Origin of the sequence: Kitasatospora sp. NPDC004669, assembly GCF_040609455.1 — a bacterium.
Classification (GTDB): Bacteria; Actinomycetota; Actinomycetes; order Streptomycetales; family Streptomycetaceae; genus Kitasatospora.
In genome coordinates this window covers 1-56,587 of record NZ_JBEXKB010000029.1, presented here as the reverse complement: position 1 = coordinate 56,587, position 56,587 = coordinate 1, and the positions used below count along the sequence as shown (strand labels likewise).

The 56,587-nt window shown below is 72.2% G+C and carries 53 protein-coding genes (1 of these 53 cut by a window edge); 26 read left to right on the top strand and 27 right to left on the bottom strand.

Going from position 1 to position 56,587, the window contains the following annotated elements:
* Together ABZW30_RS23725 and hisD are read right to left on the bottom strand one after the other, a co-directional pair.
* Positions 1-538: the 5' end (the start) of a histidinol-phosphate transaminase gene (locus ABZW30_RS23725; protein WP_355673170.1), read on the bottom strand. 566 nt of this gene lie to the left of the window's left edge; only the first 538 of its 1,104 coding nucleotides appear in the window; its start codon is at positions 536-538; the stop codon falls past the left edge of the window.
* Positions 535-1,842, bottom strand: a complete 1,308-nt coding sequence (gene hisD, locus ABZW30_RS23720; RefSeq protein WP_355673169.1) for a histidinol dehydrogenase — start codon at positions 1,840-1,842, stop codon at positions 535-537. The genes ABZW30_RS23725 and hisD overlap by 4 nt, the downstream gene beginning before the upstream one ends.
* Positions 1,843-1,932: 90 nt before the next feature.
* On the opposite strand from hisD, the gene ABZW30_RS23715 reads away from it, so the two are divergent.
* From ABZW30_RS23715 to ybaK, 4 genes are all read left to right on the top strand, one after another.
* The gene (locus ABZW30_RS23715; RefSeq protein WP_355673168.1) at positions 1,933-3,510 is read left to right on the top strand and encodes an oxidoreductase; all 1,578 of its coding nucleotides are present in this window, start codon (positions 1,933-1,935) and stop codon (positions 3,508-3,510) included.
* 163 nt (positions 3,511-3,673) lie between these two features.
* Complete coding sequence (gene tnpB, locus ABZW30_RS23710) at positions 3,674-5,017, top strand: IS607 family element RNA-guided endonuclease TnpB (protein ID WP_355673167.1); 1,344 nt, start codon at positions 3,674-3,676, stop codon at positions 5,015-5,017.
* 55 nt (positions 5,018-5,072) lie between these two features.
* Positions 5,073-5,801 (top strand): LON peptidase substrate-binding domain-containing protein, encoded by a 729-nt coding sequence (locus tag ABZW30_RS23705; RefSeq protein WP_355673166.1) that lies wholly within the window; start codon positions 5,073-5,075, stop codon positions 5,799-5,801.
* A 14-nt stretch (positions 5,802-5,815) separates the two neighbouring features.
* Positions 5,816-6,310, top strand: coding sequence for a Cys-tRNA(Pro) deacylase (gene ybaK / locus ABZW30_RS23700; RefSeq protein ID WP_355673165.1), 495 nt, complete (start codon positions 5,816-5,818; stop codon positions 6,308-6,310).
* Positions 6,311-6,403: 93 nt separating this feature from the next.
* Here the strand turns inward: ybaK and ABZW30_RS23695 are convergent, their stop codons facing one another.
* The 6 genes from ABZW30_RS23695 to ABZW30_RS23670 form a co-directional block, all read right to left on the bottom strand.
* Positions 6,404-7,165, bottom strand: a complete 762-nt coding sequence (locus ABZW30_RS23695; protein ID WP_355673164.1) for a hypothetical protein — start codon at positions 7,163-7,165, stop codon at positions 6,404-6,406.
* A 63-nt stretch (positions 7,166-7,228) separates the two neighbouring features.
* Entirely contained in the window at positions 7,229-8,032 is an 804-nt protein-coding gene (locus ABZW30_RS23690) for an ABC transporter permease (RefSeq protein ID WP_355673218.1), read from the bottom strand.
* A gap of 2 nt (positions 8,033-8,034) precedes the next feature.
* Entirely contained in the window at positions 8,035-9,033 is a 999-nt protein-coding gene (locus ABZW30_RS23685) for an ABC transporter ATP-binding protein (protein ID WP_355673163.1), read from the bottom strand.
* A gap of 73 nt (positions 9,034-9,106) precedes the next feature.
* Positions 9,107-10,357, bottom strand: coding sequence for an NYN domain-containing protein (locus ABZW30_RS23680; protein WP_355673162.1), 1,251 nt, complete (start codon positions 10,355-10,357; stop codon positions 9,107-9,109).
* Between the two features lie 276 nt (positions 10,358-10,633).
* Positions 10,634-11,662, bottom strand: a complete 1,029-nt coding sequence (locus tag ABZW30_RS23675; protein ID WP_355673161.1) for an aspartate-semialdehyde dehydrogenase — start codon at positions 11,660-11,662, stop codon at positions 10,634-10,636.
* 112 nt (positions 11,663-11,774) lie between these two features.
* On the bottom strand, positions 11,775-12,662 hold the full coding sequence (locus tag ABZW30_RS23670) for a dihydrodipicolinate synthase family protein (RefSeq protein WP_355673160.1): 888 nt from the start codon (positions 12,660-12,662) through the stop codon (positions 11,775-11,777).
* Between the two features lie 72 nt (positions 12,663-12,734).
* On the opposite strand from ABZW30_RS23670, the gene ABZW30_RS23665 reads away from it, so the two are divergent.
* Positions 12,735-13,622: a LysR family transcriptional regulator gene (locus tag ABZW30_RS23665; RefSeq protein WP_355673159.1), complete on the top strand. Its 888-nt coding sequence runs from the start codon at positions 12,735-12,737 to the stop codon at positions 13,620-13,622.
* Positions 13,623-13,683: 61 nt separating this feature from the next.
* Here ABZW30_RS23665 and dnaE read toward each other — a convergent pair whose 3' ends face one another.
* The 3 genes from dnaE to ABZW30_RS23650 all read right to left on the bottom strand — a co-directional run bounded on the left by dnaE (position 13,684) and on the right by ABZW30_RS23650 (position 19,712).
* Positions 13,684-17,217, bottom strand: a complete 3,534-nt coding sequence (gene dnaE, locus ABZW30_RS23660) for a DNA polymerase III subunit alpha (RefSeq protein WP_355673158.1) — start codon at positions 17,215-17,217, stop codon at positions 13,684-13,686.
* Between the two features lie 137 nt (positions 17,218-17,354).
* The gene (locus ABZW30_RS23655; protein WP_355673157.1) at positions 17,355-18,578 is read right to left on the bottom strand and encodes a hypothetical protein; all 1,224 of its coding nucleotides are present in this window, start codon (positions 18,576-18,578) and stop codon (positions 17,355-17,357) included.
* 66 nt (positions 18,579-18,644) lie between these two features.
* The gene (locus ABZW30_RS23650) at positions 18,645-19,712 is read right to left on the bottom strand and encodes a hypothetical protein (protein ID WP_355673156.1); all 1,068 of its coding nucleotides are present in this window, start codon (positions 19,710-19,712) and stop codon (positions 18,645-18,647) included.
* Positions 19,713-20,133: 421 nt separating this feature from the next.
* Between ABZW30_RS23650 and ABZW30_RS23645 the strand changes: the two genes are divergently transcribed.
* Positions 20,134-20,982: a helix-turn-helix transcriptional regulator gene (locus ABZW30_RS23645; protein WP_355673155.1), complete on the top strand. Its 849-nt coding sequence runs from the start codon at positions 20,134-20,136 to the stop codon at positions 20,980-20,982.
* Between the two features lie 10 nt (positions 20,983-20,992).
* A complete protein-coding gene (locus ABZW30_RS23640) occupies positions 20,993-21,184 on the top strand; it encodes a DUF397 domain-containing protein (RefSeq protein ID WP_355673154.1) in 192 nt (63 codons plus the stop codon).
* Positions 21,185-21,490: 306 nt separating this feature from the next.
* Here ABZW30_RS23640 and ABZW30_RS23635 read toward each other — a convergent pair whose 3' ends face one another.
* The 3 genes from ABZW30_RS23635 to ABZW30_RS23625 all read right to left on the bottom strand — a co-directional run bounded on the left by ABZW30_RS23635 (position 21,491) and on the right by ABZW30_RS23625 (position 22,928).
* Positions 21,491-21,928 (bottom strand): hypothetical protein, encoded by a 438-nt coding sequence (locus ABZW30_RS23635; RefSeq protein WP_355673153.1) that lies wholly within the window; start codon positions 21,926-21,928, stop codon positions 21,491-21,493.
* Between the two features lies 1 nt (position 21,929).
* Positions 21,930-22,229 carry a hypothetical protein gene (locus tag ABZW30_RS23630; protein WP_355673152.1) on the bottom strand — a complete coding sequence of 100 codons (300 nt, stop codon included), beginning with the start codon at positions 22,227-22,229 and terminating at the stop codon, positions 21,930-21,932.
* 87 nt (positions 22,230-22,316) lie between these two features.
* A complete protein-coding gene (locus ABZW30_RS23625; RefSeq protein WP_355673151.1) occupies positions 22,317-22,928 on the bottom strand; it encodes a lytic polysaccharide monooxygenase auxiliary activity family 9 protein in 612 nt (203 codons plus the stop codon).
* 308 nt (positions 22,929-23,236) lie between these two features.
* Between ABZW30_RS23625 and ABZW30_RS23620 the strand changes: the two genes are divergently transcribed.
* Positions 23,237-23,554: a DUF6191 domain-containing protein gene (locus ABZW30_RS23620; protein WP_355673150.1), complete on the top strand. Its 318-nt coding sequence runs from the start codon at positions 23,237-23,239 to the stop codon at positions 23,552-23,554.
* 8 nt (positions 23,555-23,562) lie between these two features.
* On the opposite strand, the gene ABZW30_RS23615 is transcribed toward ABZW30_RS23620, so the two are convergent.
* The 3 genes from ABZW30_RS23615 to ABZW30_RS23605 form a co-directional block, all read right to left on the bottom strand.
* Complete coding sequence (locus ABZW30_RS23615) at positions 23,563-24,105, bottom strand: SMI1/KNR4 family protein (protein ID WP_355673149.1); 543 nt, start codon at positions 24,103-24,105, stop codon at positions 23,563-23,565.
* Between the two features lie 115 nt (positions 24,106-24,220).
* Positions 24,221-24,700, bottom strand: a complete 480-nt coding sequence (locus ABZW30_RS23610) for a hypothetical protein (RefSeq protein WP_355673148.1) — start codon at positions 24,698-24,700, stop codon at positions 24,221-24,223.
* Complete coding sequence (locus tag ABZW30_RS23605; RefSeq protein ID WP_355673147.1) at positions 24,697-25,203, bottom strand: RNA polymerase sigma factor; 507 nt, start codon at positions 25,201-25,203, stop codon at positions 24,697-24,699. The genes ABZW30_RS23610 and ABZW30_RS23605 overlap by 4 nt, the downstream gene beginning before the upstream one ends.
* A gap of 181 nt (positions 25,204-25,384) precedes the next feature.
* On the opposite strand from ABZW30_RS23605, the gene ABZW30_RS23600 reads away from it, so the two are divergent.
* A complete protein-coding gene (locus tag ABZW30_RS23600) occupies positions 25,385-25,915 on the top strand; it encodes a DUF3995 domain-containing protein (RefSeq protein WP_355673146.1) in 531 nt (176 codons plus the stop codon).
* A gap of 29 nt (positions 25,916-25,944) precedes the next feature.
* Here the strand turns inward: ABZW30_RS23600 and ABZW30_RS23595 are convergent, their stop codons facing one another.
* Complete coding sequence (locus tag ABZW30_RS23595) at positions 25,945-26,382, bottom strand: nucleoside deaminase (RefSeq protein ID WP_355673145.1); 438 nt, start codon at positions 26,380-26,382, stop codon at positions 25,945-25,947.
* Entirely contained in the window at positions 26,379-27,200 is an 822-nt protein-coding gene (locus ABZW30_RS23590; RefSeq protein ID WP_355673144.1) for an LLM class flavin-dependent oxidoreductase, read from the bottom strand. The genes ABZW30_RS23595 and ABZW30_RS23590 overlap by 4 nt, the downstream gene beginning before the upstream one ends.
* A 93-nt stretch (positions 27,201-27,293) precedes the next feature.
* Between ABZW30_RS23590 and ABZW30_RS23585 the strand changes: the two genes are divergently transcribed.
* Positions 27,294-27,740, top strand: coding sequence for an Lrp/AsnC family transcriptional regulator (locus tag ABZW30_RS23585; protein ID WP_355673143.1), 447 nt, complete (start codon positions 27,294-27,296; stop codon positions 27,738-27,740).
* 87 nt (positions 27,741-27,827) lie between these two features.
* On the opposite strand, the gene ABZW30_RS23580 is transcribed toward ABZW30_RS23585, so the two are convergent.
* Both ABZW30_RS23580 and ABZW30_RS23575 read right to left on the bottom strand, forming a co-directional pair.
* Positions 27,828-28,406, bottom strand: a complete 579-nt coding sequence (locus ABZW30_RS23580; protein ID WP_355673142.1) for a dienelactone hydrolase family protein — start codon at positions 28,404-28,406, stop codon at positions 27,828-27,830.
* Positions 28,407-28,544: 138 nt separating this feature from the next.
* Positions 28,545-28,922, bottom strand: coding sequence for a helix-turn-helix domain-containing protein (locus ABZW30_RS23575; protein WP_355673141.1), 378 nt, complete (start codon positions 28,920-28,922; stop codon positions 28,545-28,547).
* Between the two features lie 122 nt (positions 28,923-29,044).
* On the opposite strand from ABZW30_RS23575, the gene ABZW30_RS23570 reads away from it, so the two are divergent.
* Positions 29,045-30,322: an MFS transporter gene (locus ABZW30_RS23570; RefSeq protein WP_355673140.1), complete on the top strand. Its 1,278-nt coding sequence runs from the start codon at positions 29,045-29,047 to the stop codon at positions 30,320-30,322.
* 176 nt (positions 30,323-30,498) lie between these two features.
* Here the strand turns inward: ABZW30_RS23570 and ABZW30_RS23565 are convergent, their stop codons facing one another.
* Positions 30,499-31,146, bottom strand: coding sequence for a ScbR family autoregulator-binding transcription factor (locus ABZW30_RS23565; RefSeq protein ID WP_355673139.1), 648 nt, complete (start codon positions 31,144-31,146; stop codon positions 30,499-30,501).
* 233 nt (positions 31,147-31,379) lie between these two features.
* Between ABZW30_RS23565 and ABZW30_RS23560 the strand changes: the two genes are divergently transcribed.
* From ABZW30_RS23560 to ABZW30_RS23495, 14 genes are all read left to right on the top strand, one after another.
* Complete coding sequence (locus tag ABZW30_RS23560) at positions 31,380-32,339, top strand: ScbA/BarX family gamma-butyrolactone biosynthesis protein (RefSeq protein ID WP_355673138.1); 960 nt, start codon at positions 31,380-31,382, stop codon at positions 32,337-32,339.
* On the top strand, positions 32,333-33,553 hold the full coding sequence (locus ABZW30_RS23555; RefSeq protein ID WP_355673137.1) for an acyl-CoA dehydrogenase family protein: 1,221 nt from the start codon (positions 32,333-32,335) through the stop codon (positions 33,551-33,553). Before ABZW30_RS23560 ends, ABZW30_RS23555 begins: the two co-directional genes overlap by 7 nt.
* On the top strand, positions 33,550-34,248 hold the full coding sequence (locus ABZW30_RS23550) for an HAD-IB family hydrolase (protein WP_355673136.1): 699 nt from the start codon (positions 33,550-33,552) through the stop codon (positions 34,246-34,248). The genes ABZW30_RS23555 and ABZW30_RS23550 overlap by 4 nt, the downstream gene beginning before the upstream one ends.
* Positions 34,249-34,331: 83 nt before the next feature.
* A complete protein-coding gene (locus ABZW30_RS23545; protein ID WP_355673135.1) occupies positions 34,332-34,985 on the top strand; it encodes a TetR/AcrR family transcriptional regulator in 654 nt (217 codons plus the stop codon).
* Between the two features lie 130 nt (positions 34,986-35,115).
* Positions 35,116-36,156 carry a LysR family transcriptional regulator gene (locus ABZW30_RS23540; protein ID WP_355673134.1) on the top strand — a complete coding sequence of 347 codons (1,041 nt, stop codon included), beginning with the start codon at positions 35,116-35,118 and terminating at the stop codon, positions 36,154-36,156.
* 421 nt (positions 36,157-36,577) lie between these two features.
* Positions 36,578-37,567 (top strand): nitronate monooxygenase, encoded by a 990-nt coding sequence (locus tag ABZW30_RS23535; protein ID WP_355673133.1) that lies wholly within the window; start codon positions 36,578-36,580, stop codon positions 37,565-37,567.
* A 93-nt stretch (positions 37,568-37,660) separates the two neighbouring features.
* The gene (locus ABZW30_RS23530) at positions 37,661-38,251 is read left to right on the top strand and encodes a YciI family protein (protein WP_355673132.1); all 591 of its coding nucleotides are present in this window, start codon (positions 37,661-37,663) and stop codon (positions 38,249-38,251) included.
* 80 nt (positions 38,252-38,331) lie between these two features.
* A complete protein-coding gene (locus ABZW30_RS23525) occupies positions 38,332-39,762 on the top strand; it encodes an FAD-binding protein (RefSeq protein ID WP_355673131.1) in 1,431 nt (476 codons plus the stop codon).
* Positions 39,763-39,795: 33 nt separating this feature from the next.
* Positions 39,796-40,731, top strand: coding sequence for a hypothetical protein (locus ABZW30_RS23520; protein WP_355673130.1), 936 nt, complete (start codon positions 39,796-39,798; stop codon positions 40,729-40,731).
* Positions 40,728-41,504 carry a hypothetical protein gene (locus ABZW30_RS23515; protein ID WP_355673129.1) on the top strand — a complete coding sequence of 259 codons (777 nt, stop codon included), beginning with the start codon at positions 40,728-40,730 and terminating at the stop codon, positions 41,502-41,504. Before ABZW30_RS23520 ends, ABZW30_RS23515 begins: the two co-directional genes overlap by 4 nt.
* Positions 41,501-43,273 carry an isocitrate/isopropylmalate family dehydrogenase gene (locus ABZW30_RS23510; protein WP_355673128.1) on the top strand — a complete coding sequence of 591 codons (1,773 nt, stop codon included), beginning with the start codon at positions 41,501-41,503 and terminating at the stop codon, positions 43,271-43,273. Before ABZW30_RS23515 ends, ABZW30_RS23510 begins: the two co-directional genes overlap by 4 nt.
* A gap of 19 nt (positions 43,274-43,292) precedes the next feature.
* Positions 43,293-44,126 (top strand): DUF6282 family protein, encoded by an 834-nt coding sequence (locus ABZW30_RS23505; RefSeq protein WP_355673127.1) that lies wholly within the window; start codon positions 43,293-43,295, stop codon positions 44,124-44,126.
* Between the two features lie 34 nt (positions 44,127-44,160).
* On the top strand, positions 44,161-46,872 hold the full coding sequence (gene ppc, locus ABZW30_RS23500; RefSeq protein WP_355673126.1) for a phosphoenolpyruvate carboxylase: 2,712 nt from the start codon (positions 44,161-44,163) through the stop codon (positions 46,870-46,872).
* Between the two features lie 57 nt (positions 46,873-46,929).
* Positions 46,930-47,985 (top strand): MBL fold metallo-hydrolase, encoded by a 1,056-nt coding sequence (locus ABZW30_RS23495; protein ID WP_355673125.1) that lies wholly within the window; start codon positions 46,930-46,932, stop codon positions 47,983-47,985.
* Between the two features lie 6 nt (positions 47,986-47,991).
* Here the strand turns inward: ABZW30_RS23495 and ABZW30_RS23490 are convergent, their stop codons facing one another.
* The 5 genes from ABZW30_RS23490 to ABZW30_RS23470 form a co-directional block, all read right to left on the bottom strand.
* Positions 47,992-48,846, bottom strand: coding sequence for an ABC transporter permease (locus tag ABZW30_RS23490; protein ID WP_355673124.1), 855 nt, complete (start codon positions 48,844-48,846; stop codon positions 47,992-47,994).
* Positions 48,843-51,635, bottom strand: coding sequence for an alpha/beta fold hydrolase (locus tag ABZW30_RS23485; RefSeq protein WP_355673123.1), 2,793 nt, complete (start codon positions 51,633-51,635; stop codon positions 48,843-48,845). Before ABZW30_RS23485 ends, ABZW30_RS23490 begins: the two co-directional genes overlap by 4 nt.
* A gap of 550 nt (positions 51,636-52,185) precedes the next feature.
* A complete protein-coding gene (locus ABZW30_RS23480; protein WP_355673122.1) occupies positions 52,186-53,124 on the bottom strand; it encodes an RluA family pseudouridine synthase in 939 nt (312 codons plus the stop codon).
* A 68-nt stretch (positions 53,125-53,192) separates the two neighbouring features.
* The gene (gene lspA, locus ABZW30_RS23475; RefSeq protein WP_355673121.1) at positions 53,193-53,786 is read right to left on the bottom strand and encodes a signal peptidase II; all 594 of its coding nucleotides are present in this window, start codon (positions 53,784-53,786) and stop codon (positions 53,193-53,195) included.
* A 238-nt stretch (positions 53,787-54,024) separates the two neighbouring features.
* Positions 54,025-54,570, bottom strand: coding sequence for a TraR/DksA family transcriptional regulator (locus ABZW30_RS23470; protein WP_355673120.1), 546 nt, complete (start codon positions 54,568-54,570; stop codon positions 54,025-54,027).
* A gap of 558 nt (positions 54,571-55,128) precedes the next feature.
* Between ABZW30_RS23470 and ABZW30_RS23465 the strand changes: the two genes are divergently transcribed.
* A partial coding sequence (locus ABZW30_RS23465) for a class I tRNA ligase family protein (protein WP_355673119.1) occupies positions 55,129-56,587 on the top strand: 1,459 nt, incomplete at its 3' end.

The following is a 56,587-nucleotide window of genomic DNA, read 5'->3' as shown; positions in this document are numbered from 1 at the left end:
CGGCCTCGACGGCGGTGCCGGTCGGGTTGTTCGGCGAACAGATGAACACCACGTTCGGCCGGTGCTCGGCGATCGCGGCGAGGGCGGCGTCCACGTCGATGGTGAAGTCGTCGCTGCGGGGGCCGGAGATCCAGGCGGTGCCGGTGCCCCGGGAGATCAGCGCGTGCATCGAGTACGAGGGCTCGAAGCCCAGCGCGCTGCGGCCGGGGCCGCCGAAGGTCTGCAGCAGCTGCTGGAGCACCTCGTTGGAGCCGTTGGCGGCCCAGACCTGCTCACGTACGACCGGGAAGCCGGTGGTGCGGGTCAGGTAGCCGGCCAGGCCCTCGCGCAGCTCGACCGCGTCCCGGTCGGGGTAGCGGTTGAGGTTGCGGGCGGCCTCGGCGACGCGCTCGGCGATCCGGGCCACCAGCTCCTCGGGGAGCGGGTAGGGGTTCTCGTTGGTGTTCAGCTGGACGGGTACGTCCAACTGCGGTGCGCCGTACGGGGACTGGCCGCGCAGCTCGTCCCGGATCGGGAGATCGTCGATACGAATGGTCACGCGCCCGGCACCGTCCAGTCGAAGCGAGCCTTGATCGCGTCCCCGTGCCCGGGGAGATCCTCGGCGTTGGCCAGGTTGACCACGTGCGCGGCGACGTCCGCCAGCGCGTCCCGGTCGTACTCGACGACCTGGACGCCGCGCAGGAACGTCTGCACCGACAGCCCGGAGGAGTGGCAGGCGCAGCCGCCGGTCGGCAGCACGTGGTTGGAGCCGGCCGCGTAGTCGCCCAGCGAGACCGGGGTCCAGCGGCCGATGAAGATCGCGCCGGCGTTGACCACCCGGGCGGCGACCGCGTGCGGGTCGCGGGTCTGGATCTCCAGGTGCTCGGCCGCGTACGCGTTGACCACGGCGAGGCCCTGGGTCAGGTCGTCGACCAGGATGATGCCGGACTGCCGGCCGCCGAGCGCCTCGGCGACCCGCTCGCTGTGCTTGGTCTTCGCGACCTGCACGGCGAGCTCGGCCTCGACCGCATCGGCCAGCGCCGGGGAGTCGGTGACCAGCACCGAGCCGGAGGTCGGGCCGTGCTCGGCCTGGCTGATCAGGTCGGCGGCCACGTCGCTCGGCAGCGCGCTGTCGTCGGCGAGGACGGCGATCTCGGTCGGGCCGGCCTCGGAGTCGATGCCGATCCGGCCGGCGAACAGCCGCTTGGCGGCGGCCACGTAGATGTTGCCGGGGCCGGTGACCATGGTGACCGGGGCGCACTCCTCGGTGCCCAGGGCGAACATCGCCACCGCCTGGGCGCCGCCGACCGAGTAGACCTCGTCGACGCCGAGCAGCGCGCAGGCCGCCAGGATGGTCGGGTGAACCCGGCCGTCGAACGCCTTCTGCGGCGGGGAGGTGACCGCGATGCCCTGGACGCCCGCCTCCTGGGCCGGCACCACGTTCATCACCACGGAGGACGGGTAGACCGCCAGCCCGCCCGGCACGTACAGGCCGACCCGCTCGACCGGCACCCAGCGCTGGGTGACCGTGCCGCCCGGCACCACCTGGGTGGTGTGCCCGGTGCGGCGCTGGTCCGCGTGCACGGCGCGGGCCCGGCGGATGGACTCCTCCAGCGCGGCCCGCACCTTCGGGTCCAGCGTCTCCAGGGCCTCGGTCAGCTGCTCGGCCGGGACACGGGTCGACTCCAGCCGGACGCCGTCGAAGCGCTCGGTGATCTCGATCAGCGCCGCGACCCCACGATGGCGTACGTCCTCGGCGATCGGCCGCACCTTCTCCAGCGCGGCCGCCACGTCGAACTCGGCACGGGGCAGCAGGTCACGCGGGTCGTCGAGCGAGCCGCGGAGGTCGATTCGAGAGATCACGCCACCCAGTGTAAGGAGTGGCCGGAATCGCTGGTCCCACATTTCAGTCCGTGATACGAAAGGCGAGACGACCGGGTGACGGGGGAAACCATGGCGGAATGCGCTCCGGAGAGCTGGACCGACACCGAGCGGGAGCTCTGGGAGGCCTTCCGCCAAGGGGATGTCTTCGACCGGCGGAGTGGCCAAACCGACATCGACGACCCCTACGGGGACGCCGCGTGGGGGCCCGGGCGGACGGTCAGCGCCGAGGCGCTCGCCCACCTGCTGCTGGCCGGCCCGGAGGCGGCGCCCGGGCGGGTCGCCTCGCTGCGGATGAGCGGGGTGACGGTCACCGGCGCGCTCAACCTGGCCGGCGGCCGGATCCAGCAGTACGTCGAGCTGCGCGGCTGCCGCTTCGAGCACAAGGTCCTGATCTCGGAGGCCGAGGCCAGCACCATCCGCATGGTCGACTGCCTGGTCCCCCGGCTGGAGGCGTCCCGGCTGTCCACCACCGGCGACCTCCACCTGGCCCGCTGCCGGGTCCCGGAGGGCATCCGGCTCACCGACGCCAAGATCGGCACCGACCTGCTGCTGAACCTGGCGGTGATCGGCTGCGACCGCTTCGGCCGGGCGCTGTCCGCCGACGGGATGACCGTCCACCAGGACTTCGAGGCCGAACGCATCGAGGTCCGGGGCGAGTTGAGCATCCGAACGGCCCGAATAGGCGGCCGGCTCTCGCTGCGCGGCGCCCAGCTGCACGCCGACCCGCAGAACCGCGTCTGCCTGAACGCCGTGCGGATCGTCGTCGGCCACACCCTCTACCTGACCAGCTCCGCCGACGGCGGCTGGTACGGCTCCCGCAGCTACTACGGCTCCGGCTACGGCCAGAGCCCCCCGCCCGGCGCCCCCAGCACCCCCTTCCGCGCCCACGGCCAGGTCCGGCTGTCCGACGCCCGCTTCGAGGCCGCCTGCCTGATCTCCGGCGAGTTCCACCTGGAAGGTGACGACGAGCTGTCGCTGCGCCGCATCCACACCCCCGAGCTGCGCTTCACCTGCCGGATCCGCCCCACCGGCACCGTCTCACTCTCCCGCGCCCGGGTCGGCAACCTGGTCGACGTCCCGGAGGCCTGGCCGCGCGGCAAGCACCTGGGACTGACCGGCTTCGTCTACGAGAACCTGCGCCCGGTCCGGCCCTTCACCGTGCAGCAGCGGATCGCCTGGCTGGAGGGCTCGTCGGTGGACTTCCAGCCGGAGTCCTACGAGCAGCTCGCCGCGGCCCTGCGCCGCGACGGCGCCGACGACGACGCCCGCGAGGTGCTGTACGCCAAGCAGCGCCGCCGCCGCCGGACCCTGCCGCTGCCCGCCCGGATCTGGGGCCGGGTCCAGGACGTCACCGTCGGTTACGGCTACCGCCCCGGCCGGGCGGGCCTGTGGCTGCTGCTCGCGTGGGCGCTCGGCAGCATATGGTTCGCCACCCACCAGCCGGATCCGCTCAAGGCCGACGAGCGCCCGCACTGGGACGCGGTGCTGTACACCCTCAACCAGCTGCTGCCGATCGTCGACCTCAACCAGGGCGCCTGGAACCCCGGCGGGATCTCCCAGTGGATCTCCGCCGGGCTGGTGGTGGTCGGCTGGCTGCTCGCCTCCACGGTGGTGGCGGGCGCCACCCGGCTGCTCCAGCGCGGCTGAGCCCCTCGCCCCCGACGCCGTCGACCCCATCGACGGCGCCTACGGCGTTAACCGGGCGACAAAGCCCGGGCCCGGGGCAGCCAACTGTTGTCAATTTCATCAGCATTCCTTACTGTTCCGGGCATTTCGCCCGAATGTCGGTGGCGGGCGGTACGGTCGCCTGGTGATCGTGACGCAGGCGTACCGCTTCGCGCTCGACCCGATGGAACGTCAGGTCGGTGCGTTGCTGCGGCATGCCGGGGCAGTTCGGGTGGCGTACAACTGGGCGCTCGCGCGGGTCAAGGCGAACCTGTCCCAGCGGGAGGCGGAGAAGTCCTACGGCATCGAGGACCTCACGCCCTCCTTCGGCTGGTCGATGTACTCCCTGCGCGAGGCGTGGAACCAGGCCAAGGGCGACGTCGCGCCGTGGTGGGCGCAGTGCTCCAAGGAGGCGTACGCCACCGGCTTGGACCAGCTCGCCACGGGGCTGAGGAATTGGTCCGACTCCAGGAACGGCGGGCGCAAGGGTCGCCCGATGGGTTTCCCGCGCTTCAAGTCGAAGCACAAGGCCGTCAAGTCGTGCCGGTTCACCACCGGCGTCATCCGCCTGGAGGGGCGCACGCACGTCGTGCTGCCCGTGCTCGGCCGGATCAGGACCCACGAGTCCACCCGCAAGCTGGCCCGCAGGATCGAGAACGGCACCGCGAGGATCAAGTCCGCGACCGTACGTCTGGACGCCGGACGCTGGTACGTCTCGTTCTCGGTCGAGGTCGAGCGGAGCGACCCCACGCCGAGGCGGCCGGACGCGGTGATCGGCGTCGATCTCGGCGTGAAGACCCTCGCGGTGTTCTCCGACGGCCGCCCCGCCGCTGGGAACCCGAAACACTACGACCACGCCCAGAAGAAACCGCGCCGCCTGTCCCGCACCGCCTCCCGACGCGCCGGGCCCGATCACCGCACGGGTCGGCAACCCTCGAAGCGATGGCTGCGCGCCAACGACCAGCGCAACAAGGTCCACCACCGCATCGCCAACCTGCGCCGCGACGGCCTCCACAAACTCACCACCGAACTCGCCAGCGAGTACGGCACGATCGTGGTCGAGGACCTCAACGTCGCCGGGATGGTGAAGAACCGCAGGCTCGCCCGGGCCGTGTCCGACGCCGGATTCGGCGAGATCCGCCGCCAACTCGCCTACAAGACCGCCTGGAACGGCGGCCGGCTCGAAGTCGCCGACCGCTGGTTCCCCAGCTCCAAGACGTGCTCCCACTGCCAGGCAGTGAAACCCAAACTGCCTCTACGGGTACGTACGTTCACCTGTGGACACTGCGGGCTCATCATCGACCGCGATGAGAACGCCGCGCTCAACCTCGCTTCCCTCGTGAAGCGCCACGTCGCCGGGAGTGGCCCGGAGACGCGAAACGGACGTGGAGCCGACCGTAAGACGGGACCTGGTCCCGCCGCCGGCTGCGAAGCGTCTACCTCGCACCGGCCCTCCAGACCGGATCAGACGAGGACCTTTGCCCCGTGATGGGCAAATCCCTGAGATTCACTGTCTCTCAAGGAACGGAACTACGCTGTCGGCCGTGACAGAACGGCTGCCGCTCTTCCCGCTGAACACCGTGCTCTACCCGGGCCTCGTGCTGCCCCTGAACGTCTTCGAGGAGCGCTACCGCCGTCTCGTCGCCGACCTGCTCGAACAGCCCGACGACGCGCCGCGCCGCTTCGGCGTGCTCGCCATCAAGGACGGCCGGGAGGTCGCCCCGGTCAGACCCGAGGAGGGCCCGGCCGGCCCGCTCGACGGCCTGGGCACCGCCACCGGCGACCCGCTGGAGGCGCTGTTCCACATCGGCTGCGTCGCCGACGTCTCCTCCGTCCAGGAGCAGCCCGACGGACGCTACGAGCTCCTGGTCACCGGCACCACCCGGTTCCGGCTGCGCTCGGTGGACGTCACCGGTCCGTACCTGACCGGCGAGATCGAGCCGATCGAGGAGCAGTCCGGCGAGGGCTCCGGCGCCCTCGCCTCCGAGGTCGAGCGGGCGTTCCGGGTCTACCAGAAGCGCCTGGCCGGAGCCAAGGAGGCCACCACCGTGGGCCGCCCGCAACTGCCCGACGACCCCCAGGTGCTCTCCTACCTGGTCGCCGCCGCCTCGGTGTTCGAGACCCCGGTCAAGCAGCAGCTGCTCGCCTGCCCCGACACCGCCCAGCGGCTGCGCACCGAACTCGACCTGCTGCGCCGGGAGAGCGCCGTCCTCAGCTGGCTGCCCTCGCTCCCCGCGGTCGACCTCACCCGCCAGTCCTTCAGCCCCAACTGACCCAGGACCCCCGTATGGCCAAGAAGCCCAGGAAGGGCGGCCAGGGCACCCCGGCCACCGTCGCCCTGGAGACCGCCGCCGTCGCCTTCACCGTCCACGCCTACGAGCACGACCCGGCCGCCGCCTCCTACGGCGGCGAGGCCGCCGAGGCCCTGGGCGTCGCCCCCGAGCGGGTCTACAAGACCCTGGTCGCCGACGTGGACGGCACCCTCACCGTCGGGGTGGTCCCGGTCGCCGGCCAGCTCGACCTCAAGGCCCTGGCCGCCGCCGTCGGCGGCAAGCGCGCCGCCATGGCCGACCCGGCCGCCGCCGAGCGCAGCAGCGGCTACGTCCTCGGCGGCATCTCCCCGCTCGGCCAGCGCCGCCCGCTGCGCACGGTGGTCGACGCCAGCGCCCTCGGCCACCTCACCGTCTACGTCTCGGCGGGCAGGCGGGGCCTGGAGGTCGAGCTGGCCCCCGCCGACCTGATCGCCCTCACCCGGGCCCACACGGCCGAGATCGCCCGCTGAGGGCCCGGGAAACGGCACGAGGCGGAAGGCCCGGCCCGTACCGGACCGCCGACCTTCCGCCTCGCCCTAGAACTCGGCCCTGCCGAGAGGACCTCAGCCCTTCCCGCGCTCCCGCGCTGCCGCGTCCGCCGGAGCCACCCCCGCCGAGGGAGCCGCGGGGGGAGCCTCAGGGGCCCCGTACGTCCCCGCCGGAGCCCCCCAGTACGGCGGCGGGTCCTCCTCCCGCTTGCCGAACGCCGCGGACAGCGCCAGCAGCACCACCATCGCCACCATCGGCCACACCAGCAGCGCCCCCAGCGCCCCCAGGTCGATGCTCGCGTCGAAGTGCCCGCCGTTGCCGACCCGCCGGGCCTCCGCGATCAGGTGGTCGCTGGGCCCGAGCCAGCGTCCGATCCGCCAGGCACCGATCGACCCGAGCAGTCCGCCGACGGCCAGCCCCAGTGCGACCGCGATGCCGCCGCCGCGCTTGCGGGTCACCAGGAAGGCCCCGAGCGCCGTCACGATCCCGGCGCCCAGCCCGATCAGCACGAACACCGCGTCGGCGCCCGCCCGCTGCTCGCCCTCGGGGTCCGCGTAGAGGATCCGGTCGCCGTCCACCAGCAGCGGCACCTTCGGCGCCAGCCAGGCCCACAGCCCGGCCATCGCCAGTCCGACCAGCAGGCAGACGACCACGACGCCCGCCCCGATCCGCAGTTCCGCCAGCAGCGGGTGCTCCACCACGGGCGGGGCCTCCGGCATACCCGGGGGCGGCTCCTCGTCCGAGACCGGCGGCGGCGCGAACGGGTCGGGCACGGCACCCGGCTCCGCCTCCACGTCGGCGTGGGCGGGATCCGGAGGTGTGTTCGGTACGGTCACAGGCCCCATCGTTTCACGACGGCCGCCCGAACGGCCCCACCGCCCGGGCATCGGCGACAGGCCCTACCGCGCGACCGCCCGCCGGTAGGCCCAGGTGGCCAGAGCCAGCGACACCACGCCGACCCCCGCGCAGACTCCCAGGTCCGCCGCGACCATCGCCCAGTCCGGGTCCGGCGCGAAGGTCCGGGCGAAGGCCTCCACCCCGTACGTCGAAGGCAGCAGGTCACGCAGCCACAGCACCGGCTGCGGCAGGTGGTCCACCGGCAGCACGCCCAGCAGCAGGGCCGCCGACATGCCGAGCTGCCCCAGCATCGTCGCGATCTCCTGCCGCGGCGCCAGCAGCCCGCAGGCCGCGCCCAGCCCGGACAACGCGGCCCCGGCCAGCGGCACGACCGCCAGCAGCACCCACAGCTGCCCCAGCGGCAGTCCGAACATCACCGCGCCGATGCCCGCCGTGACCAGCGTCCCCGGCAGGGTGAACGAGGCGTACGCGCCGGCCGCGCCGAGCACCACCGAGGCGGCCGGCACCGGCAGCGTCCCGTAGTGGTCCAGGCCCCCGGTGGCCCGCAGCTTCCCGAAGTACTGGGCGAGCAGGTTGAGCGCGACGAAGGCCACCACCAGCACGCTCGACCCGGCGACCACCGACCGCGCCGCCGAGGTCTGCCCGGCGTCCACGACGCCCCGCATCATCACCAGGATGCCGACGGACTGGAAGGTCGCCACGAACAGCAGCGGGATCCGCGCCACCTTGGCCCGGGCCAGCTGCGCCCGGTACACCGCGGCGAGCGAGGGCAGCAGCCGGGCGGCGGGGGCCAGCGGGGCGGGCCCGGCCGTCGACCGGTCGGTCCGCGGGGGCACCGAGAGCAACGTCACTTGGCCAGACCTCCGTGGCGGCCGCCCAGCTTGAGGTAGGCGTCCTCAAGGCTCGGGGTGGCGAGGGTGAAGTCGTCGAGGGCGGCGAAGGCCGGGCCGGTGGTGACGGCGGCGACCAGTTCGCGGGCCTGCTCGGGGGTGGTGCGGACGGTCCAGCGGCGCCCGGTGCGCTCGGCCCGTTCGGCCAGCGCGGCGACGGCGGGCACGCCGACCGGCGCCTCGTCCCGCCAGACCAGGTCCAGCCGGACGTCGCCGTCCACCAGCGCCTTGAGCCCGCCGGGCGTGTCGCAGGCGATCACCCGGCCCTCGTCCACCACGGCGACCCGGTCGAGCACGGTCTCCGCCTCGATCACGTTGTGGGTGACCAGCAGCACCGTCGTCCCGCGCTCGGCCCGCCGCCGGTCCACGGCCGACCAGACGGCCCGCCGGGCGACCGGGTCCATGCCCGTCGTCGGCTCGTCCAGGACGAGCAGCGGCCGCTCCCCCACCAGGGTGGCCGCGAAGCACGCGAGCCGCCGCTGCCCACCGGAGAGCTTGGCCAGCGGCCGTGCGGCGATCGGCTCCAGCCCGAGTTCGGTGAGCACCTCCGCCGCCTCGGCCCGGGCCTGCGCCCGGGTGAGGCCGCGCAGCCGCCCGGTGGTCTCGGCGGCCAGCACCACGGTCAGTTCGTCCAGCGCGGTGGACTCCTGCCCGAGGTAGCCGAGCAGCCGGGCGGCCCGCTCCGGGTGCCGCACGATGTCGTGCCCGAGCAGTTCGACCGAGCCGGAGTCCGGCCGCAGCAGCCCGGTGAGCTGGCGCACCAGCGTGGACTTCCCGGCCCCGTTGGGTCCGAGCAGCCCGAAGATCTCACCCTGCCGGACGGCCAGGCTGATCCCGTCGTTGGCCCGGACCTCGGTGGCGGCGGCGCCGCGACCGGTGCGGTAGGTGCGGACCAGGTCGCGCACGGCGACGCACGGCGGGGTGTCCTGGGGTGCTCGCCCGGCCGTCTCGTTCACGACCGGAGACTCTACGCGCTCACACGGGCGAACCGGACAAGGGGGCCTGATCGCCGGAAACCACCGGGACGCCCTAGTCGTCCACCACCATGGAGCCGCCCGGCACCCGGGCCGCCAACTCCTTCCAGAAGCCCGCCCGGATGGCGTAGCGGTCGTGTTCGTCGATCTGGTCGTCCTTGTGCGCGAGCAGCCCGAAGCGGGCCGCGTAGCGCAGCAGCTCGCCGTCGACCCGGTGCGGGATGCGCGGGTAGTCGGGCCAGAGCAGGGTGAGCCGTTCGAGGTCGCCGAGCCGGTCGCTCCAGCGCCGGGCGAAGACCTGCCCGACCTCGTGGGCGTCGCCGCCGATCGAGGTGATGTCCTCCTCGCGGTCGGCCCAGCGCTGCTCGGCGGTGGTCAGCTGGGCCAGGGTCGGCAGGCCGTCCCCGGCGGTGACGGACGGCTCCGGCGCGGGCCGGTCCACCCAGCCCCGGTCGGAGGACCACCGCAGTACCGGCCCGCCGGCGGCGGAGCCGTTGACGTGCCCGTTCGCCGCCGGGGTGACCGACGCGACGGAGGCGACCCGCCCGGCCAGGTCCTTCGGCGTGGGCACCACCCGCAGCGCCGCGGCCGGCTGCGGCCGCCCGTTCGCGGCGGGCGCCTCGGGCGCCGGGGCACCGGCGGCCGGGTGGACCACCGGCGGCACCACGGTCGGCAGCGAGGCGGGCGGGGCGGCGAGGATCTTGGCGATCTCCTGCCGGGCGCCGCCCGCCCCGGGCGCCGGGAACACGGTGGAGTTGTCCCGCAGCGAGAAGGACCCCTCGATCCACTCGCGGTCCAGCACCCGCCGTTCGTCGGCCTCGCCGACCAGGTCCTCGGACTGGTTGAAGTCCCCGTCGGCGGCCTGCAGCGCCCACAGGTGCACGGCCACCCCGTGCTCCTTGGCGGTCATCATCCCGGGCAGCAGGTCCCCGTCCCCGGTGATCAGTACGACGTCCGCGCAGGCCCGGTTGCGGGCCAGCTCGGAGAGTTCGGCGTGCATCGCGGCGTCCACACCCTTCTGCACCCAGCGCCCCTCGGCCCGGGTGAGGGCGCCCAGCCGAACGGTGACCCGGGGAAGGACGCGCAGCCGCCGGTGCTCGGGCATCGGGCGGCGGTCGGGGGCGGCGTCGAACCAGTAGATCCGCAGCAGCGGCAGCCCGGTCTCGGCCTCCGCGCGCTCCCGCAGGGCGCTGATCAGCGCGGTGTGGTTCACGGTGACCTTGGAGCGGGAGGGGTCACCGGCGAGCAGGCTGGCGGCGGCGCCCAGCAGGTATCCGGCGTCCACCAGGACGACACAGCGGTCCATCTGCGCACCTCTTTCCGCTCGCCCTCGAAGGTCGGTCAGGGTGGGCGGTCCGCCCGTCGTCCGGGCGTGGTGGGGTGAGGGGCCCCCGGTGGCCGCCCGATCGTTGGGTCACCTTTTCCCCCAGGTTCGCGCCCCGAACCTCGGCAGATGTCCCGGTCCCGCAACAGCCGCCCCAATGAGTCGCAAAGAAACACGAAGGCGGGCCCTGATCAACGACAGGGCCCGCCAAACGTCACGGCCGGTTGTTCCGGGTCAGCCCCCGGGCACGGCCGGGTGTCAGCCCTTGAGCTCGGCGGCGACCAGCTCGGCCAGCTGGACGGCGTTGAGCGCGGCGCCCTTGCGCAGGTTGTCGTTGGAGACGAACAGCGACAGGCCGTTCTCCACGGTCTCGTCCACCCGGATGCGGCCGACGTAGCTCGGGTCCCGGCCGGCCGCCTGCAGCGGGGTCGGGATCTCGGACAGCTCGACGCCGGGGGCGCCGGTGAGCAGCTCGACGGCGCGCTCGGGGCTGATCGGGCGCTCGAAGCGGGCGTTGATCTGGAGCGAGTGACCGGAGAAGACCGGCACGCGCACGCAGGTGCCGGAGACCTTCAGAGCAGGGATGTCGAGGATCTTGCGGCTCTCGTGGCGGAGCTTCTGCTCCTCGTCGGTCTCATTGGAGCCGTCCTCCACGACGGCGCCGGCCAGCGGCACCACGTTGAAGGCGATCGGCCGCTTGTAGACCTTGGGCTCGGGGAACTCGACGGCGCCGCCGTCGTGGGCCAGCGCGGCGGCGCCGTCCACGACCTTGGCGGCCTGGTCCTGCAGCTCGGCGACGCCGGCCACACCGCTGCCGGAGACGGCCTGGTAGGTGGAGACGACGAGCGCGGCCAGACCGGCCTCCTCGTGCAGCGGGCGCAGCACGGGCATGGCGGCCATGGTGGTGCAGTTCGGGTTGGCGATGATGCCCTTGGGGCGGTCGGCGATGGCCTCGGGGTTGACCTCGGAAACCACCAGCGGGACCTCGGGGTCACGGCGCCAGGCGGAGGAGTTGTCGATGACGACGGCACCGGCCGCGGCCACCTTGGGGGCCAGGGCCTTGGAGGTGGAGCCGCCGGCCGAGAAGATCACGATGTCCAGGCCGGTGTAGTCGGCCGTGGCCGCGTCCTCGACGGTGACCTCGGTGCCCTGCCAGGGCAGCGTGCGCCCGGCCGAGCGGGCCGAGGCGAACAGCCGCAGCTGCTCCACCGGAAAGTTGCGCTCCGCCAGGATCTCGCGGACCACGCCGCCGACCTGGCCGGTGGCCCCGACAATGCCGATCTTCATTCCGACTACTCCTCTGATGGTGCTGTCTACAGCCGCACTCTGCCCATCATGCCTTGTCACGCGGGTGGGGCGACCTGCTGTTCCACGGTGTGAGAGGCGCCCCGGACAGACCCTATTGGTCCAGACCATTCGCGAGCTCAAGCGCGGCCGCGACCTCCGCCTCCCCGGCCGGCAGCAGCGGCAGCCGCACGTCCGGGGTCGGGATCCGGCCCTGGGCGTGCAGTACGCCCTTGGTCACCGTCGGGTTCGGCGCGGCGAACGCGGACAGCGCCAGAGCGGTCAGCCGGTGCCCGAGCGCCCGCGCCCGCTCGACGTCCCCGGCCCGCCAGGCCTCGTACAGCTCGACGAAGCGGCCGGTCGCCAGGTGCGCGGAGGCGAGGATGCCGCCGGCCGCGCCGATCGCCAGCATCGGCGCCAGGAAGCCGTCCTCCCCGGTGAGGACCGCGAACCCCCCGGGGGTGTCGGCGAGCAGCTCGGCGGCCGCCTGGTCCAGCCCGCCGGTCGCGTACTTGACGCCCACCACGCCGTCGATCGCGGCCAGTTCGCGCAGCGCGGCGGTGGAGAGCTGCTGCCCGGTGCGGTACGGGATGTGGTAGACGACCAGCGGCAGCGGGCTGCTCGCGGCCAGCGCCCGGAAGTGCGCCACCGTGCCGGCCTCGCCCGCCCGGACGAAGGACGGCGTGGTGACCAGTGCCGCCGCCTGCGGCACCCGCTCACCGAGCGCGGCCAGCGCCTCGCCGACGGCCCGGGTGTCGCCGCCGGAGGCGCCGACGATCAGCTGCGCCCCGCGCGCGGCGCAGACGGCGGCCGTGACGTCCACCACCACGTCCCGCTCCTCGGCGGTCAGTGCGGCGGGCTCGCCGGTGGTGCCGAGCGCGACCAGCCCGGCCGCCCCGGCGTCCAGGACCTCGTACGCGAGCTTCTCCAGCGCGTCGAGGGCGACCGAGCCGTCGGCGGCGAAGGGGGTGATCAGGGGGACGTAGATGCCCTTGAGTTCCATGTCCACGATCCTGCGGCCGACGGATAGCGCAGGTCCAGTTCACATTTCCGACGCTTCTCGTAAGCTGAGCCGATGCTCGACGTCCGACGCCTGCGCCTGCTGCGCGAACTCGCCCACCTCGGCACCATCGCGGCCGTCGCCGAGGCGCTGTCCTTCAGCCCTTCGGCGGTGTCCCAGCAGTTGTCCGTCCTGGAGAAGGAGGCGGGCGTCCCGCTGCTGGAGCGCACCGGGCGGCGGGTCACCCTCACCCCGGCCGGGCTGGGCCTGGTCCGCCACGCCGAGTCCGTGCTCGCCCTGCTGGAGCAGGCGGGCGCCGAACTCGCCCACGCCAAGCGGGGGTTGGCCGGACCGCTGCGGATCGGAACCTACCCCTCGGCGGCCCGCGCGATCATCCCGGCGGTGCTCGCCGAGCTGGCCTCCTGGCACCCGGGGCTGGAGCCGATGGTCACCGAGGTCGACCCGGCCGCCGTCGGCGCGGCGCTGCGCGCGGGCGAGCTGGACGTCGCGCTGGTCCACGAGTACGACCTCGTCCCGGCCGACCCGGAACCCGGCCTCGCGGTCACCCGTCCGGTCTTCACCGAGCCGATGTACCTGGCGGCCCGTGCCCCGGCCACGGTCGCCGAGCAGCGCGGCGCGCCCTGGATCATGTCCTCGCCCGGCACCCTCTGCCACACCATGGTCGTCCGCGCCTGCGAGGCGGCGGGCTTCGCACCCCGGATCCGGCACCAGATCGACGACTTCACCACGGTGCTGGCGCTCGTGGGCGCCGGCCAGGGCGTCGCCCTGGTCCCCCACCTCGGCGCGGCCCAGCCGCCGCCGGGCGTCGTCCTCACCCGGCTGCCGATGTACCGGCGCACCCGGGCGGCGTTCCGGGCGGGCGCGGGCTCCCACCCGGCCATCTCGGCCTTCGTCTCGGCGCTGCACACGGCGGTGCCGCCGGGGCTGGGCAGCGGGTCCTGAGGATTCCCGAGGGACGCCGAAGGCCCGGGGCGCTGCGAGCACCCCGGGCCCGGTTCCCGCGCTAGACCGCCAGGCAGCTCGGCCCGAGCAGCTGCTTCAGGTCCCCGAACAGCGCCGGGTCCGACTTCACCCGGTGCCGGTCCAGCCGCAGCACCGTGGTCTTGTTCCGGCTCTCCAGCCGCACCCGCACCTCGGTGGTGCCCCGGTGGCTGCCCAGCACCTCACCGAGTCGGGCCACCAGCGGCGGGGTGACCTTCCCGCTCGGGATGTTGATGGTGATCGGCGCCTCGGCGTGGGCGTTCGACAGGTCCGGGACGGAGAGCTCCATGCCCATCAGTCGCGGCACGTCCTCCCGCTTGTCCAGCTTGCCGCGGACGAACACCACGGCGTCCTCGACCAGCTGGGAGGAGACCAGCTGGTAGCTCGCCGGGAAGAACATGCAGTCGATCGAGCCCGCCAGGTCCTCGACGGTGGCGATCGCCCAGGCGTTGCCCTGCTTGGTCATCTTCCGCTGGAGGCCCGAGATGATGCCGCCGATGGTGACGATCGTCCCGTCCGGCCGCTCCGCGAGGTCCGCCACCGCGCAGTCCGCCTTGTCGGCGAGCACGTGCTCGATGCCGTGCAGCGGGTGCGAGGACACGTACAGACCGAGCATCTCCCGCTCCTGGGTGAGCAGGAAGGACTTCTCCCACTCCTCCTCGGAGAACACGACGTCCAGCCCGAAACTCGGCTCGTCCGAGGCCGTGTCGCCGCCGAAGAGGTCGAACTGCCCCTCGGCCTCCTTGCGCTTCACGCCGACGACGTTGTCGATCATCGGCTCGAACTGCGCGCTCAGGCCCTTGCGGGTGTGCCCGAGCGAGTCGAAGGCACCCGCCTTGATCAGCGATTCGACGGTCCGCTTGTTGCAGACCACCGACTCCACCTTGTCCAGGAAGTCCGGGAAGGACGAGAACTTCCCCTTGGTCTTCCTCGTCCGGATCATCGACTCGACCACCGGCCCGCCGACGTTGCGGATGGCGGTGAGGCCGAAGCGGACGGTGTCGTCACCGTGCGGGGTGAAGTCCGAGTCCGACTCGTTGACGTCCGGCGGAAGGACGTTGATGCCCATCTTGCGGCACTCGTTGAGGTAGACCGCCGACTTGTCCTTGTCGTCCTTGACGGACGTCAGCAGACCGGACATGTACTCGGCCGGGTAGTTGGCCTTGAGGTAGGCCGTCCAGTACGAGACCAGCCCGTACCCGGCGGTGTGCGCCTTGTTGAACGCGTAGCCGGAGAAGGGGACCAGGACGTCCCACACCGCCTGGATGGCCGCGTCGGAGTAGCCGCGCTCACGGCAGCCCTTCTGGAAGGGGACGAACTCCGCCTCCAGGATCTCCTTCTTCTTCTTACCCATGGCCCGGCGCAGCAGGTCCGCCTGGCCGAGCGAGTAGCCGGCGAGGATCTGCGCGGCCTTCTGCACCTGCTCCTGGTAGACGATCAGGCCGTAGGTGGGCCGGAGCACCTCCTCCAGGGGCTTCTCCAGCTCCGGGTGGATCGGGGTGATGTCCTGCTGACCGTTCTTGCGCAGCGCGTAGTTGGTGTGGGAGTTGACGCCCATCGGGCCGGGGCGGTACAGCGCCAGAACGGCCGAGATGTCTTCGAAGTTGTCGGGCTTCATCAGGCGCAGCAGCGAGCGCATCGGCCCGCCGTCGAGCTGGAAGACGCCGAGCGTGTCACCGCGGGCGAGGAGTTCGTAGGTCGGCTTGTCGTCCAGGGGCAGATCAAGCAGGTTGATCTTGATGCCCTTGTTCTTCTCGATCGCCTTGACGGCGTCGTCCATGATCGTCAGGTTGCGCAGGCCGAGGAAGTCCATCTTGAGAAGGCCGAGGCCCTCACAAGTCGGGTAGTCGAACTGCGTGATGGTGACGCCGTCGGTGTGCCGGGTCCAGACCGGGATGTGGTCGGTCAGCGGCTCGGCGGACATGATGACGCCGGCCGCGTGCACGCCGGGCTGGCGGATCAGACCCTCGATACCGCGCGCGGTGTCGATGACCTTCTTCACGTCCGGGTCGGTCTCGTACAGCCCGCGGATCTCGCCCGCCTCGCCGTAGCGCGGGTGGCTGCTGTCCGTGATGCCGGAGAGCGGGATGCCCTTGCCCATGACGTCCGGCGGCATCGCCTTGGTGATGCGGTCGCCCATCGCGTACGGGTAGCCGAGGACTCGGGAGGAGTCCTTGATGGCGGCCTTCGCCTTGATGGTGCCGTACGTGACGATCATGGCGACCTTGTCGGACCCCCACTTCTCCGTCACGTAGCGGATCACGTCACCGCGCCGACGCTCGTCGAAGTCGATGTCGACATCGGGCATGGAGATGCGCTCGGGGTTGAGGAAGCGCTCGAAGATCAGGCCGTGCGGGATGGGGTCGAGGTCGGTGATGCCCATCGCGTACGCGACCAGCGAACCGGCCGCCGAACCACGACCCGGGCCCACCGCGATGCCCTGGCTCTTGGCCCACATGATGAAGTCCGCGACCACGAGGAAGTACGCCGGGAACCCCATCTGGATGATGGTGTCCATCTCGTACTCGGCGAGCTTCTTGTGCTCCTCGTCGTACCCGCCCGGGAAGCGCCAGTCCATGCCCTCCCAGACCTTGGACTTGAAGAAGTCCGCCTCGGACTCGAAGCCCTCCGGGATCGGGAAGCGGGGCATCAGGTTCTTGAACTTGAACATGCCCTCGGTGTCGACCCGGGAGGCGACGAGGATCTGGCTGTTGCGGCAGCCCTCCTGCCAGGCGTCCGAGGAGTCCAGCGCGTACATCTCGGCGGCGGACTTGATGTAGTAGCCGGTGCCGTCGAAGCGGAAGCGGTCCGGGTCGGAGAGGTTCTTGCCGGTCTGGACGCAGAGGAGGAGGTCGTGGGCGCCGGCGTCGGCCTCGGTGGTGTAGTGCGAGTCGTTGGTGACCACCGGGGGGATGTTCAGCTTCTTGCTGATCTCCAGCAGCCCGTCGCGGACCCGCTTCTCGATGTCGAGGCCGTGGTCCATCAGCTCCAGGAAGTAGTTCTCCTTGCCGAAGATGTCCTGGTAGTCGGCGGCGGACTTCACGGCCTCGTCGAACTGGCCGAGCCGCAGGCGCGTCTGCACCTCGCCGGAGGGGCAGCCGGTGGTGGCCATCAGGCCGCCGGACAGCTCGGAGATCAGCTCCTTGTCCATCCGGGGCCACTTCACCAGCCAGCCCTCGGCGTAGGAGCGCGAGGTCAGCTTGAAGAGGTTGTGCAGGCCCTCCTTGTTCCGGGCCCAGATGGTCTTGTGGGTGTACGCGCCGGACGCGGAGACGTCGTCCTTCTTCTGGTGCGGCTGACCCCACAGGATACGCTTGGTGTTCGAGCGGGACTCCGGGGCGACGTACGCCTCGATGCCGATGACGGGGGTGATCCCCGCGTCGGTGGCCTGCCGGTGGAACTCGGCGGCGCCGTACATGTTGCCGTGGTCGGTCATCGCGACATGGGTCTGGCCCAGCCGCTCGACCTCCTTGAACATCTGCTTCAGCCGGGCGGCACCGTCCAGCATCGAGTACTCGGTGTGGACGTGCAGATGCGCGAACGGCTGGTCGCTCAAGGCGGGGCCTCCGGAGGCTCTGGTGCTGATCTGGTGGGCCGGCGAACGTGCAGGTCACAGGGGATGCCCTGGAAATGGATGTGGCCCGGAACACCTCTCGGGGTCCGGACCATCACTCACACGTTCACGCGTCTACTCTAGCCCGCCTCGCCGCGAGCCAGTCGCACCGCGGCGGCCTCCCGGACGGCCGTTTCCTCCATCGGATCGTCGCGCAGGTAGGCCAGACGGGCGCTCACCTCGGGCCGTTCCGGAGCGTGCTCGATCCCCAACAGCCGGGCATCGGATTCGCAGTCCCAGAGCGACTCGGTGTAGGCCTCGGCCGTCCCGGCCGCCCCGATCGCCGCCAGGGCCTTCAGGTAGGCGGGGCGCTCGTGCGAGTGCGGGGTGTGGAGCCAGAAGCGGCGCAGCAGGGAGGTCGCGTCCGCCGCCTCCGGACCGAACCGCGCCAGCCCGCGGGCGGTGTACATCGGCCCGCACCAGGCCTGCTCCACCCAGTCCCGCTCCAGCTCGGCCAGCAGCCCGGGAAGGTCCCCCTTCCCGCCGTGCCTCTCCAGCACCTCGTGCCCGAGCTGCGCCAGCCAGCGCGTGTCGGAGGCGACCCACTCCCGCCCGGCCGGCATCGCCAGGACGCCGAGCTTCCAGACCGCCCGCCCCAGCGTCGAAAGGGCGTACCGGCCGTCCGCCGTCCCGAGCGAGGGCACCAGCGGAACCAGGCCGGGCTCCGGCTCACGGCGTGCCAGCCAGATCAGCGCGCTCACCTTCCGCCAGTCCGACTCTCCCGGGTCAGCGAGCAGCTCCAACAGCTCCGCGCTGGTCAGCCCCTCCGTCGGCGCCGGCTTCTCGGCCGGACGCTCTGTCCGCTTGGCCTTCAGGCCCCAATGCATCCAAGGAAGCACCCACGACTGCGGATCCTCCGAGCCCTCCTCCAGGCGCGCCGCCGCAATGCCTTCGAGGTCGTCCCACCACTCAAGGGGCCAGCGGGCGGCCACCGAATCCAGCACGTTCACCCAGTGCTCGCCCTCCCGGACGTACGCCCGCAGCGCGTCGCGGGCCTCAGCCGAGCCGCCGAGTGCCAGCAGCTCCAGGACTCGGGTGGCCCGCCCGCAGGTGTCCTCGTCGCCGGCCAGCAGGTCGATCACGGGCTGGAGCGGCAGCTCCAGGTCCCGGGTCAGCCGAGCGAGATAGAGGTGCCGCTCGTCGACCTTCCGGTGCCAGCACCACTCCCAGCGGATACACCCGTACACCAGCTCGGCAGCCGACGACGGATCCTCCTCCGCCATCCGCGCGCCCAACCCCCGGCCGCGCTGCAACAACCCCAGAAGCGTCCCCGCCGGTGCGTACTCGTATCTCCGCTCTGCCACGGGCGCCATCGTGCCGCAACCTCCGGCGGCACTGCAGGGAATTTCGAGGGCCCCACCCGAGGGCGCTCAGGCAAGCCCGGCGAGTCGCACTCCGGCGACGCTCCTGATCCCCATCTCCTCCATCGGATCGTCCCGGAGGTAGGCCAGACGCTCGCGTACGTGAGGCGCATCGGGGGCGTGCTCGACGGCGAGCAGGCGGGCTTCGGACTGGCAGTCCCAGAGCGACTCGGTGTACGCCTCGGCCATCCCGGCCGCCCCCATCGCCGCCAGTGCCTCCAAGTAGACATGGCGCTCGTACGAGTGCGGCGTCCACAGCCAGAAGCGGCGCAGCAGGGAGACCGCGTCGGCCGCCTTCGGGCCGAACCGCGTCAGCCCGCGCGCGATGACGCTCGGCCCGCACCAGGTGCGGTCCACCCAATCCCGCTCCAGCTCGGCGATGAGAATCGGGATGTCCTGGATCTCCCCGTGCCGGGTCAGCACCCCGACGCCGGTCCAGGCCAGCCAGCGGGTGTCGGAGGCGGCCCACTCACGGGCAGCCGACAGAGCGCGGGTGCCGAGCTTGTACACGGCAAGGGCCAGCATCGGCAGTGGGTGCTCGCCGTCCGCCGTGCCGAGCGACGGGACGAGTGGGGCGAGCGCTGCGTCCGGTTCCCGTTCGTAGAGCACGCGCAATGCGTTGATCTTCCGGCTCTCCGATTCGGCCGGGTCGGCCAACAAGTCCAGCAGCGCGCCGTTCGACGACTCGGTCATCGGATCCGGCTGCTCCGCCTTCTCCGGGCCGTCCTCCCACTGCTCTTCTTCCTTGGCCTGCACCCGCAGGGCCTCCCGGGCCTCGTCCGAACCGCCGAGCGCCAGCAGCTCCAGCACGCCGGTGGCCCGGTCCCGGGTGTCCTCGTCCAGGGCGAGCATGTCGATCACCGGCCCGAGCGGCAGCTCCAGGTCCCGGATCAGCCGGGCCAGGTAGAGGTGCCGGTCGTCGACCTGCGAGTCCCAGCGCCATTCCCAACGGATGCAGCCGTAGACCAGGTCGGCGGCCGAAGCCGGGCCCTCGGCGGCTATCAGCGCGCCCTGCCCCCGGCCGCGCTGCAGGAGGCCGAGGAGAGTGTTCGCCGGTGCGTAGTGGTCGGTGCGCATGGGGTCCATCGTGCCCGCAACCCCCGGCGCACGGGCGGCGGGGGCTGGCGGGGGTCAGGCGTCCTCGTCGGGCGGGGTCGCGCGGAGGGCGGTGATGACGCCCAGGGCGACGGTCGCGAACGCGAGGGCGAGGAGGACGGCGAAGGCCGCCCCGATCAGGAATCGCACGGGCGGTCCCGCTCGGCGTCGAGGAGCAGGGTGAGGAGGTTGAGCAGAGTCGAGACCGACGCATGGGAGTTCTCCCGAGATGCGATGAAGTGGCGTGACAGCAGCCAGAGTTGACGATCCGTCGGATCGCTGTGACATCGACCACAGCCCATCTACGTCACATGTGATTCCACGTTCACGTAACTTCACTCTCAAGTGGACCCCGCGCCAAGGAGCGCGGCAGACTTGAGCCACCTCGGCAAGGAAGGAACCAATGCCGCCACGACTCAGCCCGACGCTCCGTCAACGCCGTATCGGGACCGAGCTTCGGAAGATGCGCGAGGCCGCCGGGCTGTCGACCGCCACCCTCAGCAGAGATCTCGGCATCGACAGGACTCAGGTCAGCCAGATAGAGGCAGCCAGGGTCGGCGTGAGCCCGGAGCGGCTCCGCTCCTTCGCCGCCGCTTGCAAATGCATGAACGAGCCTCTGATCGACGCCCTGGAGTCCGTGGTCCAGGACCGATCCAAGGGCTGGTGGGAGGAGTACCGCGGCACCATCCCGGACGGCTTCCTTGAAGTCGCCGAGCTTGAGAAGAGCGCAGACAGCCTCATGCTGTGGGTCCTCACCCACATGCCTGGCCCCTGCCAGACGATCAGTTATGCATCGTCGATGTTCGAACGCTCGATCCCTCCACTTCCTCGACACGAGTTGGAGGCGCGGACCGCGTTCAGAATGCATCGCAAGACGGATCTGCGCCGCGATCAGAAGCCGATGACGTTCTTCATCTACGAGTCAGCACTGTGGACTCGCTTCGGGGGCGTCGAGGTCCTCCGGGAACAACTCGCATCCCTGCTCGAAGACTCCGAGCAACCATGGATGACCGTCCGTGTCGTGCCGTTCGACATCGCCACCTTCCCCGGAGCTGTTGAGAACCTCACCTATGCATTCGGCAAGGTGCCAGAACTCGACACCGTGGAGATCGAGTCCTCCCGTGGTCCCGTCTACATGGATGCCGTCAACGAGCTCACCAGCTATCGCTCCATCTTCGCCCGCACCGAATCGATGGCGCTGAGCGAGAGCGAGTCTCGTAGCCTGATTCGCAAGATCGCACAGAGCCTATGAAAGGCCGAACATGACCTACACCGAGTGGCAGAAGTCATCCTTCAGCGGGTCCGGCAGTGAGTGCGTGGAGGTCCGTAAGGCCGACAGACTGGTTGAACTCCGCGAGTCCGACGAAGGCGAAACCATCCTCCGCACCACCCCCACCACCTTCGCCGCCCTCCTCCACGGCCTCAAGGCCGGCGAATTCGACCACCACGCCTAGAGCTTTCGCGCCCCTCGCTCTCCCCGAGCGAGGGACGCGATCAGTGGCAGAAGGCTCTGACCCGGTTCCTCCGATGCCACGAAACACTCGGAGCTCCCCGGCGCTCCGACCGACGTGCGTGGCGACCAGAGCCACATCGGGTCGCACCACACGCCGCGGCAATGGTCGCGCTCGACGGCGGCCGGAGCGCGTGGGAGGGGCAGCAGGGCCTCCTGGACCATCTGTTGGCATAGCCAGCCAACCCTCCCCACCTCCGTTGCGCAGGAAGTCGGCCCGCCCGACTTCCTGCGCAGCACAGGCCGTTCGTCAGCCGGCCGAGACCTGAAGCGTGTAATCCACGGAGACCGCGAAGGACCCCGACGATCCCCGGATGCTCAGCGTGTGGCTGCCGGGCGCCAGCGGTTCCACCTGTTCCCACAACCCGCAGGCCCGGGTGCCGAAGCGGCCCCCGTGCTGGGTGAGCGGGTTGCCGTCCACCCCGGTGACCTGTACGGGCGTCGCCTCGTACCGCTCGGGTTCCAGGGCCTGGCCGTCGAGGACGGCACTCCCCTTCGCCGAGGCCATGAACGCGTCGCAGTCGGCTGCCTCACCGACGCGGTTCACCAAGGGGAAGGCGATCGGCACCCCCGCGGGCACGGTGCACGAGCGCGTCACCGTCTCGCCGAAGGTGCCGGCCAGGAACCAGATGCCGCCCTTCTGCCCCTGGGCGCACAGGTGGCCGTCCTGGTCCGAGACGGGGTTCACGTCACTGGCGCTCGAAGCCGCCCAGGACCACCAGCGGCCCTGCAAGTCGGCAGCGCTCAACTTGGTCCCCGCGCCGGGAGAACCAGCCGCGGACGGTGCGGACGCGGTCGCAGTCGCCGCGTCGGCCGGGGAACTGCTCGCGTCCGGACGGGGCGCAACAGACGTACTGGAGCAAGCGCTGACCAGCGCGGCTGCGCCGATCAGCAGGGCCATGGATCTTCGGATGTGCATGGGCGAAGAGTACGAGGCCGCGCTCACCGCGCAGGAAGTCGGCCCGCCCGCCTTCCTGCGCAACCGACACCCCTCACCTCCGTCCCTAGCCATCCCCGCAACCTTCGCGGCCCCTCGCGCTCGTTCGCGCGAGGGGCCGCAACTGCTCGTCCGGGAACTACCGGGTGAAGTTCACGTCGATCACCTGGTAGAAGGCGTGACCGGTGTCGGCCACCTCCCACACGCCGAGGATCACGTGATAGCCGGAACGCTGCGGCAGCTTGACCGAGTGCGGCTTGCTGAGGTGCGGGTCGTTGGAAGCGTCCGGCATGTCCTCGAACTTGATGTCGCCGTACGGCTTGTACGTCGCGAACGGCTCAGGCTCGAACTGGGCGCGGCTCAGCGGGGCGCTCGGGTCCCAACCCTCCCGGGTCACGAAGTAGTTGTAGCGACGCGTCCGGTGCTTCTGCGAGAAGTTCCACTGGAAGGGAACCTCCGTGCCCGACGGGAGATCGACCTTCGGCCAGTTCCGCACCTCATCGAGCACCGCGCCGGCCGGCTCGCTCCCGCCGCTGGCGATCTTCCCGTCCGGCGGCACCGGCTTGGGTCCGCTCCTGACATCCCCCGGTGCGTCCGGGTCCGGCAACCCGACCTGGGCCGCCGGGAAGAACTTGCCCGCTTCCAGCCCGTTGGACGGCCAGCCGCCGTTGAAGTGGATGTCGGCGCGAGAGCGGGGATTCGTCATCCATCCGTGCCTGGGGGCCGCCTCGCCGTGATTCTTCGCAGCCATGTCCATCTCCTCTCCGAGTCGATGCGCAGGGCAAGGTCACGGCTGCTCAGCGGGCCGCAGCAGGCCCACATGAGCAGCATCACTTGCCCGGCTGAGATTGATGCTTCGCAGGCTACTTACTGTTCACGGCTAAAGCGCGCACGTCACCCATACGAGGCCGTCGTGTTGCGACCACCGTCCGGGAATCGGAGCCGCCATCGGCTGGGACGACTCCCCACCGCGCGGGAAGTCGGCCCATCCGACTTCCCGCGCTCTCAGATCGACGCTCAGCCGGGAACTGGCCTTCCACCCGCGCACGTTGGGCGGGCATGGTGATGATGGCAGGCCTGCTCTTCATGGCGATCCAGGTGATCGTGCCCTTCACACTGGCCTCGATCCGCCACCTCGTGGTGCGATCGGGCCACCCCGGCCGGCTGGCCCGTCGCCTGGCCGCCCGAACCCGCCCCGGCGGCATGGGCCTCGGCGCCACCGCGACCGAGGAGTTGCACGCCTTCTTCAACGCCAACAAGCGCGTCCAGACCGAACAGCGTCAGGCCCGACTCACGCTGCGCGACGACGAGCACGACGGCGCCCCGCCCCGCACGGGCATCAACCTGGACGGCGGCACCGCCGTCATCAAGCGTTGAAGGTCGCCTCAGACCTGCCACTCCCCGTCCGAGGGCCACTGCCGGACCCACTCAGCGAACCCCCAGGCCTCCGGCCCGGGCACCGGGAGCGCCCCGACGTCGGACACCATCCAGACCTCGCCCCGCCGGGGCCCCGTCGTCACAAGCAGCCAGAACGACTGCCCGTCGTCGGACCCGAGCACCACCGACCCGTGCAGGAACACCGCGTCGATGCGGGGGTCGTCCGGGTCGACGCTCTCGTCGTCCTCCCACGGCCAGGCCGCCTCCAGCGGGAACGGCTCCGCCGGGCGCCGCTCGCCCAGGTCCGGCCAGCCGTCGGGCAGCCAGCCCAGCGGCTGCAGGCCGCCGTCCTCCGCCGGGCCGAGGCTGCAGCCGTTGCTGATCTCCGCGACGAAGGTCCGGTACGGCTCCGGCAGGACGATGCCGTGCTCCGCCTCCCAGCTCGCGACCCCCTCGCCACCCAGGGCCGGTTCCCGCCACTCCGGAGGGAAGGCGGTGCGCAGGGCATCGAGGACGGCCTCGTCGGGACGCTGATCAGGGGTACGAGTCACGGCACGATGCTCGCAGAGACCCCCGACACCGCACGCCGCGGCCCCTCACGCCGAACGCCCCCGCGAGGAGCCGTGACGCGCCCACCGACCCGCAGTCCGCTGCTCTGCCGCGTGCCTACCCCTCCTCCAGGAGAGCGGCGAACCGCGCCAGCGGGTCCCCGGTGAACGGGCGCAGCGCCGGCGCGAGGAGGCGCGCCCCCCGGAAGCGCAGGCCGCCGAGGAACGCGAAGCGGGTGGTGCCGTCGGTCTCGGGGCGGGCCGCCATGCCACCGAGCACCAGACGGCTCTGCATCAGGCACCAGCCGGGGGCGAGGTCGATGTCGAAGCTCGCCCGCAACCGGCTGTGGCCGTGGATCCGCGCCCGGAGGAATCCGGTCGGGCCGGCGGTGGTGAGCCGGACCGTGTGGACGTCGGGGATCCAGAGCGGCATCGTGCGTTCCAGGTCCTGGGCGATCGACCAGACCTGCTCGAACGGCGCATCGAGCACGGTCTCGCCGACCCGGGCCGCTCCGGGCGCGGTGGCGGCGATCACGTGCAGTCGGCGGACGGGGTCGAAGTCGGCGACGGGCCACTGCGGCGTCGGGTTCTCGGTCACTGCTGCCACTCCTTTCGGAAGCTGAGTCGGGCCCGGGAGAGCCGGGACTTGACCGTCCCGGGCGCGACCGCGAGGAGCTCCGCGGTCTGCCGTTCGTCCAGCCCCTCCAGGTCGCGCAGCAGCAGGACGGCGCGGTGCTCCGGGGAGAGCCGGGCGAGCACGTCGCGGATGTCCGTGGCCAGTTGGGGGTCGCCGGGCGCGGGGATCTCGTCGAGCTCGGCCGGCCGGGAGCGCGCGGAGCGGGTGGCGCACCGCACCGCCTCGCGCACCGCGATGGCCCGCACCCAGCCGAACAGCGCTGCGGGCTCCTGGAGTTGGCGCAGTTTGCGGAAGACCACGATGAGCGCTTCCTGGGTCGCGTCCGCGCCGTCGTCCAGTGCGATCGGACCGCAGAGCCTGCGAACGTACGGGGTGATCAGGTCCAGCAGCCGGCCGACCGCGAGTTGGTCGCCGCCCTGGGCGGCCCGGACCAGCTCGGCGAGTCCGGGCGGTGGCTCCTGCATGGTGCTCTCTCCGCTCTCTCCGTCGATCGGCAACAAGGGGTCCGCGGGTGGAGGGCTCGAAGCGGCGAAAGGTTCCCTGCGGCTTCCGCCCGACCGCGGTGTTCCTCGTCACAGGAACGGATCGACGGGCGAAGTGCTCCTCCGGGTGTCCGAGCGTCCTGACACTCCGTGAGGCAACAACATGAGCGACGAGATGATCAACGCCACGAAGCCGGCGAGCATCCGCAGCAGGGCCACCGCGGTCGGCGCCGTGCTGGCGGTGGACGGCCTGATCCACCTGTACTGGGCCACCGGACGGACCTGGCCGGTGCACGACACCACCCGGCTGTCGCAGCTGGTGCTCAACACCCAGGTGCCGTTCACCCCGCAAGGGCTGGTCCCACTCGCGGGACTGCTCCTGTCCGGCGCGACGCTGGTGGTGGTCCAGGGCGGGCGGCTGCCGGGCCTGGACCACCGACTGCCCTCGGTGCTGCCGCGCTGGGCGACCCGGGCGGTGGCCGGCGGGCTGCTGGCGCGCGGCGCGGTCGGACTGGTCTGGGCGACCGGAGCCTGGGCGGACCCGGGCGACACCTTCTACTCGCTCAATCTGCTGCTCTACACCCCGCTGTGCCTGCTGCTGGGCCGGGCGGCCTGGCAGGTGTCGGCGGCGAGCACGCCAGCGGTGGGCACGGTGGCGGCCGAGGTGCGGCAGGCACGGACCCTGCGGGCCTGAGCGGAAGCGCCACTGCGCGGGAGTTCGACTCAACTCCGCCGGTAGTACGCCTCGACCGGCCCGCGCGCCGTCTCGAAGAGCGCCGGACCGTCCTGGGCCACTACCGGCCACGCCCCCGACTCCGGGTTGAGCTCGACGAGTTGCTCGGTCGCCAGCGCGAACACCACCCGTCCGAGGCCGGAGCGGACGATCGCGCCCGCGCACATGCCGCACGGCTGGCAGCTGGTGTACATGGTCGTGCGGGCGGCCACTTCCGGGTCCAGCTCCCGGGCGGCCCAGCGGGCGAGCTTCAGTTCGGGGTGGGCCGTGATGTCGTCGTCCCGCCGGACGGTGTTGTGAGCCTCGGCCAGGACCGTCCCGTCCGGTCCGGCCAGCAGCGAGCCGTAGGGCGCGTCGCCCAGCTCGACCGCCCGGGCCGAGACGGCGATCGCGCGCCGCAGCAGCGCCTCGTCGGCAACCGTGATCACGACTCCGCCCTCCCCTGGGCCTTCCAGTGTTCCGAAACCGCCGTCAAAGCCCGCCATGCCGCCTCGGGTCGACGGGTCTCCTCCGGGTCGCCGTGGTACGGGTCCAGCACCACGGCCTCGGCGCCCAACGCGCGCAGCTCCGTGAGGTCTCCGATCACCTGCGCCAAGTCGCCTACCCCTGCGGGCCGTTCGGGATCCGCCACCGGCGCGTCGGTGAGCCGCAGCGCGATCCGCGGCGCGAACCCCGGCATGGCGTGCTCCGCCAGCACCGACCGCATCTGCGCGATCGGCAGCCGCAGCGGGTGCCAGGCGTCGCCGAACTTCACCGCCCGACGGAGCGCCGCCCCGCTGTGCCCGCCGATCCAGACCGGCGGCACGGCGGCCTCCTGCCCTCGCCAGGCGTCCCGCATCACCCCCAGGTACTCGTCCGTCAGCCGCCCGCGTGCGCCGTACGGCACCCCGAGCGCGTCGAACTCCTGCCGCGCCCAGCCGACTCCGATGCCGAGCACGAACCGCCCGCCGCTGAGCCGGTGCAGGCTGCTCGCCATCCGGGCCACCAGCAGCGGGTGGCGGTACGGCAGCACCAGCACCGTCGTCCCCAGCCGCAGGCCGTCGGTTTGCCCTGCCAGCCATGACAGCGTCGTGAACGGGTCGTAGAACGGCTCCGGGTAGCGCTGGGCCACATCCGCGGTCACGACCACGTGGTCCGACACCATCAGCAGGTCGAACCCGAGGCCCTCCACCACCATCGCCCATGCGCGCAGCACGCCGGGGTCGGTGCCCGGTCCGAAGTTCGGTACGTTGACGCCAAGTTGCATGCCCCGAGGCTATTCCCGGGCAGACCCCGTCCGGAACCAGATCCTCCCGGCGATCACTCCCGTCCGCCGCGAATCTCCCGGTAATATCGCCCGATGACCGCGAACCTCGACGACACCGACTGGGCGATCATCGACCAGCTCCAGCAGGAGGCCCGGATCTCCCTCAGCGAGCTGGGCCGCCGGGTCAATCTGAGCCCCTCCGCCACCACCGAACGGGTGCGGAACCTGGAGTCGCTGGGCGTCATCACCGGCTACCACGCCACCGTCGACCTGGCCAAGGTCGGCTACCCGGTGCTCGCCGTGGTCCGCCTGAAGTACCCGGGCAACCGTCACCAGCCCCTGCACCGCGTCCTCGCCGACCGCCGCGAGATCCTGGAGTGCCTGCGCACCACCGGCGACGACTGTTACACCCTCAAGGTGGCCGCAACGTCGATGGAGCACCTGGAGACCCTCGTCGACGAACTCGCCGGTTTCGGCAGCACCACCACCAGCGTCGTCTACAGCCAGACCCTCCCGCGCCGCGGTCCGGCGCGGCCCTGAGCCCCGTACGGCCAGGGCGGCGAACCGCTCCCGCAGCGCGGGAAGTCGGCCGGTCCGACTTCCCGCACCGACCGTCACGACGGCGGGTCAGTCCTCCAGGTCGGCGAGGAAGTCCAGCGCCGCCGCCCAGGCGCGCTCCGCGGCCTCCTCGTCGTAGTCGGGCAGGTCCGCGTCGGTGAACAGGTGCCCGGCGCCCTGGTAGCGGTGCACCTCGACCTCGGCTCCGGCCCGCCGCATCCGCAGGTACCAGGCGTTCAGCCAGTCCTCCGGCTCGTACGGGTCCGGGTCGGCCATGTGCAGCTGGACCGGGATCGAGGTCGCCGCGTCCTCCCGCAGGTCCGAGGTGCCGTGCAGGAGCAGCAGCCCGCGCGCCTTCTCGTCCGCGAGCGCCAGGTTCTGCGCGACCGCGCCGCCGAGCGAGAAGCCGGCGTACACCAGCCCGCCCTCGGAGAACGGGGCGACCGCGGTCACGGCCCGCTTCAGCAGTTCGTCGCTGCCACCGATCTCCTCCTGGTAGGCCTGCGCGGCCTCGGAGTCGTCGAAGGTGCGCCCCTCGAACAGATCCGGGGTGTGCACGGTGTGCCCGGCGGCGCGCAGCCGGTCCGCGGCGGCGTGCACGGCCGGGCGCAGCCCGTGGGCGGAGTGGAAGAGGACGATCTGGGCCACGGTTCGGGGTCCTTCGGCGAATGAGATCAGGGGTACCCACCCATGATCCCGCATCCCCGCCCGACCGCCCGGCCGCCACAGGGCGACCAATGCGGTGAGGCCCCCGGCGGTCCTACCCGCCGGGGGCCGAGGCGCTGGTCAGGCCTGCGGGGTCCAGGCGGCGACCAGGTCGAGCAGCCCGGGGAAGCGGGCGTTGAGGTCGTCCACCCGGACGTGGCTGCGGCGCTCCAGCCCGTACTGACGCTGGCGCGTCACCCCCGCCTCGCGCAGCGCCTTGAAGTGGTGCGTGAGCGAGGACTTGGGCCGGTCGAGACCGAACCAGCCGCAGGAGTGGTCGAAGTCCTCGGACTCCAGCAGGAGTTTGCGGACGATGGTCAGCCGCAGCGGGTCGCTGAGCGCACCCATGACGTGCTCCAGGCGCAGCTCCTCCACGGCCGGCTCGGCCAGCGGTTCGGGCAGGTCGGACGGCTCTGGGAGCACCTTGAAGGCGGGTGCGTGGGCCGTGGTCGTAGGCATAGGCAGCTCCTCGACTCCTCATAACTCGGTTCCTATGTAGTACGACTTGAATCGTACTGCATGCTAAGTTCGACTCGACTCGTACTGCTGGAGAGCCAACAGTCAGATCGGGAGGAACCGTCATGTCCGAGACCAGGACCGCACCCGTCCAGGCCGTCGAGGAGGTGCAGCGCACCGCGACCGCCAAGGCCACCACCGCCCCCGCCGCCGCCAAGCCCGCCACCCCGCTGTGGTGGGTGTGGCTGGCCGCATGGCCGGTCACCGCCGTCTTCGTCCTGTCGAACGCGGCCACGCCGCTGTACGTGCTGTGGCAGCACGACATCGGTTTCTCCAAGGGCACCCTGACCGTGGTGTTCGCCTTCTACATCGTCGGTCTGATCGGCTCGCTGCTGGTCTCCGGCGTGGTCTCCGACCGGGTCGGCCGCAAGCCCGTCCTGCTCCCGGCACTGGCACTCGGCCTCGCCGCCTGCCTGATCTTCGGAACGGCCACCAGCGTGGCCGCGCTGATCGTGGCGCGACTGTTCACCGGCATCGCGGTCGGCGCGGTCGTCTCGGCCGGCATGGCCGCGGTCACCGACGTGGCCGGACCCGAGCGCAAGCGGATCGCCGCCCTGCTCGCCTCCTGCGCGATGGTCTTCGGTGCCGGCCTCGGCCCGCTGCTCGCCGGTGTGCTCTCCGAGCTGGCCCCCGGGCCGACGGTCACCGTGTTCATCGTCGAGGCCGTGGTCCTGGCCAGCGCCGTGCTGGTCGTGCTGCGGATGCCGGTGCGCCGCCCCGAGAACCGCGGCAAGGGCGCCTGGATCCGGGTGCCCGGCGTCCCGAGCGGCAACGGTCGCCAGCTCGCCCTCGGCATCGCGGTGTTCGCCCCCGGCATCACCGCCACCTCGTTCGTGCTCTCGCTCGGCCCCTCGCTGCTGTCCGGTCTGCTCGGCACCACCAACCGGATCGTCGCCGGCGCCATGGCCTTCGTGATGTTCCTGGCCGCCACCGGCGTGCAGTTCGCCGTCCAGAAGCTGCGCCGCCGCACCATCCTGACGGCCGGCGCGGTGAGCACCATGCTGAGCATGGTCGCGCTGATCATCGCGGTGCACTCCGAGGCGGTCGCGGTCCTGATCATCGCCGCGCTGCTGGCCGGCGCCGGCCAGGGCATGGGCCAGCTCGGCGGCCTGTCGCTGCTCAACTCCACCATCGCGCCGCAGCGGCTCGCCGAGGCCAACGCCGCCCTCAACGTGGGCGGTTACATCCCGGCCGGCATCCTGCCGGTCTCGGCCGGCTACCTCAGCGACGCGGTGGGCCTGACCAACGGCGCCACGATCTTCGGCGCCGTCCTGACCGCCCTCGCGGTGATCGGCGGCCTGGTGGTCCTGTCCACCAAGCGCCAGGTGACGGACCCGGCCTGACCGGCCGTACGAGACAGCACGCCCTCCCGGAGGACGGTGCACCGGCTGCCCAGCGGTGCTCCGTCCCCCGGGCGTCCGCCGTTCACGGCCGGTGAACGTCCACCGTTCACCGGCCGACGAACGGCCGCCGAACGGCCGCCGTTCACGACAGACGGGCGCGATGCGGACGGAGCGGCTCACTCCGTCCGCATCGCCCGGAACAGCAGATCGCTCAGATCCCGCCAACGGCCCACCACGTCGGCCCGTCCGCTGAGAACGTCGGAGACATGCTGCGAACCGAAGAACGCCGACACCAGGGAGCGCGCCGCGCGCCCCGGGACCACGTCGGCGCGCAGTTCGCCCGCCTCCTGCGCGGAGGTCAGCAGGGACTCCAGCAGGGAGACCCAGTCGACGTACGGGGTGGGCAACTCGACGTCGATCTGCGGCCGTTCGATCTGCAGCCGGGCACCGGCCTGCACGATCACGTCGTCCTGGAACGCGACGGCCGCCCGGTCCAGCATCCGGGCGGCGGTCTCCAGGGGGGCGAGCTCCTCCCGGGCGACCTCATCGAGCAGTTTCGGCCAACGTGCGTAGTGCTCCTCCACGATCGCCACGGCCAGTGCTTCCTTGGTCGGGTAGTGGAAGTACACGGCGCCCTTGGTCATCTCGACCCGGTCGGCGACGTCCTTGACCGACGTCTGGCGGAAACCCCGCTCGGTGAAGAGCTCGGCGGCCCCGATCAGGACCCGCTGCCGGGTCCTGGCGGAGCGCTCCTGCTTGGGGTCGGAACCCCGCCGAACCGGGGTTTTGGGTGGGGCGAAGACAATGGCTTGCGGCTCCGGCATGCGGGGAACTCTCCGTCGTCGGTCGGCATGGCGCCGTGGTGGGTGGGCAGGGTGTCGCGGGTGGATCGTGTTCGGTCGTGTTCGATGACAAAAAACTTACCCCTCAAGATTCCTTCCTGAAGGTATATTTCTCGGCGTCGCCACGTGCCGCGTCGGGACGATACCGGCGCATGGGCTGGCACGGCGAGCCAGGAGGGGGTCTGCTCATGCATGTCGTACCTGGACTTGAACCGATGACCGGCCGTCCGGGGCCGGAGCACCACTGGAAGAGCATGGAGTTCGAGCGCCGCGTCCCGCGGGCGTCCGTCCACAAGGCGGCCGACGCGGAGGTCCTGCTCACGGACGCGCAGCGGCTCGGCACCGGCCGGTTCGCGGTCGCGGCCCGCTGGGACCGGGACCACTACCTGGCCCACCACGGCGGCCCCGCAGCCGACCCCGTGATGCTGGTGGAAACCACCCGCCAGACCGCCATCCACCTGTCCCACCGCTTCCTCGACATCCCGTACGGCATGCCGTTCGTGCTGAGCGAGGCCTCCGTCGACCTCACCGAGGCGCTCCCCCCGGTGGGCCCGGAGCACCTCACCGTCGGGCTCGACGTCATCTGCCACCGCCCCGCCGAGGGCGCCCGGCGCCTACGCCTGGAGCTGGAGGCCGACGTCCTGGTCCGGCACCGAGTGATCGGTAGAACCCGGCTGCGCTGGCAGCCGATGGAGCCCAACCGCTACACCATGCTGCGCCACCGCGGCCGCGAGCCCCGGACCTCGCCGCTGCCCGAGCCGCCCCGGATCCCGCTGTCGCCGGCCACCGTCGGCCAGCGCACCGAGCGGGACGTCCTGATCGCCGCCGACCCGATGCGGGCGAACGCCTGGTGGCTGCGGCTCGACCTGGACCACCCGGTGCTGTTCGACCACGAGTCCGACCACGTGCCGGGCATGGCGCTGGTCGAGGCGTTCCGGCAGGCCGGCCGGGTCGCCGCGGCGGACCACCGGCCGGGCGCCGGCGGCGTCACGCTGCTCACGGTGGAGTTCACCGCCTTCGGCGAGCTGGACGCGCCGGTGGCGATCACCGCCGAGCCCGCCGGCCTCGACGTCTTCACCCTGCGCGCCCACCAGGGCGAGCGGGAACTCGCCCACGCCACGGTCCGCTGCGGCGCGGCCGAGCCGGTCCGGACCCTGCTGGAGGCGGCGTGCTGAACGCCCCCGAGGCCCCCCACCGGGCCACCACCCGCGCCACCACCGGGACCACCGACCCGACCACCCCGCCGACCACCGACCTGCCGGCCGCCGACCAACCGCAGGATGGCCGGAACACAGCCGCCCCCCAGGAGGCGTTGAACCTGCTCACCGAGCTCGCACGTCATGACGCCCACACCGCCGAGGAGCAGCGCAGGCTCACCCCGCAGGTCGCCGACGCCCTGGTCGACGCGGGCTTCCCGCGCCACTTCGTCCCGGCCCGGTGGGGCGGTGCGGCCGGGAGCTTCGTCGGCCTGCTCGCCGACGCCTCGGCCGCCGCCGAGGCCTGCGCCGCCACCGGCTGGTGCGCCGCCCTGTTCGCGGCGCACGGCCGACTGGCCGCCTACCTGCCCGAACAGGGGCAGCGGGACCTCTGGGCGGACGGCCCGGACGTCCGGATCGCCGCATCGATCATCCCGCCGCAGGGCCGCGCCACCGAGGTGGCCGGCGGCTGGCGGCTGGACGGCGAGTGGCGCACCGCCAGCGGGGTCGACCACGCCGAGTGGGTGCTGCTGGCCTCCTGGACCCTGGGGCCGGACGGCATCCGGGAGCACCGGATCTTCGCCGTGCCGCGCACCGAGCTGGCCGTCCGGGACACCTGGGACCCGGTCGGTCTGCGGGGCAGCGGCAGCAACAGCCTGGTCGGCGACGGGGTGGTCGTCCCGGCGCACCGCTCGTTCACGCTGAGCGCGTTACTGAGCCCACTGCCCGACGCGGCCCGCTGCCACCGCGTCCCGTACCCGATGGTCGCCGGCCTGATCTTCGCGGCGCCGGTGCTGGGTGCCGCCAGGGCGGCGCTGCAGGCCTGGACGGACGAGTGCGGGCCGACCGCGCCGGGCAAGCCCGGCCGGAGCCTGCTGCTCGCCCGCACCTCCGCGCGGATCCACGCGGCGGGCCTGCTGCTGGAGCACGCCGCCGACCGCGCGGACCGGGGCACGGTCACGCCGCTCTCGGTGGCCGAGAACCGCCGGGACGCGGCCACCGCGGCCGCCATGTGCCGGGAGGCGGTGGACGAGCTCTTCCACGCCTCCGGCATGCGCGGCCAGTCCTCGGACAGCCGGGTGCAGCGCGCCTGGCGGGACGTCACGACCGCCGCCGGGCACGGCGCCCTGGACCTCGAAACGGCGGCCGGGGTGTACGCGGACGCGGCTCTGGCGAACCGGGGTTCCCGATGACCGGAGCGGCTCTGCGGGTGCGCCCGGCCCTCGCCTTCTTCGACGTCGACGAGACCGTGATCGCCGAGAAGAGCCCGGTCGCGTTCTGGCGGTACTGGCAGGACCGGCACCCCGGCCGGGTCGCCGCCGACCTCCCGGACCTGTCGTCCGAGGTCGCGGCGACCCCCGACCGCGAGGCGCTGAACCGCCGCTACTACCGGCGCTACGCCGGCGTACCGCTGGCCGAGCTGGAGGCGGCCGGCCGACGCTGGTACGGGGAGTACCGCCGTGGCGGTACGGCCTTCGTGCTGCCCATGCTCGCCGCCGTCGCCGAACACCGGGCGGCGGGCCGCCGGGTCGTGCTGGTCTCGGGCTCGATGCGCCCTCTCCTGGCCGCGCTGGCCGAGGAGTTGGGCGCGACCCTGGTCTGCACCGAGCTGCTGGTGGACGCCGACGGGGTGTTGACCGGTGAGGTCCGGCGTCCGATGATCGGGCAGGCCAAGGCCGAGGCCGCAGGCCGGCTGATGCGCGAGCACGGCGCGGACCCGGCCGACTGCTTCGCGTACGGGGACCACGAGAGCGACCTCGCCCTGCTGCGCGCGGTGGGGCGGCCGGTGGTGGTGGGGGACTCCCCGCTGCTGAAAGAGGAGGCTGGACGCTTCGGCTGGCCGGTGACCCCGGCCCGTCGGGGGCCGTTGGAGGCGGGACACGCATGATCAGCTCGGCGGACCGGAAGACTGCGGAAACATTCCGTCCCGATGGTATGTATGTGCTCTCGCTCACTATGGAGGGCACACACATGGCCAAACAGGAACGGGCACGACGCACACGGGAGAAGGTCCTGACGGCCGCGGCGGAGGTGTTCGCCTCGCAGGGCTACAGCAGCGCCACGCTCAACGCGGTGGCCGAGCGCATCGGCATGACCAAGGGCGCGCTGTACGGGCACTTCCCCTCGAAGAGGTCGTTGGCCGGGGCTCTGATCAACGAGTCCCGGCACACCTGGACGAGCCTGCGGGCCGAGTACGACGCCCCGGGCGCCGACCCGGGGGGCATCCTCGAACGCGTCGTGGTGGGTTTCGCCGGCCGGCTGCAGTCGGACGTGCGACTGCGGGCCGCGCTCCGGCTCGCAGCCGACTGCCCGACCCTGGCGCAATCGCTCTCCGGCGTCCTCGTCGAGATGCACAACGCCCTGACCGAACTGGTCCGCCGGGCCCAGCGAGGCAGCGGCTTCCCCGGATACTCGCCGCAGCTGGTCGCCGCCTTGCTGATGATCATGATGTACGGACTGCTGAACGCTCCCGACGGGTGCGCCGAGATCGCGGGCGCACCCGACGGGGAGCCGTTGTGGCGGCTGCTGTTCACGGCACTGACGGGGAACGGGGGGCCGGACTCCGCACGCCCGGAGGGCGGTCCCGCCGCAGACCCCGCCTCGGGCCCTGTTTCAGGCCCGTAAAAAATACCTTCTGGAACGAATTTTTGTGTCATGCTGCATCGAGGGCCCCGACGTGGAGGGCCCGCCGGGCGCACAACCCCTGCGCGGGGGCAGGGTCGACACCGCTTGGGACGACGCTTTGGAGGAGCGGATGAGTGTGCTGGACGAGTGGACGGGCCAACGCACCTCGACACGCGCGGGCCTCGACGCACCCGGACCGGATCCGGCCGACGACGTCCTGCTCCGCGCGATGACCGACGCAAGGGAAGTCGACGATTTCGACATGCGACACCTCCGGTATTTCCTGACCGTGGTCCGCGCCGGAACCGTCTCGGCCGCCGCCCAGGAACTCCGGATTTCCCAGCCGAGCCTCAGCCAGCAAATTCGACGGCTGGAACAGAGAATCGGTGCCGCACTGTTCATCCGCAGTTCCCGCGGCGTTGAACTGACGGCCGGCGGCCGGGCATTCCTCCGGGAAATCCAGGGAATTCCCGGCCAGCTCCGCTCGGCCATCGCCGCGGTCGCCCCCGCGCCGCAGGTGTGGCCCGTCGGGGTGTGCGGCGGGGTGCCGGCCGAGGTCCTGATCGAGGTGCAGAACGGCCTGTCCGGGCGCCGCACCCACAACGGCCAGCAGGCCGCCCACCAGCCCGGCGCGAAGCTGCGGATGCGCTCGGTGGACGCGGCCGACCAGGGCGAGCTGCTGCGGCACGGCGAGATCGCCTTTGGCATCGTGCGGCTGCCGATCCCGGTGCCGCACGTGGTCTGCGCCGTGGTCCGGGACGAGCCGCTCGGCGTCGTGATGGCGCGCGAGCACCCGCTCGCCGCCCGGCCCGAACTGACCCTGCGGGACCTCAACCGGCAGCGTCTGCTCTGGTACGACGAGGGCTGCGCGCCCGGGTTCGCCGAGTCCGTACCCGCGCACCTGGCCCGACTCGGCTGGAACACCGTGCTGCACCCGGCCGACCAGGATCAGCCGGCCCTGTTCCTGCACGCGCTGCGGACCACCCCGGACCTGGTGGCCCTGCGCCCGCGGCGCGCCGTGGAGCGGGAGCCGCACCTGGTGTGGCGGCCGCTGCCGACCCCCAGACCGCCGCGCGAGCGCCTCGCCGTCACCGCGGTGCGGGGCAGCCACACCGCCCGCGTCCTGCAGGAGGTGGCCGCCGAGCGCGGCTGGCTGTTCCTCGCCGAGTAATCCCCCTGCCGGTTCGGGCGCGCACACCGTGTTCGAACCGGCCCCCGACCGGCGTGTGATCCGGGTCTCCCCCGCCCGGATCACACGCCTTTTCGCGTTTCCCGAGCCCCCCGATATCCAGCCGATATAGCACCGGCTTATGGCGGTCACACGGTTTACGTCTTGGACGCCGTTCGAATCCCACGGCTAATGTCTTCACCAGAGCGCAGCACCGGGCAACACGGCTCGACCAGCCCGGCTCGGCGCAAAGCAGCTCAGCACAAAGCAGCCCAGTACAACGCGGGCCCCCTTCCGAAACGGTTCCGATCCGTGGAATGCCCCGCCCCCACCGCGCGGAATTCAACGTCGAATTCGCCGCGCCACCCGTTCTCGTCGGCCCGCCGGGCCGTGCCATGCCATCGAACCGGACCAAGGGAGCATCGTGATCTCGACCAGGCTGACGGAACTGCTCGGCATCGACCACCCGGTCGTCTGCGCCCCGATGGGCGGCGTGACCGGCGGACGACTCGCCGGCGCCGTGACGGCGGCGGGCGGTCTCGGCCTCGTCGGCGTCAGCTACGGCGACGCGGCGTTCATCGACGAGCACCTGCCGCAGGCCGCCGAGACCGGCGGCGTCTGGGGCGTCGGGTGCGTCATGTTCACCTTCGACGAGCGGCCCGGTCTGTGGGAGAAGGTGCTCGGCTACGCCCCGCCGGTCGTGGAGCTCTCCTTCGGCAGCGCCACCCAGGTGCAGAAGTACGTGGCCTCCGCGACCGAGGCCGGCTCCAAGGTCGTCGTCCAGGTGCACGACCCCGCCCAGGCCGCCATCGCCCTGCGGGCCGGCGCCCACGTGATCGTCGCCCAGGGCGCCGAGGCCGGCGGCCACCACGCCTCCCGCGCCACCCTGCCCCTGATCCCGGCCGTCCTGGACGTCACCCAGGGTCTGGTGCCGGTGGTCGCGGCCGGCGGCTTCGCGGACGGCCGCGGCCTCGCGGCGGCCCTCGCGCTCGGCGCCGACGGCGTGATGATGGGCACCCGCTTCGCCGCGACCGAGGAGTCGATGGCCTCCCCCGGCTTCAGGTCCCACCTGGTCTCCGCCGGCACCGCCGACACCGTCAACACCCGTTCCTTCGACGTCGTGCGCGGCATCCCGTGGGACCAGGTCTACAGCGCCCGCGCCGTCGTCAACGACTTCACCCGCACCTGGACCGACCGGGACGCCGAACTGGCCGCCCGCCGGGGCGAGATCGAGCCCGCGTGGAACGCCGCCGTCGCCCGCGACGACACCACCCAGCGCGCCATGCTCGTCGGCGAGAACCTCGACCAGATCCAGGACATCCAGCCCGCCGCCCAGGTCGTCCACAACGTCGTGGCCGACGCGGAGCGGATCCTCTCCGGGCTCTCCCGGCACCTCGGCGTCCCCACCGCCTGAGCCTGCTGCCCCCCGTACCCCGCCAGGCCCGCACCCGGCACCTCCCCCACACACCCCGACCATCCGATCCGTCCACACGACCCGGAGGACCCGTTGATCCACGTACTGACCCTCACGTACCTGACCCCGCGTGAGACCGTCCTCGCCCACATGGCCGAGCACAAGGCCTGGCTGCGCGAGCACGGCGACCAGGGCCGCGTCCTGCTCAGCGGCCCCCGGCCGGACGGCGGCGCGGTCATCATCACCGCCGACCTCGACGACATCCAGGTGCGCGAGCTCATCGAGAGCGACCCCTGGCACAAGCTGGGCATCGCCTCGTACGCCCAGCTCTCCTTCGAGGGCCGCAACGCGAGCCCCGGCGTGATCACCTCCCCGGTCCAGGACGACGGCGTCCTGCTGATCAACGTGGCCACCACCGACGACGCGGCGGCCAGCGTGGACGCGCTGGCCCTGGCCGTCGACCACGTCGCCGCCACCGCCGACGGCTTCCGCGGCTCCCGCCTGCTGACCAGCGTCGACGGCGACGCCATGGTCAACTTCGCGGCCTGGTCGAGCCAGGCGGAGTTCGACGCGATCTTCCAGGACCCGGAGTTCATGCGCCGCTACCAGGCCTTCGCCGAGACCACCACCGGCGCCAAGTTCCGGCTCTACCGCACCAGCCGGGTCATCACGCCCAACCGCTGAGCCCCGCACCGCCCCGCGAGAACCCCGCGAGAACCCCTCAGGAAACCCCGAACCTTCCACCCCACTCGGAGGAGAAGCACATGTCCGACGCGAACACCCAGGCCCAGTACGACCTCATCGTCATCGGCTTCGGCGCCGCCGGCCTGTCTGCCGCGCTGTCCTACGCCGAGGCCACCGAGGGCCGTGAGACCCCGGCGAAGATCGCGATCCTGGAGCGCTCCAGCGAGGAGGAGCGCGGCGGCGCCACCCGCTGGACCGGAGCGTTCCTGCGGATCAACGAGGACAAGCAGCTGGACACCGACTGGGCCGAGCACGTCAGCCGGGTCTCCGGCGGCCTCGCCGACATCGAGTACTGCCGCACCGTCGAGCGCGAGACCAAGCAGACCCTGGAGTTCGTCGAGAAGCACGGCGTCGAGATCGCCTTCGAGCACTTCCCGCTGCCGCACACCTTCGCCGCCGGCCAGCCGTCCATGGCCAAGCCGGCCAGCCCCCGCGGCGGCGGCGCCTCGATCGTCGAGCACCTGGGCGCCGCCCTGGAGAACGACCCGCGCGTCGACATCCGCTACCGGACCGAGGCGCTGCGCCTGACCACCACCGAGGACGGCACCGTCGACGGCGTCCTGGTCCGCGGCGCCGACGGCCGCACCCAGCGGCTCACCGGCCGTGCCGTCGTGCTGGCCTGCGGCGGCTTCCAGGGCAACCCGGAGATGCTCACCCGCTACATCGGCGAGAAGGCCTGCGACCTCCCGCTGATCGCCCCCGGCATCACCAACAACCGCGGCGACGCGCTGCGGATGGCCCTGGAGCTGGGCGCCGACACCGCCGGCCAGTTCGACGGCATCCACGCCGAGCCCGTCGACACCCGCACCGACAAGGCCGACTCGGTCCTGTACGGCTTCGCCACCGGCATCTTCGTCAACCGCAGGATGGAGCGCTTCTTCGACGAGGGCCGCGACACCTGGGACAACACCTTCGAGCACGTCGGCTACGAGATCTGGAAGAACCAGGACCAGGAGGCGTACTGGATCGCCGACGCCAAGACGCTGGCCATCCCCGGCATCATGACCTCGCTGCTCAGCGACGTGCCGCCGGAGCAGGCCGACAGCCTGGAGGAGCTGGCCGGCAAGCTCGGCATCGACGCCGAGGCGCTGGAGAAGACCGTCGCCGAGTTCAACGCGGCCGTCGGCCCCGGCGAGTTCGACCCGACCCGGCTGGACGGCAAGGCCACCGTCGGCATCGAGCCGAAGAAGTCCAACTGGGCCACCCCGCTGGACACCGCGCCGTTCATCGGCGTCCCGGTCACCTCCGCGATCTGCTTCACCTACGGCGGCGTCCGCACCGACCTCGACGGCCGGATCGTCACCCCCTCCGGCACCGCCATCCCCGGCCTGTACGCGGCGGGCGAGGCCACCGGCCTCTTCTACCACGCCTACCCGCCGGCGACCTCGGTCCTGCGCTCGCTGATCTTCGGCCGGCTCGCCGCGCACCACGCCGCCGCCCAGCAGGCCTGATCCACCCCCCAATCCACTGCACCTGGAGGAACCGTGAGCATCGTCAACATCGACGTCACCCTCCGTGACGGCGGCTACCGCAACGGCTTCAACTTCCCCCTGGACTACGCGCTGAAGCACGCCAAGCTCAGCGTCGAGGCGGGCTTCGACTGGGTCGAGATCGCCTACCGCAAGGGCTCACTGGTGCCGATCCCGAACCTCGGGCTCACCGGCCGCGGCGACGACGAGTTCATCGCCGCCGTCGCCCAGGAGGTCGGCCCGGACCGGGTCGCGATGATCCTGCACCCGAAGAACATCACCGAGCAGGACCTGCCCGCGATGTACGCCGCCGGCGCCCGCCTGGTCCGCATCATCCTGCCGTCCAAGGGCTACCAGCGCGGCCTGGAGTACATCCGCCAGGCCAAGGAGATCGGGTACACCGTCGGCGTCAACTTCGCCCGAATAAGCCAGTGGTCGGGGCGCGGCATCGTCGAGGTGTCCACCGCCGCCACCGACGCCGGCGCGGAGTTCGTCTACCTGGCCGACTCCAACGGCAGCCTCTCCCCGGTGGACACCACCGACCTCACCACCCTGACCAAGTCGGTCACCGGCGGCCCGGTCGGCCTGCACGCCCACAACAACCTGGGCCTCGCCCTGTCCAACGCGATCAGCGCGGTCGCCGCCGGCGCGACCTGGATGGACTCCTCGATCCAGGGCATGGGCAAGGGCCCGGGCAACCTGATCGCCGAGCAGTGGCTGGCGCACCTCGACCGCACCGACGCCGAGGCCTCGGCCCGCCTCCACCTGGGCCACGCCCTGGAGTTGGCCGAACTGCTGCTCGCCACCGTCCCGGAAGGCACCCCCTCCCTCCCGCTGCCGGACCTGGTCCTGGGCCGCTACGACCTGCCGGTCGAGCACCGCAAGGACCTGGTGGGCGGCAGCCACCACGAGGGCATCGCCACCGCGCGCACCCTCGCCACCGTCCGGTGACGACCACCGGACGGACCGTACCGGCGGCGGTCTTCGGACCGGAGACCGCCGCCGGCGCGGCACACGCCCTCGTCCTCGCCCCGGTCACCCCCCGCTGGGACGGCGGAGCCTTCTTCACCCCCGTCACCCGGGCCCTGGCCGAGGCCGGCCTGCGGGTGACCGTGGTGGACACCCTCTCCGCCTGGGACGAACAGATCGACTCGCTGGCCGCCCTCGCCGCCCGCTGGCGTCGACTCCTCACCCGGTACGGCCCGGTGGACCTGCTCTGTGGGAACGCCCTGGGCGGGGCGGTGGCCCAGGCCCTGCTCCCCGACCTCGCCCCGCACACCGCGGCGCTGCTCGTCTCCGGCCCCGCCCGCAGCGACGCCGTCCTCGAAACCAGGCTCACCGAGATCGCCGAACTGGCCGCCACCGGCCGCTCCGGCGAGGCCCTGGCCCTGCTCAACCGGCGCGTCCAGCCGCACGACCGCCGCTTCGAACCGGGGGGCGACACCCCCGAACCGCACGACCCGGAGGCCGGGCGCCGCCTCGCCGCCGGGATGCGGATGCTGTGCGGCATCGACCTGACCGACGCGGTGCGGGCCCACCCCGGCCCGCTGCTGCAGATCGTCGGCGGTCACTCCCAGTTGGTCGGCCACCGCCACACCGCGGCGGCCCCGCACCACCGGGTGCACGTCATCCCGGGGGCCGGCATGCGCCCCCACTTCGAACGCACCGCAGAGGTGTCCGCCCTGGTCGGCACCTTCCTGCGGGAGAAGGGACTCAGCACATGAAGAGCGTCGCGGTACTCCCCGGCGACGGCATCGGACCGGAAGTCACCTCCGCGGCCCTCGACGTCGTGGACGAGCTCGGCCTCCCACTCGATCTGCGCTTCGGCGAGATCGGCTGGGAGTGCTGGCGCCAGGAGGGCAACCCGGTCCCCCAGCGGACCTGGAAGCTCCTGGAGGAGACCGACACCTGCCTGCTCGGCGCCATCACCAGCAAGCCGCTGCGCGAGGCCGAGGCCGAGCTGCCCGCCGAACTGCGCGGCACCGGGCTCACCTTCGTCTCCCCGGTCATCCAGCTGCGCCAGCAGCTGAGCCTGTACGCCAACATCCGCCCGGTCATCGACCTGGTCGACGGCCGCTTCGACTTCACGGTGATCCGCGAGAACACCGAGGGCCTGTACGCCGGTTACGACTTCCACGGCCTGGACGACGCACTCTGGAACGTGGTCCGCGACCACCCCAACGCCCAGGCCTCCGGCCCGGATTCGAGCAGCGTCACACTGCGCCTGCAGACCCGGTTCGGCATGGACCGGCTGCTGCGCTACGGCTTCGAGTACGCCCGCTCGCACGGCTACGACCGGCTCACCCTGGTCGACAAGCCCAACGTGCTGCGCCACAGCAGCAACCACCTGCGCGAGCGCCTGGAGCTGATCGCCGGCGAGTACCCCGAGATCGAGACCGAGATCCTCAACGTCGACGCGATCGCCCTGTGGCTGGTGCGCCGGCCCGAGCGGTTCGGCGTGCTGGTCGCCGAGAACATGTTCGGCGACATCCTCTCCGACCTCGGCGCGGGCGTCATGGGCGGCCTCGGCCTCGCCCCCAGCGGCAACATCGGCGACCACGGCAGCTACTTCGAGCCGGTGCACGGCAGCGCCCCCGGCATGGCCGGGCAGAACCGCGCCAACCCGATGGCGATGGTGCTCACCGTCGCCCAGATGCTCGACCACCTGGGCCTGCCCGTCCCCGGCGGCGAACTCCGGGCTGCGGTCCGGGCGGTCGCCAAGCAGCGCACCACCGTCACGTACGACATGGGCGGCACCAGCGGCACCCGCGAGGTCGCCCGGGCGGTGGCCGAGGAGCTCACCGCCGGCCACGGCCCCGAGGACGTGGTGGACCGGCTCGCCCGCCTGGACACCGCCTCCGTCTCCGACGCCCTCGACAGCCTGGGCGTCGGCGGCGTCCTGGCCGGCATCGCCCCCCGGGTGCCCGGCGCCCGCGCCGCCGGCCGCGCCTTCACCGTCAGCTACCAGCCCGTCGACAGCGCCGCCGAGGGCTTCCGCAACGCCGCCAACTACCTGGACGACGTGCCCGAGGGCTCCTTCGTGGTGGTCGACAACGCCGGCAGCACCAGCTGCACCAACTGGGGCTCGCTGCTGACCAAGCTCGCCCAGCGCCGCGGCGTGCGGGGCACCGCCCTGCACGGCTCGGCCCGCGACATCGCCGAGATCCGCGCCGCCGGCTACCCGCTGTTCAGCACCGGCGCCACCATGGTCAGCGGCAAGAACCGGGTGGAGCTCGCCGCCACCGGCCGGGACGTCGTCATCGGCCGGGTCACCGTACGGCCCGGCGACATCGTGGTCGCCGACGACAACGGAGCCCTGGTGGTCCCCGCCGAGCACGCCGCCGAGGTCGCCGACCGGGCCGAGCGGGTGGAGCGGACCGAGAGCGCCATCGCCGAGGCCGTCGACGCCGGCCTGCGGCTCGACGAGGCCCGCCGCCGGTACGGCTACGCCAAGCCCTGGGACGACGGCGGCGCCCAGCAGTCCCATGCATGACCCGGCGGGGAGCATGGTGGTGGACCTCCACTACCACGCCGGCCCCGACCTCTACCGCCGCCGCCTCACCTCCCTCGGCGCGGGCCGGGCCTACCAGGACGTCGGCGGCTGGGTGGTGCTCAAGAGCCACCTCAGCTCCACCGCCGCCCGCGCCTGGGAGGCCCGTCAGGAGGGGCTGCCGGTCTCCGGCACCCTCGTCCTCAACGAGCTGGCCGGCGGCGTCCGGCCCCGGGCCGTGGAGCAGGCGGTCTACGCCCACGGCCCGGACAGCCCGGCCCGCCTGGTCGTCCACCTGCCCACCCTGGTCGGCCACACCCACTGCTCGCCGCTGCGCCGCACCCCGTTCCACCCCCTGCTCGACCCCGAACGGTGGCGCACCCGCCCGGTCCTCGACGACGACGGCCGACTGCGCCGGGACGTACGCGAGGTGCTCCGGGCGGCCCGCGACCTGCCGGTCGCGGTGGCCACCGGGCACAGCGACCGGGAGGCGGCGCTGCGCATCGTGGACGAGGCGGTCCGGCTCGACCTGCCGCGCCTGCTCCTCACCCACGCCACCCACCCCATGTCGGGCTTCACCCCCGACAACCTGACCGACCTGTCCCAAGTGCCCGGCCTGTACGTCGAGATCACCGCGCTGACCCTGTTGCTGGGCCACCGCGACGCCGGACACCTGAGCGAGCTGGTGCACGCCCACCCACGGGTGCTGTTCAGCTCCGACCTCGGACAGCCCGACCAGCCGGACGTGAAGGAATGGCTGGACCTGAGCGCGCAGTGGTTCCGGGCCGCCGGCCTGACGAACCGGGAGATCAGGGCCATCACCTGGGCCAACCCGGTGAACCTGCTGACGCCGTGAACGGACCTTCACCACTCCCCGACCAGGAGCAGTCATGAACGCCCGTACCGACCACGCCGCCCTGCACGCGGACCTCCGGCACCTCGCGGACCTGCTCGACGAGACGCTCGTCCGCCAGGAGGGCCCCGAGCTGCTCGGCCTGGTCGAACAGGTCCGCCTGCTCAGCCGCACCGACGGTGAGGCCACCGCCGAACTGCTGCGCGGCATCGGGCCGGCGACCGCGGCCAAACTGGTCCGCGCCCTCGCCACCTACTTCCACCTGGCCAACGTCGCCGAACAGGTGCACCGCGGCCGCGAACTGCGTGCCGTCAGGGAACGGGCCGGCGCCGCCCTCGCCCGCGTCGTCCAGCAGGCGGCGAGGGAGGCGCCGGACGCTCTGGCCCGGGCGGTCGAACACCTCAACGTCCGCCCGGTCTTCACCGCCCACCCCACCGAGGCCGCCCGCCGCTCGGTCCTCACCAAGCTGCGCCGGATCGCCGAACTGCTGGAGACCCCGGTCCCCGAGGCGGACCGCCGCCGCCACGACGCGCGGCTCGCCGAGACCATCGACCTGATGTGGCAGACCGACGAGCTGCGGGTGGTCCGCCCCGAACCCGCCGACGAGGCCCGCAACGCCATCTACTACCTGGACGAGCTGCACGCCAATGCGGTCGGCGACGTCCTGGAGGACCTCACCGCCGAGCTGGAGCGGGTCGGCGTCCGACTGCCCGACGACACCCGCCCGTTGACCTTCGGCACCTGGATCGGCGGCGACCGCGACGGCAACCCCAACGTCACCCCGGAGGTCACCTGGGACGTCCTGATCCTCCAGCACGAGCACGGCATCAACGACGCCCTGGCGATGGTCGACGAGCTGCGCGGACTGCTCTCCAACTCCATCCGCTACACCGGCGTCACCGACGAGCTGCTCGACTCGCTGGAGCACGACCTGGCCCGTCTGCCCGAGATCAGCCCCCGCTACAAGCGGCTCAACTCCGAGGAGCCGTACCGCCTCAAGGTCACCGCGATCCGCCAGAAGCTGGTGAACACCAAGCGCCGGCTCGCCGAGGGCGGCCCGCACGAGGAGGGCCGCGACTACCTCGGCACCGCCGAACTGCTGCGCGACCTCACCCTGGTGCAGACCTCGCTGCGCGAGCACCGCGGCGGCCTGTTCGCCGAGGGCCGGCTGGGCCGGACGATCCGCACCCTCGCCGCCTTCGGCCTGCAACTGGCCACCATGGACGTGCGCGAGCACGCCGACGCCCACCACCACGCCCTCGGCCAGCTCTTCGACCGGCTCGACGAGGAGTCCTGGCGCTACGCCGAGATGCCCCGCGACTACCGGCAGCGGCTGCTGGCCAAGGAGCTCACCTCCCGCCGGCTGCTCGGCCCGGCGCGGCTGGACCGGGCCGGGGAGCGGACCCTCGGGGTCTTCCACACCGTCCGCCGGGCGCTGGACTCCTTCGGGCCCGAGGTCATCGAGTCGTACATCATCTCGATGTGCCAAGGCGCGGACGACGTCTTCGCCGCCACCGTGCTGGCCCGCGAGGCCGGCCTGGTCGACCTGCACGCCGGGATCGCCGAGATCGGCATCGTTCCGCTGCTGGAGACCACCGACGAGCTGAGGGCCGCCGACACGATCTTGGAGGACATGCTCTCCGACCCGTCGTACCGGGCCCTGGTCGCCCTGCGCGGGGACGTCCAGGAGGTCATGCTCGGCTACTCGGACTCCTCCAAGTTCGGCGGCATCACCACCTCCCAGTGGGAGATCCACCGCGCCCAGCGCCGGCTGCGCGACATCGCCCACCGCTACGGGGTGCGGCTGCGCCTCTTCCACGGCCGCGGCGGCACCGTCGGCCGCGGCGGCGGCCCCTCGCACGACGCGATCCTCGCCCAGCCCTGGGGCACCCTGGAGGGCGAGATCAAGGTCACCGAGCAGGGCGAGGTGATCAGCGACAAGTACCTGGTCCCGTCGCTGGCCCGGGAGAACCTGGAACTGACGGTCGCCGCCACGCTGCAGGCCTCCGCGCTGCACACCGCCCCGCGCCAGTCGGACGAGGCCCTGGCCCGCTGGGACGCCGCGATGGACGTGGTCTCCGACGCCGCGCACGCCGCCTACCGCGCACTGGTGGAGGACCCGGACCTGCCCGCCTACTTCCTGGCCTCCACCCCCGTCGACCAACTCGCCGACCTGCACCTGGGTTCACGGCCCTCGCGCCGCCCGGACTCCGGCGGCGGACTGGACGGCCTGCGGGCGATCCCCTGGGTGTTCGGCTGGACCCAGTCCCGGCAGATCGTGCCGGGCTGGTACGGCGTCGGCTCCGGGCTGAAGGCGCTGCGCGAGGCGGGTCTCGGCGCCGTCCTGGACGAGATGCACGAGCAGTGGCACTTCTTCCGCAACTTCGTCTCCAACGTGGAGATGACGCTGGCCAAGACCGACCTGCGGATCGCCCGGCACTACGTGGAGACGCTGGTGCCCGAGTCGCTCCAGCACGTCTTCGCGGCGATCGAGGCCGAGCACGACCTGACCGTCAGCGAGCTGCTGCGGATCACCGGCGAGAGCGAACTCCTGGAATCCCAGCCGGTGTTGAAGCAGACCTTCACTGTCCGCGACGCCTACCTGGACCCGATCTCCTACCTCCAGGTCGCCCTGCTCAAGCGCCAGCGGGACGCGGCCGCCGCGGGCGATGAGCCCGACCGCACGCTCTGCCGGGCCCTGCTGCTGACCGTCAACGGCGTCGCCGCCGGCCTGCGCAACACCGGCTGACGCCCGCCCCCACGAAGCCACCCCACGAAGGCCCCTCCCACACAAGAAGGCCCAGCCATGACAGAGCCATCCGAACACCAGGGCGCCCCCTCCCGGCGCCGTGTGCTGCGCACCGCCGTCGTCGCCGGCGCCGCCCTGGCCGTTCCGCTCGCCGGCGGACTCCCCCAGGCCGAGGCCCGGGAGGAAACCCGGCCCGCACGCCGGCCCGCACGCCCCCGGATCGGCTCGCTCGGCGACCAGTCCGCCGTCCGCACCTTCACCCTGGGCGACGTCCGGCTCACCTATGTCGTCGACGCCGCCATGGGGTTGGACCGCACCGGCTTCCTGCCCGCCGTCCCCTCCTCCTACTGGGCGGAGCACCCCGAGGAGGTCGCACCCTCCGGCCGGATCGCCGCCTCGGCCGGCGGCGTCCTGGTCGAGCGGGGCCACCGCCGGCTGCTGATCGACGTGGGCCTCGGTGCCAATGTGCTCCCGCCCTCGCTCGGCGTCTCCCGCGGCGGAGCGCTGCTGCGCACCCTCCGGGGGCTGCGGGTGGCACCGGAGACCATCGACACCGTGGCCTTCACCCACCTGCACACCGACCACACCGGCATGGGCTTCCTCACCGCACCGGGCCGGGCGCCGCGCAAGGCGTTCCCGCGCGCGGGCTACCTGGTGGCCGGGGCCGAGTGGGAGCCGTTCTGGGAGCACCAGGTCAAGGTCGGGGCGCCGTCCTGGGACAGCTTCATGCTCCCGATGTCGAAGGTGCTGCGCCGCTTCGACGACGGCACGCAGGTGTGGCCCGGCGTCAGAACGCTGATCACCCCCGGCCACAGCCCGGGCCACACCACCTTCGTCATCTCGGCCGGCGACGGGCGGCGGATCCTGGTGTTCGGCGACGCCTTCCACACCCCGGCCCAGGTGGCCCACCCCGAGTGGCCGTCCGGACCGGACACCAACGTCGACAAGGTGCTGAAGGCCCGCCGGACCCTGCTGGCCGAACTGCGCAAGCCGCGCACCTACGGCTTCGCGTTCCACTTCGGCGACCAGGCCTTCGGCCGGGTCGGCGAGGACGGCCGCTGGCACCCGGTGCCCGCCCGCGCCCTGCTGCCCACCCCGATCCAGTTGCCGTAGCAGGTGTTACGACACCACGTCCTTGCGCGCGAACCCCCGGAAGGCCAGCGCCAACAGCACCACCGCGTACGAGAGCGACAGCGAGACGCCCTGCAGCATGCCGCCCCACTCCAGCTGCGGCTGCAGGGCGTCCGCCCACGCGTACTGCCAGTGCGCCGGCAGCCACTCCCGCAGATCGCCCAGCGCGGTGACCGCGTCCAGCACCCCGGTGATGATCGAGACGAACACCGCACCGCCGACCGCCCCCAGCGGCGCGTCCGTCGCCGTCGACAGCCAGAAGGCCAGCGCGGCGATCACCAGCTCGCTCAGGAACACGAAGGCCACCGCGAGCGCGATCCGGGGCAGCGCCTGCCCGGCCGGCAGGCTGGCCCCGGCGGGCAGCTTCAGGTCCCCCCACCCGTACGCGGCGGTGCCGACCACCAGCCCGACCGCGGGCAGCATCACCACCGCCACCGCCGAGAACGCCAGCCCGACCGCGAACTTGCGGGCCAGCAGCCGGGCCCTCGGCACCGGCGCGGCCAGCAGGTAGCGCAGCGAGGACCAGCTGGCCTCCGAGGCCACCGTGTCCCCGCAGAACAGCGCGACCGGGATCACCAGCATGAAGCCGGTGCCCACGAACAGCATGGTGACGGCGAAGTTGGCGCCGGAGGCGGTGGCCAGCTCGATGAAGGTGGTCCGGTCCGGACGCCCCGGGGTGCCGCCGATCTGGAACGCGGCCAGGATGACGAACGGCATCGCCGCCAGCACCCCACCGATCACCAGCGTGCGGCGCCGACGCAGCTGCCGCATCGCCTCCACCCGCAGCGGCAGGGTCCGGCTCGCCCGGTACCCCTCGGCATGGTCCGTCGAGACGGCGCTCACGCCGCACCTCCGATCAACGACAGGAACGCGTCCTCCAACCGCCGCTGCGGCCCGGCGCTCTCCACCGGCACCCCCAGCCGCACCAGCTCCGCCAGCAGCTCGCTCGCCGCGAGCCCGTCCAGCCGGACCAGCAGCCCGTCCTCGACGGCCTCCGCCGAGCCGACCCCGGCCAGCGCGCCGACCTTGGCGACCACCGACTCCGGGTCGCAGGAGTCGGCGACCCCGATCATCAGCAGCTCGCCGGCGCCGACGATCTCTCCGACCGGCCCGGCCGTCACCAGCCGCCCGCGGTCCATGACCACCAGGTCCGTACAGCTCTGCTCGACCTCGGCCAGCAGGTGGCTGGAGACGATGACGGTCCGCCCGCCTGCCGCGTACCGGATCATCACCTCGCGCATCTCGCGGATCTGCGGCGGGTCCAGCCCGTTGGTCGGCTCGTCCAGGATCAGCAGGTCCGGCATCCCGAGCATCGCCTGCGCGATGGCCAGGCGCTGCCGCATGCCCTGCGAGTAGGTGCGCACCGCCCGGTCCAGCGCCTCACCGAGCCCGGCGATCGCCAGCGCCTCGTCGAAGCGCGCGTCCGCCTCCGGCCGCCCGGTGGCCCGCCAGTACAGCCGCAGGTTGGCCCGTCCGGTCAGGTGCGGCAGGAAGCCCGCGCCCTCGACGAAGGCCCCGACCCGCGAGAGCACCGGTGCCCCCGGCCGCACCAGGTGTCCGAAGATCCGGATCTCCCCGGCGTCCGGCCGGATCAGGCCCATCAGCATCCGCAGCGTGGTGGTCTTGCCCGCACCGTTCGGCCCGAGCAGGCCGAGCACCTGGCCCTGCTCCACCCGGAAGCCCAGGTCCCGTACGGCGTACCGGTCCTGCGCGCCCTTGTAGCGCTTGCTCAGTCCGCTGATCTGCAGCGGCACCCCGGCCAGCTCCGGGTCGAAGCCCGGCCCGGCGGCCGCCGAGCGCCGCCGACGCACCACCGGCACCAGCACCAGGGCGGCGGCCAGCAGCACGGCCGCCAGCGGCAGCAGCCAGGTCCGCGCGGGCAGCGGCGCCGCCTCGGTGACCAGTTCCTCGTCGGTCGGCACCATGAGCGCCCCGGCCGGCGTGACCCGGTAGGTGGCCGGCTCCGCCGGAGAGGCGTACGCCAGGTCGGTGGACGCCAGCACCAGCCGCACCCGGTGCCCGGTCGGGAAGGTGTGGTCCACGGCCGGCAGCTGGACGGTCACGGTCCGGCCCGCGTCGGCGCCGGTCACCCGCAGCGGCGCCGCGAGCTGCTGCGGCAGCACCGACTTGCCGTCCGGCCCGACGTCGTACAGCTTCGCGAACAGCACCGCGTCCGGCCGGTCCGCCGTCACCTTCACCGGCACGGTCGGCTGCCCGGTCAGGTGCAGCGGCGTGTCCAGCGGCGCCGAGTCGAAGGCGGCGTTCTGCCCCGGGAAGTCCAGCGACAGCCCGGCCCCGAGCGAGGCCGCCTGGCTCAGCGCGCCGATCCCCGGCAGCGTCGAGATCCCCGGCGGTGCCCCGCCGGGCGGGTTGGCGACCGGCTTCTCCCCGCCCGCCAGCTCGATCGACCGGGAGCCCGTCCCGGCCAGCCCCGGGTAGCGGTCCGCGGAGGCGCCGCGCAGCACGGCCTGGAAGCCGGTGGAGTCCACGCCGCCGGTCCGGGTCACCCGGAAGGCCGGCCCGGTGTCGTTGCCGCGCCCCCGCAGGTAGTGGTCGAACCAGGCGGTCACCCGGTCGTCCACCCGCGCACTGGTGTCCGTCCCGCCGTCGTGCCCGCCCGCGAACCAGTCCACCGCGACCGGCGCGCCGTTGGCCGCCACCGCCCGGGCGATCCGGTCGCCCTGGTCCAGCGGGAACAGCGAGTCCTGCTGCCCCTGCACCACCAGGGTGGGCGCCTTGAGCTGCGCCGCCACCGAGGACGGACTGGACTTCTCCAGCAGCGCGACGGCCTCCGGATCGGCGTGCCCGGCGGTGGCGACCCGGTCGTACATCTGGCAGAGCGAGTCCAGGAAACGCCCGCAGCCCACCTGCCCGTCGGTCGTCGGCTGGGGCCCGGCCCCGCCGCGCGGCGCCCCGCCCGAGGGCCCGAGACCGCCAGCCGAACCAGGGGCCGCCGAGCCGGTGGTGAAGAAGATCCCGGCCCACAGCTTCTTGAACACGCCGTCCGCCGCGCCCGAGCCCTGCACGCCCTGCGGGAACAGCGCGTCGGCCAGGTTCCACCAGGTGATCTGGGTGGCCACCGCGTCGATCCGGTGGTCGTACGCGGAGGCCAGCAGCGAGATCGCCCCGCCGTACGAGGCGCCGGTGATGCCCACCCGGGGGTCACCGGGCCCGTCGAGCTGCACCTCGGGCCGCTGGGCCAGCCAGTCCACCAGGTGCTTGACGTCCTCGACCTCGCGGTCCGGCGCGTTCAGGCCGATCTTCCCGCCCGAGTGCCCGAAGCCGCGCGCCGACCAGGTCAGCACCGCGTAGCCCTGCCGGGCCAGCTGCTGGGCGCGCTCCCGCTCGCCGTCCTTGGAGCCGCCGAAGCCGTGCGCGAGCAGGACCGCCGGTCGCGGGGTGGTGCCTGTGGTGAAGAACGAGGTGTCCAGTTGGACCTGCTGGGCGCTGCCGGGCGTCTCCGGCATGCTGAGGAAACGATCCTCCTGGTGGACCACCTGCTCGCCGCCGGACGCCACCGCCACCGTACCGACCCCGGCGACCGCGACCAGGGCCACCGCCCCGGCCAGCACCTTGCGCCGCACCGACATGCCGCGGCCACGCCAGCGACGCCATGCCCCACCGAACTCCATGGGGGCTGATCGTATCCGCCGCCCGGGTAGGCGTCCGATAAAGCCACCACCCCTTTTCGCCCGGTTCACCCCGCTAAGCGCCGGTATCGCACGGCTCACCCCGCCCTGAGAAGGTCCCGTGTTCTACCCCCGGCCCCTGCCCTCTCCCCGAAACGGAAGTTCCCCGCGCCCCGGAAGGGGCGCGGGGAACCGCGCAAAGCGGAAGGCCCGACCGGCACGTGCTCGCCAGCCGCTAGAGCACCCGAGTCATCGTCCGATGCGGAATCCCGGCATCGTCGCTACTCCAGCTCCTCCAGCACGTTCTGCTCGACGTTGACATCCTCCTCCGGCCGAAGCCGGAGGACTCCAACCCTCGCGGGTCGGGCTTTCTGCTTCACAGCCGGTTGCCGACCTGGGGCTACCAGCAAAGGGACGGTGTGCCGCCCATCGGTCCTACATCAGCTCCACAGACCTGACTTCCCGCCAGCCCGACGGTAGGCCGGGCCGGAACTTGGTCATCGTTCCAACCTGGCGTAGTAGACCTATCACACACGGTGACGCGACCGGCGCGTCAGCTCTCCGTCGCGATGATGTCCAGGGCCTTCTTCAGGTCCTCCGGGTACTCGCTGCTGAACTCGACCCACTGCCCGTCCGCCGGGTGCTCGAAGCCGAGCGAGACCGCGTGCAGCCACTGCCGGGTCAGCCCGAGCCGCTTGGCCAGCGTCGGGTCGGCGCCGTACGTCAGGTCGCCGACGCAGGGGTGGCGCAGCGCGGACATGTGGACGCGGATCTGGTGGGTGCGGCCGGTCTCCAGCTTGATGGCCAGCAGCGAGGCCGCCCGGTACGCCTCGATCAGGTCGTAGTGGGTGATCGACGCCTTGCCGTCACGGGTGACCGCCCACTTCCAGTCCGAGCTGGGGTGCCGCCCGATCGGCGCGTCCACCGTGCCGCTCATCGGGTCCGGGTGTCCCTGGACCAGCGTGTGGTACCGCTTCTCGGTGATCCGGTCGTGGAACTGCCGCTTGAGGTCGGTGTACGCCCGCTCGGACTTGGCGACGACCATCAGCCCCGAGGTGCCGACGTCCAGCCGGTGCACGATGCCCTGCCGCTCGGCGGCACCGGACGTCGAGATCCGGTAGCCGGCGGCGGCGAGCCCGCCGATCACGGTGGGGCCGGTCCAGCCGGGGCTCGGGTGCGCGGCGACACCGACCGGCTTGTCGACCAGCACGATGTCCTCGTCGTCGTGGACGATCCGCATGCCGTCGACCGGCTCGGCCACGATCTGCACCGGGGCGGCGGGGGCGGGAATCTCGACCTCCAGCCAGGAACCGGCGGTCACCCGGTCCGACTTGCCGGCCACGGCGCCGTCGAGCGTCACCTTGCCCTCGGCGGCCAACTCGGCGGCCTTCGTCCGGGAGAAGCCGAACATCCGGGCGAGGGCGGCGTCGAGGCGCTCGCCCTCCAGGCCGTCGGGTACGGGGAGGCTGCGGATCTGCGCTGCGGTACTCACCCGTACGAGTATGCCGGAAAGGCGGCACCACCCCTCCCGCCGGCGGTCCCGCCCGGTGGCGCAGTGCCCTACTTGTCGCCCTTCTCCGTCTGCTGGTGCACGGTCCCGTCCGGGTTGCTGCCCCGGAAGGAGAGGAGCACCACCAGGATCCCGCCGCAGACGATCGCCGAGTCGGCGAGGTTGAACACCGCGAAGTGCTGGACCGAGACGAAGTCCACGACGTGCCCGCGGAAGACGCCCGGCGCGCGGAACAGCCGGTCGGTGAGGTTGCCGAGCGCCCCGCCGAGCAGCAGTCCGAGCGCGATCGCCCACGGCAGGCTGTACAGCCTGCGGGCGATCCGCCAGATCACCACGATGACGGCCGAGGCGATCATCGTGAAGACGACGGTCAGCGCCTGCCCCATGCCGAAGGCGGCACCGGAGTTGCGGATCACCTGGAGGGTGACGACGTCGCCGATCACCTTGATCGCCGCGTGGTTCTCCAGCTTGGCGACGACCAGCAGCTTGCTGCCCAGGTCGATCAGGAAGGCGAGCACCGCGACGACCAGCAGCACGCCGACCCGCCGCGGACCCTTGGGTTTCTCCACCACCGTGGCCCCGCCCCCGGAAGTCGCGTCGCCGTCGGTCGAGGCCGCCTCCGCGGGCTCGGTGGGATCGGCCACGGCCACCTCCACGGCATCGGCGGGGTTCGGGACGGCGTCGTCCCGGGTCTGGGGGGAACCTTGCGTACTGATGATCCGCTCCGCTGCCGATGGAGCTCCCCCGGGCAGGAGGTGGGGGAGGATGTTGGGCCGATGCCGCTCTGGAATCCGTCGAGGAACCGCTACGGACGTGTCAGGCGACGTTACGGGGTCGAGCGTACGGCAAGCCCGACCCCCGACGTCGCTCCGGTGGCCCGGTTCAGCGGCGTTCCTGCTTGGCCTTGCACTGGACGCAGAGCGTGGCCCGGGGGAAGGCCTGCATCCGGGCCTTGCCGATGGCCTGTCCGCAGGACTCGCAGATGCCGAAGCCGACGCCCTCCAGCCGCTCCAGGGCGCGCTCCGTCTGGGCGAGGCTGTCCCGCGCGTTGTTGGCGAGCGCCAGCTCGCTCTCCCGCGAGATGTTCTTCGTACCGGCGTCCACCTGGTCGTCGCCGGCTCCGTCGTTGGAGTCGCGCATCAGGCCGGCGATGGCGGCGTCGGCGGCGTCGATCTCGCCGCGCAGCCGCTCCAGGTCGCTGATCAGCTCGTCGTGCAGCTCGTGGACCTCCTCCGAGGTCCACGGGTCCTCGCCGGGCCGGACCGGCAGCGTGGCCGGATCGACGGACTCGGCCCCGCGCGGTGCGGTGACGATGTCGGTGCTGCTCTGAGGTGCGGTAGTGGTCACGGTCCCCTCCCCTGGATCGGCCGCCACGGCCTTGCGTGCCCGCTTGGTGGCGGTGCCCACGCCGGTTGCCTTATCAGCCATGGCTTCGACCCCATCTACGAACGAATCGAGCCGCCGGTTCCCGGCGGCTTCCAGTGCCGGAACGATAATCCCGATCAAAACCGGTCACAACATGACATACCGGCGCCTCGCGCTGATCCCACCCAGGCAGCCGCCCCAGCCGCCACGCCCCGCGCGTTGACAGACTTGTGCCCACCTCACCCCCGCCTAACCACCCCGCCGACCAGCCCTTCCACGCCCCGCGACCACCCCTGCGGAAACGGTTTGGACAAACCGACTCGCCCGGCCGATACACTGGGCCTGCAAGGCGCAGATGGGACGAGTACCGACGTACGCAGCCACCAGCGACCCGGGGACGGTGTGAGCCCGGGGGTGTGCACGACGGGAAGATCACCCCGGAGCCGCCGGAAGAACGGCCACCGCGCGACCCGCGGCGGCCCACTAGACCCGGCAGCAAGCCCAAACAAGAGGGCCGCAACGCAGCACCGCGGCCAAGGAGGGTGGTACCGCGGGGCGGCCAGGCCGTCTCGTCCCTCCGGAGGATTCAGTCCCAGCATCCGCCGGAGGTAGACGCCCGCGATGAGCAGCACCTACAACCCCGTCCCCGCGCAGGTGGACCTGCCTGCCCTGGAGCATCAGATCCTGTCCTTCTGGCAGGACAACAAGATCTTCCAGCGCAGCCTGGAGCAGTCCGAGGGCCGTCCCGAGTGGGTCTTCTACGAGGGCCCGCCGACCGCCAACGGCATGCCCGGCGCCCACCACATCGAGGCCCGCGTCTTCAAGGACGTCTTCCCGCGCTTCCGGACGATGAAGGGCTTCCACGTCGCCCGCAAGGCCGGCTGGGACTGCCACGGCCTGCCGGTCGAGCTGGCCGTCGAGAAGGAGCTGGGTTTCTCCGGCAAGCAGGACATCGAGGCCTACGGCATCGCCGAGTTCAACGCCAAGTGCCGCGATTCGGTGACCCGCCACACCGACGCCTTCGCCGAGCTGACCACCCGCATGGGGTACTGGGTCGACCTCGACCAGGCCTACCGGACGATGGACCCGTCGTACGTCCAGTCCGTCTGGTGGTCGCTCAAGCAGATCTTCGACAAGGGCCTGCTGGTCCAGGACCACCGCGTCGCCCCCTGGTGCCCGCGCTGCGGCACCGGCCTGTCCGACCACGAGCTGGCCCAGGGCTACGAGACCGTCGTCGACCCCTCGGTCTACGTCCGCTTCCCGCTCACCGGCGGCCCGCTGGCCGGCCAGGCGGCCCTGCTCGCCTGGACCACCACCCCGTGGACCCTGGTCTCCAACACCGCCCTCGCGGTCAACCCGGCGGTCACCTACGTGGTGGCCACCGACGGCAACGAGAAGCTGGTCGTCGCCGAGCCGCTGGTCGCCAAGGCCCTCGGCGAGGGCTGGGAGACCACCGGCGAGTCCTTCACCGGCGCCGAGATGGAGCACTGGAACTACCAGCGCCCCTTCGAACTGGTCGAGATCGAGAACGCCCACTTCGTCCTCACCGCGGACTACGTCACCACCGAGGACGGCACCGGTGTCGTCCACCAGTCCCCGGCCTTCGGTGCGGACGACCTCGCGACCTGCCGCAAGTACGGCCTGCCGGTGGTCAACCCGGTGCTCGCCGACGGCACCTTCGCCCCCGAGGTCCCGCTGGTCGGCGGCCAGTTCTTCAAGAAGGCCGACGAGGCCCTGGTCGCGGACCTCAAGGAGCGCGGCCTGCTCTTCCGCCACGTGCCGTACGAGCACAGCTACCCGCACTGCTGGCGCTGCCACACCGCGCTGCTCTACTACGCGCAGCCGTCCTGGTACATCCGGACCACCGCCGTCAAGGACGCGCTGATCCGCGAGAACGAGGCCACCAACTGGTTCCCGGAGACGGTCAAGCACGGCCGCTTCGGCGACTGGCTGAACAACAACATCGACTGGGCGCTCAGCCGCAACCGCTACTGGGGCACCCCGCTGCCGATCTGGCGCTGCGAGGAGGGCCACCTCACCTGCGTCGGCTCGCTGGCCGAGCTGACCGAGCTCACCGGCA

Excerpts from the sequence above, each read along its gene's own strand:
- ABZW30_RS23485 (WP_355673123.1), bottom strand. The coding sequence starts at position 51,635 with ATGGAGTTCGGTGGGGCATGGCGTCGCTGGCGTGGCCGCGGCATGTCG.
- ABZW30_RS23565 (WP_355673139.1), bottom strand. The coding sequence starts at position 31,146 with ATGCCGGAGCCGCAAGCCATTGTCTTCGCCCCACCCAAAACCCCGGTT.
- ABZW30_RS23575 (WP_355673141.1), bottom strand. The coding sequence starts at position 28,922 with ATGCCTACGACCACGGCCCACGCACCCGCCTTCAAGGTGCTCCCAGAG.
- ABZW30_RS23665 (WP_355673159.1), top strand. The coding sequence starts at position 12,735 with ATGCTCGACGTCCGACGCCTGCGCCTGCTGCGCGAACTCGCCCACCTC.
- ABZW30_RS23600 (WP_355673146.1), top strand. The coding sequence starts at position 25,385 with ATGAGCGACGAGATGATCAACGCCACGAAGCCGGCGAGCATCCGCAGC.
- ABZW30_RS23560 (WP_355673138.1), top strand. The coding sequence starts at position 31,380 with ATGACCGGCCGTCCGGGGCCGGAGCACCACTGGAAGAGCATGGAGTTC.
- ABZW30_RS23470 (WP_355673120.1), bottom strand. The coding sequence starts at position 54,570 with ATGGCTGATAAGGCAACCGGCGTGGGCACCGCCACCAAGCGGGCACGC.
- ABZW30_RS23545 (WP_355673135.1), top strand. The coding sequence starts at position 34,332 with ATGGCCAAACAGGAACGGGCACGACGCACACGGGAGAAGGTCCTGACG.
- ABZW30_RS23675 (WP_355673161.1), bottom strand. The coding sequence starts at position 11,662 with ATGAAGATCGGCATTGTCGGGGCCACCGGCCAGGTCGGCGGCGTGGTC.
- ppc (WP_355673126.1), top strand. The coding sequence starts at position 44,161 with ATGAACGCCCGTACCGACCACGCCGCCCTGCACGCGGACCTCCGGCAC.
- ABZW30_RS23495 (WP_355673125.1), top strand. The coding sequence starts at position 46,930 with ATGACAGAGCCATCCGAACACCAGGGCGCCCCCTCCCGGCGCCGTGTG.
- ABZW30_RS23570 (WP_355673140.1), top strand. The coding sequence starts at position 29,045 with ATGTCCGAGACCAGGACCGCACCCGTCCAGGCCGTCGAGGAGGTGCAG.
- ABZW30_RS23585 (WP_355673143.1), top strand. The coding sequence starts at position 27,294 with ATGACCGCGAACCTCGACGACACCGACTGGGCGATCATCGACCAGCTC.
- ABZW30_RS23650 (WP_355673156.1), bottom strand. The coding sequence starts at position 19,712 with ATGCGCACCGACCACTACGCACCGGCGAACACTCTCCTCGGCCTCCTG.
- ybaK (WP_355673165.1), top strand. The coding sequence starts at position 5,816 with ATGGCCAAGAAGCCCAGGAAGGGCGGCCAGGGCACCCCGGCCACCGTC.
- ABZW30_RS23605 (WP_355673147.1), bottom strand. The coding sequence starts at position 25,203 with ATGCAGGAGCCACCGCCCGGACTCGCCGAGCTGGTCCGGGCCGCCCAG.
- ABZW30_RS23510 (WP_355673128.1), top strand. The coding sequence starts at position 41,501 with ATGAAGAGCGTCGCGGTACTCCCCGGCGACGGCATCGGACCGGAAGTC.
- ABZW30_RS23540 (WP_355673134.1), top strand. The coding sequence starts at position 35,116 with ATGAGTGTGCTGGACGAGTGGACGGGCCAACGCACCTCGACACGCGCG.
- ABZW30_RS23670 (WP_355673160.1), bottom strand. The coding sequence starts at position 12,662 with ATGGAACTCAAGGGCATCTACGTCCCCCTGATCACCCCCTTCGCCGCC.
- ABZW30_RS23620 (WP_355673150.1), top strand. The coding sequence starts at position 23,237 with ATGGTGATGATGGCAGGCCTGCTCTTCATGGCGATCCAGGTGATCGTG.
- ABZW30_RS23680 (WP_355673162.1), bottom strand. The coding sequence starts at position 10,357 with ATGGACCGCTGTGTCGTCCTGGTGGACGCCGGATACCTGCTGGGCGCC.
- ABZW30_RS23715 (WP_355673168.1), top strand. The coding sequence starts at position 1,933 with ATGGCGGAATGCGCTCCGGAGAGCTGGACCGACACCGAGCGGGAGCTC.
- ABZW30_RS23550 (WP_355673136.1), top strand. The coding sequence starts at position 33,550 with ATGACCGGAGCGGCTCTGCGGGTGCGCCCGGCCCTCGCCTTCTTCGAC.
- ABZW30_RS23625 (WP_355673151.1), bottom strand. The coding sequence starts at position 22,928 with ATGGCTGCGAAGAATCACGGCGAGGCGGCCCCCAGGCACGGATGGATG.
- ABZW30_RS23640 (WP_355673154.1), top strand. The coding sequence starts at position 20,993 with ATGACCTACACCGAGTGGCAGAAGTCATCCTTCAGCGGGTCCGGCAGT.
- ABZW30_RS23590 (WP_355673144.1), bottom strand. The coding sequence starts at position 27,200 with ATGCAACTTGGCGTCAACGTACCGAACTTCGGACCGGGCACCGACCCC.
- ABZW30_RS23525 (WP_355673131.1), top strand. The coding sequence starts at position 38,332 with ATGTCCGACGCGAACACCCAGGCCCAGTACGACCTCATCGTCATCGGC.
- ABZW30_RS23645 (WP_355673155.1), top strand. The coding sequence starts at position 20,134 with ATGCCGCCACGACTCAGCCCGACGCTCCGTCAACGCCGTATCGGGACC.